The sequence below is a fragment of the Frigoribacterium sp. CFBP 13605 genome, from assembly GCF_014839405.1.
In the GTDB taxonomy this organism is placed as follows: domain Bacteria; phylum Actinomycetota; class Actinomycetes; order Actinomycetales; family Microbacteriaceae; genus Frigoribacterium.
In genome coordinates this window covers 1-57,671 of the sequence record NZ_JACYNS010000004.1, presented here as the reverse complement: position 1 = coordinate 57,671, position 57,671 = coordinate 1, and the positions used below count along the sequence as shown (strand labels likewise).

Genomic DNA, 57,671 nt, shown 5'->3' with positions numbered 1-57,671 from the left:
TTCGTGTCACGACGCAGGCCCGTCTCGTGGTCCGGACGGGTACGAGACGATGAAAATGCTGGTCAGATGGTGTTCGGCGGCGGCACCACGACGCTCTGCGGGTGCGCGGCGCGGTTCGACAGGCTCGCTGTCGAGAACGTGCGCAGCAGGTCGAGCTCTCCGTTGACGACGTTCGCCAGGCGCGCGACACCGGTGCGGATGGACTCGGATGTCGGGTAGCAGAACGACAGGCGGATGTTCTGACGCCCGTCGCCGTCGGCGAAGAACGCCGTACCGGGGGTGTAGGCCACGAGTTCCTTCACCGCCCGGGGCAGCATGGCCTTCGAGTCGAGTTCGGCCGGGAGTCCGACCCAGACGAAGAAGCCGCCGTCGGGGACGTTCCACGTGAGCGACGGCAGGTACTCCCCCAGCGCGGAGATCATCGCGTCACGCCGTTCGCGGTACAGGCCACGGAAGGTCTCGATCTGCCCACGCCAGTCGGCCTGGTCGAGGTACTCGGTGATGACGAACTGCCCGAAGGAGTTCGGCGAGAGCGTGGCGGACTCGTTGGCGAGGATGAGCTTCTCGCGGATGGCGTGCGGGGCGAGTGCCCAACCCACCCGGAAGCCGGGTGCCAGCGTCTTCGAGAACGACCCGAGGTAGATGACGCCTTCGTCGTCGATCGAGCGCATCGCCTGCGGGGCCGGCTGGTCGAAGTAGAGCAGCCCGTAGGGGTTGTCCTCGAGGACGAGGATGCCGGCCGAGCGGCAGATCTCGAGGATCTCGACGCGTCGGGCCCACGTGAGGGTGACACCGGCCGGGTTGTGGAAGTTCGGGATCGTGTAGAGGAACTTGATGCGACCCCCACGAGCGGTGACGGCCGCGATGGCCTCTCGCAGGGCCTCGGGCACGAGCCCGTGCTCGTCCATCGGGACGTGCACGACGTCGGCCTGGTACGCCTTGAAGACCCCCAGGGCGCCCACGTAGCTCGGCGACTCGGCGAGCACGACGTCGCCCGGGTTCACGAAGAGGCGGGTGACGAGGTCGAGGGCCTGCTGCGAGCCCGTGGTGACGACGACGTCGTCGGCGCTGCCGCGGATGCCCTCCATCGCCATGATCTGCATGATGTGCTCGCGGATGGCCGGGGTGCCCTGGCCGCTGCCGTACTGCATCGCCATCGCTCCCCCGTCGGCCATGACGCGGTCGATCGCCCCCGTGACGAGCTCTCGGGGCAGGGCGGAGACGTAGGGCATGCCGCCGGCCAGCGAGACGACCTCCGGGCGCGAGGCGACGGCGAACAGGGCTCGGACCTCGGAGGCGCTGAGGCCGGCCGTACGGTCGGCGTACGAGTCGTACCACGGGTCGAGGTTGGTGCCCTTGTCGCTCATCGGTGTCCCTGTTCTGTCAGAGGGTGAATCGGTCAAGACTATGCCCGTCCCGACCGGGGACGACGAGAGCCCGCCCAGCGTGTGCTGGGCGGGCTCTCGTCGTGGTGTCGGTGTCGACTACGCGATGAACTCCGCCAGGTCGGCCTCGAGGGCCGGCTTGGGCTTGGCGCCGATGACGGTCTTGACGACCTCGCCACCGCGGTAGACCTTCATGGCCGGGATCGAGGTGATCTGGTACTTCATGGCGGTCTGGGGGTTGTCGTCGACGTTGAGCTTGACGATCTCGATCTTGTCGCCGTGCTCGGCGGCGATCTGGTCGAGGATCGGCGAGACGGCGCGGCACGGGCCGCACCACTCGGCCCAGAAGTCGACGAGGATCGTCTTGTCGGAGTTGAGGACGTCGGCCTCGAAGGACGCGTCGGTCACTGCTTTGGCGCTGCTCATGGTGTTCCTTTCGTCAGGGTGATCTGGGTTGGCTTCAGGAGGCGCGGGTCAGGCGACCACGGACTCGGACGTCTCGACGCCCTCGGCCGACCCGACGGTCTGCTCGGCCAGGAAGGTCTGGTCGAGCGAGGCCAGGTAGTGCTCGACGTCGAGCGCGGCGACGGTGCCCGAGGCCGCGGCGGTGGCCGCCTGCCGGTAGGTGGCGTCGATGACGTCGCCCGCGGCGAAGACGCCGGTCAGGTTGGTCTTCGAGCTGCGCCCCTGGACGGCGATCGTGCCGTCCGAGGTCAGGTCGACCTGGCCGTGGACGAGGTGCACGCGCGGGTCGTTGCCGATGGCGATGAAGAGGCCGTCGAGGTCGAGGTCGGTCGTGCTGCCGTCGACCGTGTCGGTCAGGGTGACGCCGGTGGCCTTCTCGCCACCGAGGATGGCCGTGACCTGCTTGTCGAAGAGGAACTCGATCTTGTCGTTGGCGTGAGCCCGGTCTTGCATGATCTTCGACGCGCGCAGGCTGCTCGAGCGGTGGATCACGTAGACCTTCGAGGCGAAGCGGGTCAGGAACGTCGCTTCCTCCATCGCGGAGTCGCCGCCGCCGACGACGGCGATCGCCTTCTCCTTGAAGAAGAAGCCGTCGCAGGTGGCGCACCAGCTGACGCCGCGTCCGCTCAGGCGCTCTTCGTCGGCGAGGCCGAGCTTCCGGTACGCGCTGCCCGTGGCGAAGATCACCGTGAGGCTCTCCTCGACGGTGCCGTTGCCGAGCGTGACCTTCTTGACGTCACCGGTCAGGTCGACGGCGGTCACGTCGTCGAGCAGCACCTCGGCGCCGAACTTCTCGGCCTGCTCCTGCATCTTGAACATGAGCTCGGGGCCCTGGATGCCGTCGGGGAAGCCGGGGAAGTTCTCGACCTCGGTGGTCTTCATGAGTTCGCCACCGGCCTCGACCGAGCTCGCGACGATGAGGGGGCGCAGACCGGCCCGGGCGGCGTAGATGCCGGCCGTGTAGCCGGCGGGGCCGGAACCGATGATGATGACCTGGCGCATGGGCACCTTCCTGGGGGAGAACTTCACGAGCGGGAAGACGACCCGCGAGCGATGGCTCGTGCGGTCGGATCCCTCGATCGTCTGGTGGAACGCATCCTACCGACGGGGCATTCCCGCCGGCCTGGCAGCGGACGCGGGGCCGCGGGGCTGCGGCGGCCGCCGTGACGGGTCAGCGACGCAGGAGGCGCGAGACGGCGGGTGCGAGACGAGCGGTCACCGGCGTGGTCAGCACCCGCAGCTCGGGGATGCGGGCGAACCAGAGCAGGGCGCCGTAGACCAGCCCCATGACGGCCCCGGCCACGACGACCGTCAGCACGCCCGGCACGCGACCGGACTGCGCGAACCCGTCGGCGGCGAAACCACCCAGGACGGTCACGACGACGAGGCCCACGGCACCGGCGACGAGCGAGAAGACGAAGAACTGGACGTAGCGGCGCAGCACCCAGCGGCCGTCGATGCCGCCCAGCCGCTTCTTGACGACGACGAGCGCGACCACGGCCTGGCTCGAGCCCGCGATCGAGGTGGTGATGGCGATCGCCATCGCGATGCGCTCGGGCGGCACCACGGCGGCCGAGATCGCGACGCCCGCGACGAAGATGCCCGACTGGACGAGCTGCAGGAAGAACGGCGTGCGCTGGTCGTGCATCGAGTAGAACACCCGCTGCACGATGAACAGGACGCTGAACAGGACGAGGCCGGGCATGTAGCCGAGGATGACCTCGGCGGTGCGGGTCGACCCGGCGAAGTCGACCTCGAAGAACCGCGCGAACGGGTAGGCCACGACGCACATGGCGACGGCGGCGAACACCATGAACATGCCGATGGCGCGGAGGGACTGCGACATGTCGGTGCGGACGGCCCGCAGGTCGCCACGCGAGGCGTGGCCGCTCATGCGCGTGAAGTAGGCGGTGCCGATCGACACGGCGATGATGCCGTGCGGCAGCATGAAGAGCAGCCAGGCGTTCGCGAGGACCGCGTTCGACGCCCCCACCTCGCTGCCCAGGGTGGCGACGCGGCTCTGCACCAGCCCGGCCAGCTGGGTGACGAGGACCATGCCGAACAGCCAGCCAGCGGCCTTGCCGGTGGCTCCGAGGCCGACGCCGCGCCAGCGGAAGTCGGGGCGGAAGGTCAGACCCGCGCGGCGCCAGAAGAGCAACAGGAACGCCGCCTGGGCCAGGACGCCGAGGGTGGCCGTGGCCGCGATGACGAAGATCCGGTCGCCGGTCCAGACGTCGACCGCGGAGTTCTCGACGGCACCGCCGAACATCACGATGAAGACGACCAGGCCGGCGATGGCCACGACGTTGTTGAGCACGGGAGCCCAGGTGAAGGGCCCGAACACCTGCCGGGCGTTGAGCACCTCGCTCAGCAACGAGTACATGGCGTAGAAGAAGATCTGGGGCAGGCACCAGTACGCGAAGGCCGTCGCGAGGGCGAGTTGGTCCGAGGTGAACCCCGCCCCGCCGTCCGAGCTCTGCTGCGCGTACAGGCGGACGAGCACGGGGGCGAGCAGCGTGCCGGCCAGGCCGACGGCCGCGAAGACGATCGTGCCGAGGGTCACGATCTTGTTGATGAACCGCTGGCCCCCGTCGTCGGACGTCGCCGCCCGCACGATCTGGGGCACGAGGACGGCGCTGAGGAGGCCGCCCGCGATCAGCGCGTAGATGTTGTTCGGGAGCTGGTTCGCGAGGGCGAACGAGTCCGCCGCCCGGCTCGCCGACTGCCCGATCGCCGCGGCCAGCACGGCCGCCTTCACGAAGCCGAGGACGCGCGAGACCATCGTCCCGGACGCGAGGAGGATGCTGGCGCGACCGAGACCGCCCTGGTTGCTCACATGGACTCCTGGACGGGCGGCGAGACGGCCGCATCGGGTGACGGGCCGTCGCCGGAGGACCAGGCCTCGTCGCGCGCCCTGCGGCGCTTGCGGAAGGTGCGGTACAGGCCGCCGAGGAAGAGTGCGGCGAAGGCGACGCCGAAGATCCAGGTGATGGCGGTCTCCCACCCGGCCTGGACCGAGAGCGGGACGTCGACCGGGGTCGCGATCGCCACGCCCGAGAGGCTGACCAGCTGCAGCTGCACGGACACCGTGCCGTTGGCGACGGACTGCACGGGAACGCTGACCCGGGTCTGGGACTGCGGTTGGATCGTCACCTCGATGGGGCTGCGCTCGATCGAGAGGATGGAGTTCGACGGCGTCAGGTTCAGCATGACCGTCGCGACGGAGTCGGTCCGGTTCTCGAGGTAGAGGGGCAGGGCCGAGCGGTCTCCGAGGATGGCGATCGGCGAGCCCTGGACCACCGCCACGAGATCCGACGTCGCCGTCGCGTCGGCCACGGCCGAGGCGACCTCGGCGGGGAACCCGTCGACGTTGTCGCGCCAGGCGTGCGACGCCAGGGCCATCGTCCGCAGCCGGGCCGTCTCGGTGACGAACTGCGGTTCGGCGAGGGCCGTCGAGAAGTCGACGACCTTCTGGTCGGCGGAGACGAGTTCGCTCAACTGGTCGAGTCGGGCGTCGCTCTCGGGGCTGTCGACGACGGTCGCCGTCGAGGGGGTGCTCGCCAACGCGTCGGTCAGGGTCGCGCCGCTGACCCAGGGCAGGCCGTCGACGGCCTGGAGGGTGCGGGTGAGGAACTGGCCGGTCGACGGCCACTCCCGCTCGAGCGTCGTCAGGAGGGTGCGGGCGTCGCTCGGTCGCTCGTAGGCGACGGTGGCGACGGTGGCGGACAGCCGGGCCATCGTGGACTGCCACTCGGCGAGGGAGGTCGCCTCGGCCGCCTGGGTGACCAGCGTCGACAAGGGGTCGTCCGAGACGACGGCCGGGACGCCACCGACCGTGACCGCGGCGTTCTCGGTCGAGTCGCCGTCGACGTCCACGTTGCCGCTGGAGACGATGGTCGACGTGTACGGCCCGGCGGCGAACGTCGTGAGGTCGGCGGACACGACGGACGACTCCCGCGGCCAGACGACGTCGCGCTGCGTCCACGGGAAGTCGAGCAGTTGAGCGGTGGTCGGCAGCACCACGCCGTCGCCGGGCGTGGGCTCGGCGGTCGGCTCGGCGGTGGACCCGTCGCTCGGCAGGGCCGAGGGGTCGGACCCGGCGACGCCCGTGCCCGAGCCGTCGTCCGTGCCCTGGCTCGGGGCCTCGGTGGGCGTGTCGGTCGCTGCCGGCATGCCCTCGAACCGGGCGGGGTCGACCAGGGTGTCGAGCGAGGTCACGGCCGGGACGGACGTGGCGCCGGCCTGACGCAGTCCCGCGACGTCGGCGTCGGCGTAGGCCAGGGGGAACATGTCGTTCGGCAGGGCCTGCAGTTCGGCGAGCCAGTCGACGGCGGACTGCGGGGCCTCGGTGCCGAGCAGGCGGATCGACGCGACGATCATCGGGTCGACGCCGAGGGTCGCGCCCGTGCCCGACACGGCGTCGAGCTCGCGTCGCAGCACCCCGCCGTCAGAGGTGTAGGCGGCGAGGGCGGAGGCGTCGAGGACGCCGGTCTCGCTCTCGGGCGTCGTGATCGGCACGGCGACCGCGACGCGGGTCGGCTGGAAGCTGTCGGCGGGGTACCAGACCACGCTGCTGCGGGTCTGCGCCACCTGGCTACCCGAGGCGTCGAGCACGCGGGCCCCGAGCGCGCGTGCCCCGAAGGCGCGGCCGGTCAGGGAGAGGCGGTCGGCGGGCACCACGACGGTGTCGAGCGCCACGGACGACCCGGCGGAGACCGCCGGCACGTCGACCTGGACGAGCTGGCGACCCAGGTAGTCGTCACCCGAGACGTCGTCGGGATCGAGCCACGAGGCGAGCTTGGACCGCGTGGTAAACGGTTCGCGGTCGAGGTAGATCCGGGCCTTCGTCGCCGCGAGGTCGCTGTCGCCGTCGTTCGTCACGGTGACCCCGAGGGTGAGGTCGTCGTCGGGTCGCAGCACGCCGTCGGAGGCCGGCTCGACGGTCATCGTGACGCCGTCGCCCGCGGGGGCGGACGCCGCTCGTGCCGCCGTGGCCGGCAGTCCCGCCGACACGACGAACACCGCCAACAGGGCGGCGATCACGGCGAAGAAGAGTCTCATAGGCGTCAGGTGTCGACGGCGACAGGGGCCGTTCGAGCATGCCGAGTCTAGGCAACGCCGACCAAGAAGCAGCGGCGAAGCGCCTGCGAGGGGGACGACGGGGTCGCGAGGCGCCGTCGGGGACTCAGCCCGCGCCTCCTCGGCTGTGGCAAGCTGTTTCGTCATGGACAGCGTCGCACGGGCCCTGCAGCGACTGGACGATCTGGCCGCCACCCCCCGCATCGAGAAGCTCGCCGCCGCGTTCGCCGCGGCCGGTCACGAGCTCGCCCTCGTCGGCGGTCCGGTGCGCGACGCCTTCATCGGCCGCCCGGTCAACGACCTCGACTTCACGACCGACGCCGACCCCGACGAGATCCTGGCGATCGTCGTCCCCCTCGCCGAGGCGCACTGGGACGTCGGCCGCGCGTTCGGCACGATCGCCGCCCGCGTCGACGGCGAGACCGTCGAGATCACCACGTACCGCAGCGACGTCTACGACGGCGAGACCCGCAAGCCCGTCGTCGAGTTCGGCGACACGCTCGAGGGCGACCTGGTCCGTCGCGACTTCACGGTGAATTCGATGGCGTTGCGTCTGCCCCAGCGCGTGCTCGTCGACCCGTCCGGCGGTGTCGACGACCTGCTGGAGGCGCGGCTCGCCACCCCGGGCACCGCGGTCGACTCGTTCCGCGACGACCCCCTGCGCATGATGCGGGCCGCCCGGTTCACGGCGCAGCTCGGCTTCACGGTGTCGGACGAGGTGCGCGAGGCGATGACCGCCCGGGCCGAGACCCTCTCGATCGTCTCGGTCGAGCGGGTCGCCGACGAGCTGTCGAAGCTGCTCAAGACCGAAACCCCCCGAGACGGTGTCCGGCTGTTGGTCGACACCGGGCTCGCCGACCATGTCATGCCCGAGCTCGCGGCCATGCGCCTCGAGGTCGACGAGCACCACCACCACAAGGACGTGTACGAGCACAGCCTCACCGTGCTCGACCAGGCCATCGGCTACGAACGCGAGCGGCACCCGGGCGAGGCACCCGACCTCACGCTGCGCCTGGCGGCCCTGCTGCACGACTGCGGCAAGCCCGCCACGCGGCGCCTCGAGCCGGGCGGCGTCGTCACCTTCCACCACCACGACGTCGTCGGCGCCAAGCTCGCCAAGAAGCGGTTGAAGACGCTGCGCTTCGACAACGACACCATCGGCGCCGTGTCCCGGCTGATCGAGCTGCACCTCCGCTTCTTCGGCTACACCGAGGGCGCCTGGACCGACTCGGCCGTGCGCCGGTACGTCCGCGACGCCGGTGACCAGCTCGAGCGGTTGCACATGCTCACCCGCGCCGACGTGACCACGCGCAACCGCCGCAAGGCCGACCGGCTCGGCTTCGCCTACGACGACCTCGAGGCGCGGATCGCCGAGCTGCGGGAGCGTGAAGAGATCGACTCGCTGCGGCCCGACCTCGACGGCGACGACATCCAACGCGTGCTCGGCATCGGCCCGAGCCGCGAGGTCGGCGAGGCCTACCGCTTCCTCCTCGAGCTGCGGACCGAAGAGGGGCCGCTGGGGGCCGAGGTCGCCACCGAGCGCCTGCTGGCCTGGTGGAACGCACGCGAGAGCGCTGGGGCGTAACCAGCCATTCGGGTGTCGACCCGCGCCTCCTCGGCTCTCGGGGGCCGGCGACCGCCGCCCCGGCATTGATTCAGGAGGCGCGCTCGGCTACGCTGGGAAGGTTGCGTCTGCCTCACGGCGGCGCCACGTCATGAACACCCTCCTGTCACAGACCGTCTGTGACCGTTAAGTCCGAAGGAGGTGGGTTAGTCATGCACCAGTACGAACTGATGGTCATCCTGGACCCCGAGATCGATGAGCGCACCGTCGCCCCGAGCTTGGACAAGTTCCTCAACGTCATCCGCAACGATGGCGGAACGATCGACAACGTGGACATCTGGGGACGTCGTCGCCTGGCCTACGAGATCAACAAGAAGACCGAGGGCATCTACGCCGTCGTCAACCTGACCTCGAACTCGGCCGCCACGGTCGAGCTCGACCGCCAGCTGGGTCTCTCCGAGGCCGTGCTGCGCACCAAGGTCCTGCGTGCCGAAGAGGCGATCGCCATGGTCGCCGCCGCCAAGAAGGTCAGCGACGAGAAGGCCGCCCGCAAGGCCGCCAACGCCGCTGCCGCCCCGGCTGCTCCCGCCGCCGAGAAGGCTGCCGAGTAGTCCGATGGCTGGCGAGACCGTCATCACAGTGGTGGGGAACCTCACCAGTGACCCCGAGCTGCGGTACACGCAGAACGGGCTCGCGGTCGCGAACTTCACCATCGCGTCGACCCCCCGCACGTTCGACCGCGCGTCGAACGAGTGGAAGGACGGCGAGGCGCTCTTCCTCCGTGCCAGCGTGTGGCGCGAGTTCGGCGAGCACGTGGCCAGCAGCCTCACCAAGGGCAGCCGGGTCATCGCTCAGGGCCGACTCAAGCAGCGCTCGTACGAGACCAAAGAGGGCGAGAAGCGTACCAGCATGGAGCTCGAGATCGACGAGATCGGCCCCTCGCTGCGTTACGCGACCGCTCAGGTGACGCGCGCCGCGTCCTCCCGCGACGGCGCTGCCGGTGGCGGCTCCTTCGGGGGCGGCAACGGCGGTGGCAACCGTGGTGGCCAGCCGGCTCAGGTCGGCGGCGGTCAGGCGCAAGAGCCGTGGGGTCAGCCCGCCGGCGGCCAGCAGGGTGGCAACACCTCTGGCGGCGACGTGTGGAACACCCCCGGTGGCAACGGCACCTACAACGACGAGACGCCCTTCTAGGCCTCGCCGTTCCCCTTTTAGTACTTCTTCATTCATCGAAAGTAGAAACCAATGGCTGGAAAGAGCAGCGGCGACCGCCGCAAGCCCCTCCGCGGTAAGGGCGGCAAGAACGCCGCGCCCGCGAAGTCGATCCGCGTCGGTGTCATCGACTACAAAGACGTCGCGACCCTGCGCAAGTTCATCTCGGAGCGTGGAAAGATCCGCGCCCGCCGCATCACCGGCGTCTCCGTCCAGGAGCAGCGCCTCATCGCCCGTGCCGTGAAGAACGCCCGTGAGATGGCGCTCCTCCCCTACGCCGGCTCCGGCCGCTGATCGGAAGGACCACCATGTCGAAGGTAATCCTGACCCACGAGGTCTCCGGCCTCGGTTCCGCCGGTGACGTCGTCGACGTCAAGAACGGCTACGCCCGCAACTACCTGGTGCCCCAGGGCTTCGCCGTCGCGTGGAGCCGCGGTGGCGAGAAGCAGGTCGCTCAGATCCGCACGGCCCGCGAGACCCGCGAGCTCAAGACGATCGAAGAGGCCCACGACCTCAAGCAGCGCCTCGAGGCCCAGAAGATCCGTCTCACGGTGAAGACCGGTGCCGACGGCCGTCTGTTCGGCTCGGTCCGCCCGGCCGACGTCGCCGACGCGGTCACCGCCCAGGGCGTCGCGACGATCGACAAGCGCAAGGTCGAGATCCCCACGACCATCAAGGTGACGGGTGAGCACGAAGCCACCCTCCGCCTGCGCGAGGACGTCATCGCGACGATCACGCTGACGGTCGTCTCGGCCAAGTAGCACCCCGGCGCCTCGGCGCCTGCTGTACGCGAGAGCGGCGGTCCCCCTTGGGGGGCCGCCGCTCTTCTGCGTGCTCGGGGGTGCGGGCTTCGGCCGGGGGGGCGCCATGAACCCCGTTTCCGACGATGAACCCCGGTGCACCGTGGTTCATCGTCGGAAACGGGGTTCATGGGCTCGCCGGGAGGGGGTGGGCCGGGCCGGACGAGCGGGGGCGAGGAGGCGCGGGGCGACTGGGACGCGAGGGGACGAGGAGGCGCGGGGCGGCTGGGTCGGGCACCGCGCCTCCTCGGGGGGGGCTGTGTCGCGATGCACCCGGTTTCGAACGATGCACCCGGTTGCAACCGGGTGTTCGGTTCGAAACCAGGTGCAGCGGCAGGCATCACAGGTCGGCGTGGGCTCGCGTTGACAGGAGGGTGCGGCTCGTCTACTGTCGTGGAATCGGTTCCATGGAATCGATTCCACGCCGGGCGCACACCCTGCGACCCACACCACTACGACGAGGTAGAGCCCGATGAACACCGTGACGATCAGGGACGTGGCGCAGCGCGCCGGCGTCTCGGCGGCGACGGCCTCGCGCGTGCTGTCGGGCAACCCGGCCACCTCCGCCGAGTCCCGGGCCCAGGTCGAACGGGCCGTGCGCGAGCTCGACTTCCGGCCGAACGCCCAGGCCCGTGCGCTGCGCTCGACCCGCTCCGACACGGTCGGCCTGCTCGTGTCCGACGTCCGCAACCCGTTCTTCGCCGACCTCGCCCACACCATCGAGCAGTCGCTGCTCGAGCTCGGCTACGTCACCCTCCTCGGCAACGCCAACGAGAACCGCGAGCAGCAGGACCGCTACCTCGACACCCTCATCTCGCGCCGCGTCGACGGCGTCATCGTCGCCCCGCAGGGCACCGACTCCGCCAGCATCGACTCGCTGCTCGCCCGTGAGGTGCCGACGGTGTTCGTCGACCGCACGATCCCCGGCGTCGACGTGCCGAGCGTGACGACCGACAGCGTCCCCGGCATCCGGGCCGCCGTGCAGCACCTCGTCGACCTCGGTCACGAGCGCGTCGGGTACGTCGCGGGCCCGCAGAGCGTCTCCACCGGGCGCGAGCGACTCGAGGCCTGGACCGCAGCGGCCGCCGAACTCGGCCTCAGCACCGACCCCGACCTGGTCTACGTCGGCGACTTCCAGTCCGCCAGTGGCTCGGCCGCCGTGCACGCCCTGTTCGAGCTCGACGAGCCGCCGACCGCCCTGCTCGCGGCCGACAGCCTCATGGCCGTCGGCGCCATCGCCATGCTCAACCGGCTCGGCATGCGCATGGGCACCGACGTCTCGGTCGTCGCGTTCGACGACATCGAGTGGTTCTCGCTGCTCGACCCGGCCCTCACCGTCATCGCGCACAGCGTCGAGGAGATGGGCCGCATCGCCGTCCACCTGCTGCACGAGGTCATCGACGGGCGCACGCCCGACTCGGTCGTGCTGCCCAGCGAACTGATCGTCCGCGAGTCGACGACCCGCGCCTCCTCGTCCCCGACGGACCCCACAGACCCGACCGACCCCACCCCACCCCGACCCCTCGGCAGGAACTGACCCATGCCCCATTCGATCGACGACGATCGCCCCCTGCTCACGCTCGAGAACGTCAGCAAGTCGTTCGGCCCCGTGCGGGTCATCGACGACGTCACCGTGCACGTCCGGCCCGGCCGGGTGCAGGTGCTGCTCGGTGAGAACGGCGCCGGCAAGTCCACCCTGATCAAGATGATGTCGGGCGTGTACCAGCCCGACGCCGGCCGCGTGCTGGTCGACGGCGAGGCCGTCCACCTGCCGAACACGCACGCCGCCGAGAAGCTCGGCATCGCGACGATCCACCAAGAGCTCAACCTCGTCGCGTCGCTCAGCGTCGCCGAGAACGTGATGATGGGGCGGTTCCCGACGAGGTTCGGCCTGGTCGACCGCAAGGAGCTCAAGAAGCGCGCCCGTGCGGCCCTCGACCTGATCGGGCTCGACGTCGACGTCGACCAGAAGGTCGGCGAGCTCGGCATCGCCCGTCAGCAGCTGGTCGAGATCGCGAAGGCGCTGAGCATCGACGCGCGCATCCTGATCCTCGACGAGCCGACCGCGGCGCTGACCCGGCACGAGACCGAGATCCTCTTCCGCGTCGTCGAGCAGCTGCGCGCCCGCGGCGTCGGCATGCTCTTCATCAGCCACCACCTCGACGAGATCGCCGAGATCGGCGACACCGTGGCCGTGCTGCGCGACGGCGCGTTCGTCGCCGAGGTGCCCGCGTCGACCGGCGAGGACGAACTCGTCCGCCTGATGGTCGGCCGCGACATCGAGCACCAGTACCCGCGCACGCCGGGCAGCGAGGGCGACTCCCCCGTCGTGCTCGAGGTGCGGGGACTGACCGGGTCGGTCTTCCGCGACGTCTCGTTCGACGTGCGGGCAGGCGAGGTGCTCGGCATCGCCGGGCTCGTCGGCGCCGGTCGCACCGAGGTCGTCCGCGCGATCGCCGGGGTCGACAAGTACGACTCGGGCAGCGTGACCGTGCGCGGCAAGCGATTGAAGAAGGGCGACGTCGCCGGGGCCATCGCCGCGGGCGTCGGCCACGTTCCCGAGGACAGGAAGGCGCAGGGGCTCGTGCTGGGCGCCTCCGTCAACGACAACCTCGGCTACGCGACGCTCGCCAGCAGCGCGAAGGGCGGCCTGGTCGACTTCGCCGGTCAGCGTGCGAAGGCCGACGAGGTCGCCTCGACCCTGCGGATCCGCATGCGCGACATCGATCAAGAGATCGGCTCGCTGTCGGGCGGCAACCAGCAGAAGGCCGTGTTCGGTCGCTGGATCATCGCCGGCTCGACGGTGCTGCTGCTCGACGAGCCGACCCGCGGCGTCGACGTCGGCGCGAAGGTCGAGATCTACGAGCTGGTGAACCGCATCACCGACGCAGGAGGCGCGGTCGTGATGGTCAGCAGCGAACTGCCCGAGGTGATGGGCATGAGCGATCGCATCCTCGTGATGCGCGACGGAGTCGTCGCCGGCGAGGTCGCCGCGGCCGACGCCACCCAGGACACGCTGATGACGCTCGCGGCACGCGACGTCCCCCCGACGAACTGACCCGAGAAGCACGGACCCGAGGACGACACCCATGACCACCACCACCGTGAAGGCGCAGCGACGCTCCTTCGACATCAAGACCTTCCTGGCCGCCAACGGAGCCCTCGTCGGGCTCGTCGTGCTGTGCCTGGCCCTCTTCATCGCGACGCCGGACTTCCTGACCGGGCGCAACCTGCTGAACATCGGCATCCAGGTGTCGACCGTCGCCGTGCTGGCGTTCGGCATGACCTTCGTCATCGTCGCGGGCGGCATCGACCTCTCGGTCGGCTCGGTCGCCGCGCTGTCGGCGATGGTCTCGGGCTGGTTCTTCGCCACGGCGGGGCTACCCGGCGGCCTGGCGCTCGCCCTCGGGCTCGGCACCGGCCTCGTGGCCGGCCTGGTCAACGGGTTCGCCAGCGCGTACGGCAAGCTGCCGTCGTTCATCGCGACGCTCGCCATGCTCAGCGTGGCGCGAGGCCTGACCCTCGTCGTGTCGGACGGTCGCCCGATCGCGACTCCCCCGGCCGTGTCGTTCCTCGGGGGCAACATCGGCCCGGTGCCCGTGCCGATCATCGTGCTCGTGTTGGCCGCGATCGTCGCGTCGTTCATCCTCAACCGCACCGTCATCGGCCGCTCGATGTACGCCGTCGGCGGCAACGCCGAGGCCGCGCGCCTCTCGGGCCTGCCGGTCAAGCGCATCGTCGTCACCGTCTTCGGCCTGGCCGGGCTGTTCGCGGCCCTCGCCGGACTGCTGCTCGCCGGACGCCTCGACTCGGCCCAGCCGCAGGCGGCCTCGGGCTACGAGCTCGACGCCATCGCCGCGGTCGTCATCGGCGGCGCGAGCCTGGCCGGCGGCGTCGGCCGCATCTCGGGCACCATCATCGGCGCCCTCGTGCTCGTCGTCATCCGCAACGGCCTCAACCTGCTGAACGTCACGTCGTTCTGGCAGCAGGTCGTCATCGGCCTCGTCATCGCCCTCGCCGTGGGCGTCGACGTGCTGCGGCGCAAGACGCGCAGCAGCTGAATCCCTCCACCCAACCCAACCCGAAGGACACACGATGAAGTTGACCTCGTTCCGCAAGGCCGCCACCGTCACGGCGATCGCCGCCCTGGTCGCGACCGGCACCGCCGGCTGCAACCGCACCCCCGCCGGAGAGGCGGACCGTCCCACGGTGGTCCTGTCGCTCAGCACCCTGAACAACCCGTTCTTCGTCGAGCTGCGCGACGGCGCCACCGCCGAGGCGAAGAAGCAGAACGTCGACCTCGAGATCGTCGACGCCCAGAACGACTCGGCCACCCAGGCCAACCAGCTGGCGACCGCGGCCTCGACCGCCGACGCCGTCATCCTGAACGCCGTCGACAGCGACGCCGCAGGCCCCGCCGCCAAGGCGCTCAACGAGGCCGACGTGCCCATCGTCGCCGTCGACCGCGCGGTCAACGGTGCCGACGTCGCCTCGTTCGTCGCGAGCGACAACGTCGCCGGTGGCGAGCAGGCCGCCAAGGCTCTCGCCGAGGCGATCGGCGAGAAGGGCGAGGTCATCGTGCTCCAGGGCGTCGCGGGGACCTCGGCCAGCCGCGACCGCGGTGAGGGCTTCACCAAGGGCATCTCGGCCTACCCCGACATCACCGTCGTCGCGCAGCAGACCGCGAACTTCGACCGCGCCACCGCGCTCGACGTGACCACCAACCTGCTGCAGGCGCACCCGAACGCCGTGGGCGTCTTCGCCGAGAACGACGAGATGGGCCTCGGAGCGATCCAGGCGCTCGGCTCGCGCGCCGGCACCGACGTCCAGGTGGCAGCGTTCGACGGCACCGAGGACGGCCTCAAGGCCATCGAGGCCGGTACGCTCTCGAGCACGATCGCGCAGCAGCCCGCCGAGCTCGGCGCCCTCGCGGTCGACCAGGCCGTCAAGGCCGTCAACGGTGGCAGCGGCGACGAGGGCCCCTCGGACCAGGCCGTCGAGGTCATCACCGTCACGAAGGAGAACGTGGGTGACTTCACCGAATGAGTGGTCCTGATGTGAGCGGTCCAGGCGTCGTCGGCACTGCGGGAGGCGCGGGTGCGGTCGGCGCGGACGGTCCGGTTCCGGCCGGTTCGGCCGGCACGGTCGTCGTGGTCGGGTCGATCAACGTCGACCAGGTCGTGACCGTCGACCGTCTGCCCCTGCCCGGTGAGACGCTGATCGGCTCGTCGATGACCCTCTCCCCCGGTGGCAAGGGCGCGAACCAGGCCGTCGCCGCCGCACGGCGCGGCGCCCGCACCGTGATGATCGGTGCGGTCGGCGACGACGGACGGGCCGACGACGCCCTGCCCCACCTCCGCTCGAGCGGTGTCGACGTCAGCGGCGTCGACACCGTCCCCGGGCCCACCGGCCTGGCGATCGTCAGCGTCGGAGGCGACAGCGAGAACACGATCGTCGTCGTCCCCGGGGCGAACGGTGCCGTCTCGGCGTCGTTCGTCGGCGGGCACGCGGGCGCGCTGGCCGAGGCCGCGGTGGTCGTCCTCCAGGGAGAGATCCCCGTGGACGGCATCGCCGCCGCCGTGCAGCACGCCGGAGGACGCGTGGTGTTCAACCTCGCCCCTGTGATCGACGTGCCGGCGGACGTGGTGAAGGTCGCGGATCCGTTGGTCGTCAACGAGCACGAGGGTCGGCTCCTGCTGGCCGCGTGGGCTGGTTCTGGTTCTGGTTCTGGTTCTGGTTCTGCCTCGGCGTCGGACGAGGAGGCGCGGGTCGACGACGAGTCGGTCGTCGCCTCCCTGCGCGCCCAGGGAGTCACCTCGGTCGTCATGACCCGCGGTGCCGCCGGCGCGATCGTCTCCGACGCGTCGGGCACCGTGCTGGTGGCCTCGCCTCGCGTCGCGGCCGTCGACTCCTCCGGCGCCGGGGACGCCTTCGTCGGCGCCCTCGCCGCCGGACTGGCCGCTGGTGCGTCGTTGCTCGAGGCCGCTCGGGACGCCGTGCGCGTCGGGGCGTTCTCGGTGACGGGCGTCGGCACGCAGGCGTCGTACCCGACGCTGGATGACGAGCTGCCTGCGGCGGCTGCCGCCCCGACGGAGGGGTCGGCGCATGCCGACTCAGCGGACGGAGTGACCTCGTGAAGCGCGGTGGCCTGCTCAACGCCCAGCTGAACCACGCGGTGAGCGGACTCGGCCACGGCGACCTCGTGGTCGTCGCCGACTGCGGACTCCCCCTGCCTGCCGGAGTCCCCGTGGTCGACCTCGCCGTCGTCCACGGCCTGCCGGCCTTCGCCGACGTGCTGGACGCCCTCACCGCCGACGTGGTGTTCGAGGCCTGCACGGCCGCGGACGAGAGCCACGACTCCCCCGCGGGTGCGCAGATCACGTCCCGCTTCGACGACGTCGCCTACGTCTCGCACGACGAGCTCAAGCGGCTGTCGGGTGGGGCGCGCCTCCTCGTCCGGACGGGCGAGGCGACCCCGTACGCCAACGTCGTGCTGCGCTGCGGCGTCCCCTTCTGAGGCACCTGCTCCCCCTCGAACCCCGTTTCCGAAGACGAACCCCGATTCCGGGTGGTTCTTCTTCGGAAACGGGGTTCTTCGGCTTGCGGGCCTACCCGCGCGTGGTGCGACCTCCCGGCCGCCCTCTCACCGGCCGTGATCGAGCCCAGGAGGCGCGGTGCCGGTCCCCGATACCGTCCTGACCAGGCTCTTCGCAGGCCCCCCTTCGGGGGTTACGGGAAGCTGAACGCAGGCTGCGTCGCTATCGGTCGAATGGGCCTAAAGTCAAATCCCTTGTGCACAGGCAGAAGTCAAATCGGATGTCTCAACCCCCGGTTTAGACAATTTTCTCCACACGACTGTGGAATCGAGAAAGCCCTGGTCAAAAGCAAGTAATCGAACTGAAGTATCTCGTTGTCCACAGCGTGATCCACAGTTCTCCCCAGGGTTGTCCGGCGTTGCTCACCTGTTCTCCCCAGAGTTATCCACAGGTGCATTTGCTGTGGAGAACTCGGTGTCCATAAGGTGTACCCGCGCTCGTCAGGGGTGGGTCACGGCGGTTCGGCAGGGGGATGTCGGGGGTCTGTCGTAGAACTGCCCCAAGCGTCTTCGGTGCTGCCCCGCACCCACCCGATTTCTCGCTGGAGGACCCATGTCGATCGCCCATCTCGGTCTCGCTCCCGATTCGTCGAACGCCCGCGATCGCGACCGTGGTGGCCCCGTCAACATGGACCGCGTCCCGCCGCACGACCTGCTCGCCGAGCAGAGCGCGCTCGGCGGCATGCTGCTCAGCAAGGACGCCGTGGCCGACGTCATCGAGACGGTCCGCGGCATGGACTTCTACGTGCCCAAGCACGAGGTCATCTACGACGCGATCCTGGGGCTGTACTCGCACGGCGAGCCCACCGACGTCATCACGGTCAGCGACGAGCTGATGAAGTCCGCCGACCTGTCGCGTGCCGGGGGAGCGGAGTACCTCCACACCCTCACCGGCGTCGTGCCCACTGCGGCGAACGCGGGGTACTACGCGTCGATCGTCGCCGAGAAGGCGGTGCTGCGCCGTCTGGTCGAGGCCGGCACGCGCATCGTGCAGATGGGGTACGCGAGCGAGGGCGAGGTCGTCGACCTGGTCAACAACGCGCAGGCCGAGGTCTACAACGTGGCCGGTGGCGTCCAGACCGAGGACTACGTGCCGCTGAACGAGGCGGTGACGGTCGCGATCGACGAGATCGAGGCGGCCAAGGGTCGCGACGGTCAGATGACGGGCGTGCCGACGGGGTTCGCGCAGCTCGACGCGCTGACGAACGGATTCCACCCGGGTCAGCTGATCATCGTGGCGGCGCGACCGGCGCTGGGTAAGTCGACGTTGGCGCTCGACCTGGCGCGGGCGGCGTCGATCAAGCACGGGCAGGCGTCGGTGTTCTTCTCACTCGAGATGGGGCGCAGCGAGATCGCGATGCGTCTCATGTCGGCCGAGTCGAGCGTGCCGCTGCAGAACATGCGCAAAGGAACGGTCGACGCGCGGGACTGGACGAACATCGCACAGGTGCGCGGCCGGATCAACGACGCGCCGCTCTTCATCGACGACTCGCCCAACATGACGCTGGTCGAGATCCGGGCGAAGTGCCGTCGCCTGAAGCAGCAGCACAACCTCAAGCTCGTGGTGATCGACTACCTGCAGCTGATGACGTCGGGCAAGCGGGTCGAGAGCCGTCAGCAAGAGGTGTCGGAGTTCTCGCGTGCCCTGAAGTTGATGGCGAAAGAGCTGCAGGTGCCGGTGATCGCGCTGTCGCAGCTGAACCGTGGTCCCGAGCAGCGTGCCGACAAGAAGCCCGCGATCAGCGACCTGCGAGAGTCCGGTTCGCTCGAGCAGGACGCCGACATGGTCATCCTGCTGCACCGCGAGTCCGCCTACGAGAAAGACAACCCCCGTCAGGGCGAGGCCGACTTCATCGTCGCCAAGCACCGCAACGGCCCCACCGACACCATCACCGTGGCGTTCCACGGCATGTTCTCGCGGTTCGTGGACATGCCCAGCTAGGTTCTGTGTCGTCTGCGAACTAGTTTGCCGAACTGCTTCCTAGATCGTCGCTTCTGACGAAACGCGACGACCTGATCTGTAGTCAAGTGGGCAGAATGTTCAATCTGCTGTGTCCAATCAACGGCCGTTCATCGGGACACTCTGTGCGACCGACATCGCGGACGAGCTGCGGAGAAGAGGTTCGCACTAAACCTCGGGGGAGCGGACTACGACCCCACCGACCGTCGGCCGGCTCCTGTTCAATGTCCTCGCCATGGTCGCCCAGTTTGAGGCTGATCTCATCCGCATCCGCATCCGCACCCGCACCGGCACCCGCGAGGGCATGGCGATCGCCAAGGCCGCAGGCAAGCTCCGCGGCCGCAAACCGAAGCCCACCCCGTCACACGAGAAGCACGTCGTGCAGCTGCACCGCACCGGCGCCCACACCACAAGCGAAGTCGCGGAGTTCTTCGGCGTCGCCCGTTCGCCGGTCTACCGGGCGATCCAGCAAGCGGCCCACGAGTCATTGAGAGGGGACGCAGTGTGAGCCGCGGGCCAAGGCAGCCTTACCCCCTACGCATAGTCAAGAAGGCCGCGACTGGCGCCGCAGAGCCTCGACCGCGGAGACAATGTGCTCGTCCTCTGCCGGCAGTTCATTCCAATCTGTCCAGAAGTTTCTTGTTGCGCTCGTCGGTTTGACCTTTGGTTGGTCGAGTCGGATGCGAGTCGGGAGTACGAGTGCGTCTCCGAGGAGAAGGGCCTCGCCGACGTCGAGCAGTGGCAACGCGGCTGTTATGCCGTCCATGCTGTCAGGCATAAGGCGCCGAATAACTGCCTGGTCTTGATCATTAGTAAGTCGTAGGACGATGAAATTGTTGCACTGGGAAAGGACAGTACGGCTGACGTCTGCTGGCCTTTGGCTGACGACCAGCAGAGACACCCCATACTTTCTGCCTTCCTTTGCGATCCGCTCAAAGGAGTCCAACGCACGCTGCTCGGCGACGTCGGCCACGTTCGATGGCAGATAGAGATGCGCTTCGTCGCAAACGATAGTAACCGGCGTCCGATGTTCCTCGGTGCCCCAGAAGTGGATTTCGTACAAGAGCCGCGCGAGGACGCCGACAACGATAGGGAGGACGTCACTTGGAACTTCGCTGAAGTCAATTACCTTAATTCCCCGCTTTGTTCCAAGCAAGTCCTTTGCGAGCAAATGCAACCACTCGTAGTCGGAGGCTTCGGCGGGTGGTCCAAACATGAAACCGAATCGGCGGTCTTCTACGCGTGCCTTCAGCCGTGTTACGAAACGAGTCAGTTTTCCATTAAATGGTCCTTTTACGCTCTTCGGTTTGGCCCCATCGACCATTTCCTCGTCGTCCTCCTCAAGGCGACGGATCAATTCGTCCAGTGGGAATGGAATCGGACTGTCAACCGTGAATCGCTCGGCAACCTCGGTACGCCCGGACTCAATGAGGGATTCCTGCTTGAGCTCGCGTACATGATGCATCAGTCGAGAGGCTTGATTTGGGGCATTCGCCTCTGACCGATCCAGAAGAAGCGCTTGCATTTCATCTTGATTAAGGATCCACCAGGGTAGATAAAGCGCCCCTTCTTTGCCGTCATTATGGCTTGGCCCTGCGATCTTGAAGCCTCGGGCGATGGGTTCTGAGCCTTCGGTAAGGGGTGTGTACTCGCCGTGCATATCGAGGACGATCAGATTGGGATGCGTAAGGGCACTAGCTCGCTCGAGAATTAGAGCTACAGACCAGCTCTTTCCTGAGCCAGTGCTACCCAGCAGTGCTGCATGGCGTTGAAAAAGCCTGTCGCCATCGGCGACGGCTCTCGCTGTGGGGTCCGCGACGAAGGAGCCAAGTTCAAGACGTTTCTCGGTATCAAGGCCTTGACTTAGTAACCCCATTAGAGCCTGCAGGTTCTGACCGTCGATGACCCAGCAGAACGATTCCACCAGAGGATAGCTGTCTGCGCCTCGTTTGAATGTGTTTCGCTTTGTTCCATCCACCGTGCGGTAGGTGCCGAGGAGGACGACTCGCAGCAAGTCTCGTTGACGAGACTCCAGAGGTACGAAACCGTCATCACCGTCGAGTGCGCTTTCGTCGTCGTCGTGCAAGTCGCGAGTCACGCGATCGAGGATTCCCACCAGAAACTCTGAGGCTGTTACCCCTTGGAAAGCGACGAGGCTTCCTACGCCAATCCTCGTCAGCCGGTCATGGTCCAACGCCTCCGCCCAGACACTGCTGGTGTCAACTCGATAGGTGCGGCCAAGGGCGCCAGCAGTGTCAAAGTTGAGGGTCCATTCAGGGCTCATATGGCAAACACTTCCTTTGTGAGTACGTTGAAATCCCAAAGTGGCTTATCAAGTTTTAGTTGCTGGTTTCCACACCAAATGATGCAACCGCCGGTCTGACTGTCTTCCTCGATGCCAATCGTCGAAGAGTCTTGCCGCAAGTACTCGCGAGCATTAGACGTCAGTCCTTTGCTGATGACTGCAGATGGTGTCCGCCCAGGCTCCTTGGAAAAGTAAGTCTCAAGGTGACTGTCGTTGAACCCGTATCCGACGAATAAAATGCCGGAGGCAGCCTCAATGGCACGATTTGCTCGCTCTCGCTGGACGTCAAAAGGCCGGTCGTAGCCAAGGCGGAATTTGTCTCCGCCGGGAGCAATTATTCGGCGATTCCCCTCGACAATGATATCCGATCGGTACAGAATTTCCCCGCTCAGGTACCAGTTGAGGCTCCCGTGTGGTTTTGACAGGCTGACATGCGGTCTGCGCCTAGCCTGCGGTTTTCGTCTTTTGTCGCCAGCTGGTGTGTGTATCTGCCAAAGCTCGTCCTGGCTTCTCTGCGCGTCCAAGCGGCCCACAGTGTGGCCAAAGAACATAGTGTCGATGGTTACAAGGGCGCGAGCAGCATGCACTTCGATCAGCCGGTCGTAGTTAGTGGTGACAACATCAAATTGGTCGGTGATTCGAAGCATGTGCGCGAGAAATAGCCCGAACTGGGACGGCTGCTCTGCGTGCAAGATCTGAGACAGGGCTTCCCTCTCAGATTCTGCAATGTAATTCCCTACGAGCTGAGCGATTTGCTCACCAAGGCGCTTTGAGGTCAGTCCAGCTTCGAGAGCCGTCTCGAGGCCGTCTCCTTCACGAAGACGATCAGCGATGGCGTCCCATTCGTCAGCCTGGTCCTTCCGGGGGAAATCACCATGTTCTTCCGGCAGTTTCTCGAGGACGTGGTTCGCAAGTTGCGCCATTCCCGGAAGTCCATACGCAGAGGAGGCCCCTGAACCCACTATAAGAACGAGCCCTTTCTTAAGCAGGCCTTGCAATGCGGCATAGACCCCCTCCTCGGTCAGTGCGTCATCTTCTTCGTTTACCCCCATGTTGGAGATGCTAGAGGGTTTAAGTGAGATTGACTCCTTGCTTGGGTGCAAGTGACGTCCTCGAGCTGTTGGGTCATCTCGCGTCCGAGCCACCGTCTCGGTGTCTAATCCACACGCGGACCGACCTCATTCCTACCGACCTCGGGTCTTGAGTTCCGGCTTCTCGTCGCGGCCCCTTCGAGTGGTTGCGGGCAGGTCTGTGCAACTCGGTGAGCGACTTTGCGTTTGTTCGGCAGACCTCACCTGCCACTGATCCGCAGCTGGGGCATGCGTGGGATAGGTCTTGCGTCGCGAGTAGGTGTCGCTCCATCCCCAAATAAAACTCGTCATCGGGGATGCTTCCGGCGTCCTAAATTGCCTGCTCGACCTCGTCGCGGTCCTTGAGGAGTGCTTGGTAAAAGCGATCCGGATCGGCCGCGGCGCGCAAAATCGCCGGGGCGGTGTTCCACAAAGCGAGCTGGATCGCGTTGAACGGCCGCGGTCCGCCGAAATCACCGTTTAGAAGTTGGGCACCATCTCTACGGACCCGAGCGATGTGGAGCATCTCGAGGTAGTGCAGCTCGAGCTGGTTCGTGGCCGTAGCTAGCACGGTCTTCTGGAGTCCTGCGGGCCCCCTCTCCTCGAGGACCGGGCGAATAAGGTCGCCACTGCCCAAATACCCTTGAAGACAATTGCGGTCCAGCCGCGTGCCCTGACCGATGTAGGACCAACCCTCTTCGAGGGCATCTGTACGGAACACATAGCCCATAGCACCTGCCGGAATCTTGATCTTCTGATCCACGCTTTTTCCCGTCTCTGGTTCGCGTCAAGTGGTCGCCTGGCCTGCTGGCTCGTGGTTTCGCCAGCGTGTGACGACTTGTACCGACACAGGATTGGCTATCGAGACGTTGAGGCAGAGCGGTGAACGAGTTCAGCGGGGGCGCTGCTCGACCGCCAGCCATTCGTTTAGGATGCGCGCCGTCGTCACGCAGAGGGTCTCGAGCTCGTCGAGACGGTGCGGCGTCGACTTCACGCCGAGTGCCCAGCCGGCCCCGTCGGTGTAGCCCTTAACGAGCCAACGCTCGTCGTCGAGGTGTTGTTGCGCAACCACCATTTTGTTGTCCCGTGGCGCGTTCGGCGCCTTATTACGGGCATCCGTGGAACGGCGCGGCGCGGGGTGGGTGCTAACGGTTAGCTCCACGAGGCGGTCGTCCGTTAGCACCGTCCGCCGAAGGGTCGCGAGATGCCTTGCCCAGACTGGCGCTGTGGCTCCGCCGTCGTCGGGGAAATCCCCGTGCTCCGTGGCGGTCCGGATTTCGATCCCGACGCTGTATTCGAGACGCAGGTCGTCGGCATCGGCAGGCATGCCCCGTCCGGAGACCTGGATCTGACCACGAATGTTCCGTCCGGATGGCAGATCCGGCGAGTGGAACTCGATCGACGGGTTCCCATTGCCGTTCCGTCGCACGTAGACCTGCCATCCAGGATCATCGAGGTGACGCCCGAGGTCGACGTCCGTCAACATCCGTTCGACACGTCGCTTCGTCAGCGGCATGGCGTCGATGTCGGCTTGTGTGATGCGCGAGTCCCGGAATGAGCCTAGGACGTCCGCCCACGCCAGGACATGCAGGTCAGGGAACTCCGGGGCATCGGTTACCTCCGGGAGCACCACAACTAGATGGCCCCCGCCGTGTTCCTCGAGCGCCCGCAGCTCCTTGTCGACCTGCTCTGCGGTCAGCTCGTGGTCAAATTTGGACTCGAGCCCCACGATCGCCAAACGGTTTCCGACGGCAAACGTCAGGAGGAGGTCGATGTCCCCGAGGCCTTCGCATCTCACCGACACGAATTCGCCGAGGCCACCGTGGCGCAGGTCGAGCGTCTCCTCCAGGAGCGCGGTGAATGGCACCGAATCGTGCCGGATTTCTGCTGCAAGCGCCCGGTTCGCCATCGTTTCGGTCGTGTACACGACGCTCATCGTCGTTCCCCCTCGTCATCGCCGGAAGCGGCGTCCCCCGCCGCGGTGCCACAACCTTGTGGCGACGACAGTCAAGCAGATCAATAGGTTTACGCGGAGCTTGTGGTCATCCGTAGGCCGGATGCGCGATGCGGGCCCAACCCGGGCCTCCGGGCCGATGGGCGGTCGCGGCCCGGCGTGACGTGACGTGACGTGCCGTGCCGTGCGGTCATTCCGCCCCGAGTCCCGGCCGCCTCGCGGCCCCGGCGAAGAGCCGGGCCCGCGCGACATAGTCGTCTGCGACAGCCGTTGCACCGAATAAGCCGACGCGCGACCAGGCGCGCGGTCCAGCAGGGACTTGCCATGACGACAACTGCCCCGAGCCAAATTCGACTACGGCGGAAAGTGTGGTGGCCAACGTGGCCTGCCTCGAGTCCGACGGCCAAGATTTCTATGTTCTTGTTCGCCCTGTCCCAGTTCATGGGCCAGCCGCCTATAGAGGGGACTGCTCCTAAAGAGTCGACGTTCTCAGGGCCTCGAGGAGTTTGGTATCGGCTTCGTCGGTCGTGGTGTTCTGGGCAAGGGCGAGTTCTGAGACAAGAATCTGCCGGGCTCGAGAAAGCATGCTCTTTTCGCCTGCGGATGCCTTTGTCTTGTTCTCGTCGCCAGACATTGCGGACCACTTCGGCGACCTTGTAGACGTCTCCGATGATCATTTTGGATTGGTTGTCTTGAACCGGCGCGACCAGTTGCTGGCTTCTTCGACTTCGCCAGCTTGAAGGAGAGAGTAGACCTTCTCGACGCCGGCTTGGTCGATGACGTCGCGGACTCCGAGGTCTGCGGCCATATCGATCGCCGCCTTGATGATGAGGTCACTGCTGTGAACCCGGAGGGTCATGTACTTCGTCGCGGTGCCCTTGATGTTCCGGGTCGTTAGGCCCGTGATTGCGACGGCACCGTGGTGGGGATAGACCAGCGTCGTCCCTACCGCGTAGTTCGCAAGCGCCTCTTACTGCGCGGCGTTGTACGCGTCGCGCACCGATGCGGAGATCCGGCCACGGCTCGAAACGGTGTGCCCGTTCTTTCCGGCCCAGTCGCGGATCTCCTGCAGCTCGGCCGGGTCTGACTTCGCAGCAGGCGTGAGGGCCGCGCTCTTTCGCCCGCCGACCTTGCGACCAGCAGCTACGTGTGGCGCCAAGGCCTCGGTCAGCTCGTCGACGTGGGCGTCGCTGAGGTCGATCTCAAACGAGACCCCTTCCAGGGCGAACGTGACAGTCCTACCGGAATAAATGTGGGCTCGCAGTGTGCCCTAGCCGCATGGTCGGACCTGTACGGGCCCACTCTCGGGGCGGCCACGCCGGCGTTTCTCGTATAGCCCTTATGGCGGCCCTGACGTAGAGGCTCATGCCATTGCGCTGCCGGCTCGACGGTCAAAGCTACATGTTAATGGACCAACGGAAGACGGCGCTTAGCCTTAGGCACTCGATGCCGCAGTTCTGGGCCGAAAATCACGTGGCAATACGACCATGAGCAAATCAACGTTGAGGCATCGGGGAATCTGACTGATAGTGACCTAGAAGTCCATTCCTTCGAGAAACCTTTGCGCTTCTTCATCGTTACGACGTCCCTCGGCGCGGTAGGAGTCCGCGACTGATCGGAGGGCCCCGGCTGTCCTTGGATGAGTGATCTCGAGTTGCCTCGACCAGTTGTCGTACTGCTGCGCCAAGGCATATTCTTGCTTGCCGCCCTCGGCCATGCCGCGGGACGTTACGCCGCGTTTATTGTGCAGGCCGACAATGAAGCCTTGTTCGAACCGATCATCGAGCGCAGCCTCCAAGACGTCCCTAACGGCGCGCGCAGGGAACGTCCCGTCTTTTTCGCTCGGCGAATGCGCAAATACCTCGCCGATCTGCAACTCACCGACTTCGAGGTGACCCGTTTCTTGGAGCAGAACGCGGGTGCTGAGGAGCCATGCTTCTAGCTTCTCCTTGATTACAACGCCGTTGTCATCTGTTCCTGGCACCCTGTGCCATTCCCGTAAGAAGCGAAAGGCGTTTTTTGCTAGATCTGAGGAGACTACTTGGGCGCCCCCCCCTGAATTCTGGTCTGACGACGAGAACGCGTATTCAACGAGATGAACGAAGGAAGCAGGGTCCCGTGCCACCAGGCGCTGAAGAGAGTCGGCTCGGGATTCATCGTGGAGCGCTGGTAGGAACTTCCACTCAAGTCGCGCCAATACCAACTCATCGACGTCATTCGAACGTAAGTAGTCAAGCAGCGTCGTGAGGTCATGCTCGGAGACTCGGCCGAGCTCTGGATCGTTGTCATTGCCGAATTCGTCTAAGGCATCAACTACGACCTCCACAGTGATGGCGTCCCGTCTGGCGTAGAGACTGAGGGTGTCGACCGCCATTGCTGCCCGCCCGTGTCGCAGGAGTTGCCGGGCTACTTCATCGGCGTAGGGGAAATCAGAGCCGCGCCCATACGGCATGAACTCGGCCCAATATGCTTCGTCAGTCTCTTGGGGCAGGTCCGCCAGTATGGCCCAGGCCTCCTGAACGTCGTCAATGGTCAAAAGCAGCCTTGCCTGAGCAATTGGTCTTCCCCGAAATTGTCTAACCCACGGGCGAACCTTCGATGCTTCCCGGCGGCCGCGGACACGCGCGAAGCCGTCGGCAAACTGCACGAGCGACGTGTCCTTGCTGTCCAGCAGGGACAGTGCTTCCGTCTCAAACGGCCCGTCAGATCCCGAAAGCGCGGAACCCACCGTCCAGGGAAGTTTGACGCCTTGAGCGAGCGCAATGACGCTTGGGAAGCCCTCATCGGCCACGATTCGCGCTACCGCGCGTTGTCGTGCCAGGTCAATGTCGCGTTCGCGTGCTGCGAAATCATCATGAAGTGTTGGCCCGAACACTGGGTGCCAGTCGTCAAAAAGCCATCGGTGTTGCTCGCTCGCGTGAGCTGGTTGCAGACGGTTGGCAATGGTGTCGAGTGCCACAAGCCAGTGTTCATCTAGTGACCACTCTGCATCTGGAAATTGGCGATGTCGGCGAATGAGATCCTGAAGAGCGTTCCAGATGGCCAAGACATCTTTCTGCTGCAAATTCCCGGTGCCGAGCCCGTCAAGATCCGCTATCGCCACACCACGGCTTGCGTCGGGCAACCGATCAAAAGCGGGGATGACTTCGGTCCAGCAGGTCGGGTCAGCCGCCGCGATCTTGAGGACGCGTTCGGCAACCGCTTCGACCACCTCGAATAACTCCCCGTATGTGACAGCTCGATCGCCCTCGCCAGCCCAATCGCGGAAGCGAGGGCGATGCGTCGGCATGCCTACGGCGTGATGCTCTGGCAGAAGCGAGAGCAGGAGTCGCCACGTCACTCCTTGATGGCGATCCAGCAGCGCGTCTAGCGTCAGCATCCTCGCTTCCGACGAGGCTGACGTTTGCGGTAGCCAAGGTCGAAAGATCCCTTGAAGGCTATTGGCGGGTCGATTTGACAACCTGCCGCCTGGGTCCAGTTCTGCGAGCCGGGCGAGAATCTCTGCTGCAAATCCTACGTGACGGGTGGACCACGCAACGCCCTCCAAAGCCCAGAGAAGGCCGGCGTGAGGGCTCCTGACTTGCCAGGCGTCGCTTTCATCCTGAAATAGCTTTGCTAACAGGGCGTCAGGGCCGCTGATTACTTCGGCGGTAGAACGTAGGAAGACATCCGGTGCGGCCTCGGCGAGCAACGGCAGGACGTCCTCAAGTGACGCCCAAAGACGAGCGGAAGGGTCGTCGTTCGCTCGTTGAAGCAGACTCCAGACCACCCTTTCTGCCCACTCTCGCGCTGACCGACCGCCAGCGAGTCGCACCTCGTCACCGTAGCTACCCAGCAAGGCGATAGTTCGGGCCAATCCCTTCCGAAGATCTGACGAATGAACGCGTGCCTTGCCATGGAGCGCAGCGGTCCACCGTTGGTCAGGGGGCAGTTCGAGCCGTGGGTCCACCGCGGCCAGCACCGTCTGCACGGCGCGCTCCAGTGCGTTCAGATCTGCCTCGCGTATTGCGTGACGTGCTGTGCGCCAAGAGTCATCGGATGCAATCACAGCCCAGGTGGCGCCAACCCGCGTGAAGAGCGGATCGGGCCGGTCGGCCGCAGTCTGGAGGTGCTCTTCCACATCTTCTGACGAAGCCCCAGTGAGCGCTTCAAGGACTTCCAGATCTCCGCTGCGTAGTTGGCTCCACGCGCCGGCCAGCCACGCCCGGCGTACCCGGCGGTCTCGAAGGTCTTGAGCCCACTCATCGGGCCCCGGTTGCTCTGACTTGGCTGACACTCGCTGAAGGGCCACGAGGCTCTTATTGCCCGCCCTCACGTAACGGTTCAAGTCTGCGTCGGCGACTCCGGCCGTCCGTAAGGCGGCCTCCAGAGTCAGATGGTCGAGAGGAGGAAGTTCAATGGTTGCGTTGCCCTCGGTCACAATGAAGATCACGTGATGGTTCGAAATCTGTTGCGCCTCGCGCTGGAGGTATTCCTCATAGGGGAGAAGTATCAACAGTCGGGCTGCACTGTCGAGTCGGCGAAGCGTTAGGCCGTCGTGAACGAGGAGAGAGCGTGAAACCATCGGCTCTGCGGCGTCGGAGTCTTGAGCCAACATCGCGCAGGCTGCGAAAGCAAGACCGTCATCGACGCTAGGGGCCTTTATTAATGTCTTTCCCACGTCTCTCGCGAGACGACGCAGTAGTTCAGCCGCTTCGTCCGCGCGGCCCGCGAGCACGACCTCCGGCGTTAACCGCGGGTCGAATCCCCCGGAGAATCGGCTCCACCAGTCTTCGAGGGTCACTGCCCCGAGGGCGGGCATATCGAGAAGTTCGGATAGCCATACACGCACCGCCGCGGCCTCATCGAGCGCCTGCTCGATGTCATCTGCGTCGAGGACGCGCACGTCCTTCCACTTGCCGTCCTGTCGGCGTCTCTGTTCCCAAGCCTTTTTCTGACGCCATCGTCGGGGCGTAACAAAAACGAATGTGGTTGTGGACATGTCGACCCCTAGGGGTTCCGCGGTTCTTGTCCTGTAGTCTTCCGCGGCCTTGCCCGCCGGGTCGTTATTTACCCCCATTTCCCAGACGCTCAGGCCCTCTGGGACGAAGGAAGTCGCCCGGCTGGCCTCTACAATCCCGTCGTATCCAGGGAGCCCGATGCCTTCGCCGCCGCGCATTTCGACGCGCTGGACCTGATCGTTCTCATGACGTATCAGGCGACGCACGAGTCTCGGTAAATCGGACTGCGCTGACCGTTGATCGGCCCAACGCGCCACGTCTGTGCCGTCCGCAAGGTGCGGAAACCCGGTTTCATTGCTCACGTTTTCTCCGGCCCTGACACCAGGTGATGGTTGAGACAGCTGCTTGACTTACCGCGAGTCAGAACATTCTCCGTTTAAACCCTTGTTGGGAACCTGATGAATGGAGAATCGGACTTAGAAAAGACTCTCTTGCGTAGGCAGTGCTGTCTGACGGCGGCAGCGTTTGTCCTGCGCGTCCTCAACGCAGCCCGTCATGCGGTCTGACCCACATCGCATCCAATGCGCGAAGAAATTGGGCAGTCCGCCGGAGTTAATCGATCCATCATGTTTGCGCTAAAAACCCTCCGGTATGACCGGGCTAGAACCAGCTTCGAGGTGTTGTCCCCGGCCTTGCGGAGTTGAGAGGCCACACTGCTCACGGGACCCGAACAGCGGCTCAAAACCCCAAACAGGGCTGCGCAGACCAGCCATGGGAGCGGGCAAATCACGACCGTCGTTTTAGGCGTCGGTGAGGAGAAGGCCAGCGCGAGTGAAGTGCCGGACCTCGCCGGTGTCGTCGCTTAGAACTGCGAAGACCGCGATATTTAGGTCCTCTGGAAGGGACTGGTATGTGAAAGCCCCTCCTCCGTGACGGCCGAGTACTCGTCCGCTAAATTTGCCATCCCGTGACGTCACACTGTCGCCAATCTCGATCATTTCTCGAGTATCGAAGATGCGGGCAGTAAATGCAACTAGATCTAGCAGAAAATACATTGCCATTCTGCAGTCTTGCCATGGTAATCGGGTCAAGACGGCACTGGTCTACATGACCGACCTGCCTGGTAGCACCCGTTTCGCCACCGTCGACGCCGAGCGCTCGGTCGCCTTCGCCGAGGCCGACCTCGAGGCTCCGGGGGCGTGGCAGGTCGTGGTGCGCATCCGGTACACGGGCGTCTGCGCGACGGACACCCACGGGTGGGCGTCCGGCGGGCTCATCCCCGCCGCGGTGTTCGGCCACGAGTGGACCGGCACCGTCATCGCCGCCGGCAGCCGGGTCACGACCGTCGCCGTGGGAGACCGCGTCGTCGCCAGCGTCGGCCCGCCCTGCGGCACCTGCGCCATGTGCCGCGCCGGACACCCCGACCACTGCGACACCGCCTTCGCCGAGGCCAACGGCATCTCGCCCGACGCCCCCACCCACGGAGCCTTCGCCCAGCACGTCACCGTCCACGAACGCCGCGTCCAACGCGCCCTCGACGGCCTCACCGACGAACAGCTCGGCCTCGTCGAACCCACCGCCGTCACCTTCCATGCCGTGCGCCGTGCCGGCCAGCGCCTCGGCGACGTCGTCGTGGTCCAGGGCGCCGGCCCGATCGGCCTGCTCACCGCCCAGCACGCCCGTCACGCCGGAGCCGGAGCCGTCGTCATCGTCGAACCCATGGAGGCGCGGCGCGAGACCGCGCGCCGCCTCGGCTTCACCGACGTCCACGCACCCGGCGACGCCTTCCGCGCCCGCGTCCTCGAGCTGACCGATGGACTCGGCACGGACGTCCTCTATGAATGCACCGGCGCCTCCTCGCTGTTCCAGCCGAGCGCGGAACTGGTCCGCCGCGGCGGCACGCTCGCCCTGCTCGGCTACCCGATGACCACCTCGGAGGTGTCGTACGGCGACTGGCAGAGCCGCGAGCTGACCGTCGTCGGCAGCCTCGCCTACACGCACTCCGACTTCGTCGGCGCGATGCGCGCGCTCGCCGACGGCTCTGTCGACGCCGGCCCGCTCATCACGGGGACGGTCGGCCTCGACGACCTGCCGGCCCTGCTCGCCGAGCTCGACAGCGGCGAGACCGAGCACGCGAAGGTCCTCGTCGCCCCCAACGGCTAGACCGCCGTCGGGACCGACACGAGGAGGCGCGGTGCGCGACGATCGCGCACCGCGCCTCCTGCGGTCGGTCCGGGCTCCGCCCGCGGCGTCACCGCTTGATGATCGGGTCCACCTGCTTCTTCATGCCGTCGACCATGCACGTGCCGAGCGTGGAGCCCATGCTCGACCACTGGTCGCGGGCGTTATTGAGGTACGACCCCGACCCGAAGGCGTCGATCGAGTCGACCACCCATTGGACGCCCTGGCTGCCGGTGACGCTCTTCTCGGCCTTCAGCTTCGGGTAGGCGAAGTTGATGGCCTTGTTCGCCAGGGCCGCCCCGCCCTTGGTCCCGAACTTCGCGGCGATGTTGCTCTCGGTCAGCTTCGGCCCGTGCGCCCAGCTCGAGATGCAGTCGGCGTACATGGCCGGGATCCCGGTGGTCGCCGTGACGATCGCGGTCACCCGGTCGTACTCGTCGAGACCCTTGCCCGAGACGCCGACGGCCTTCAAGCCCGTCGACACGAGCGACATCGCCGTCCCGAGCACCTTGAGCAGCGTCGCCTCCATCAACATGATGCCGGTGAGCACCACGGCCCCCAGGGCGATCGTCCGCTGGGCGACGCTCGACAGGCCGTTCACGATCTTCTCGCCGACGCTCGGCGTGTGGACGTCGGCCGTGACCGACCGGTCGCCCGTCATGACGACCCAGGACGTCTCGTTCTCGGTCTGGTCGGTGCCCGACCAGCTGTTCAGGTGGCCACCCGCCGGCACGTCGGCCTGCATCTGCACCACCGTTCCGAGGACGTACTTCGACGGGTCGTTGTCGCAGTTCGGGCCGTTGGCGGCCGCCACCCGGGCGCCCAGCGAGAGAGTCGCGCACTTGGTCCGCAGGAAGATGCCGACCACGGGGGAGGAGCCGTCGGTGGGGATCGTCACCGTCTGCGGGCCCACCGGCAGGTCGTACCCGAGCGAGCCGTAGTCGGTCAACCCGATCGTGACGGTGCTGCCGGGGCGACCCCACAACGGCGGGCAGCCGCCGTCGTGCGCGATGATGTCGGCCCAACCTCCGTCGTCGAGGTCGGAGAGGTCACCGAAGCGGTTGCCCGTGCGGAGCACGTTGTCGTACCGCCCGTCGGGCTTCTGGACGTGGACGTAGACGGCCAGGGGGACGCAGTACTCGATCCGGACGTCGGACATCGGGGTCCCGATGACCGATCCGTCGCGGCTCAGCATCGTGTAGAGGCGGCCGTCGGCTGCCCGGACTCCCTGGGGCCACCGCACCGTGTCCTCGGACGTCGGTCGGCCGACCGAGGCGATCGCCCGGACGGAGGACGGCGTCGGCGTCGTCGATCGGAGGACGACCGTCTCACCCCAGACCCCGGAGTTGTTCGGGCAGACGACCCGGCTCGAGTACTTGGCCGAGTAGTCGAACGACGTCTGCGTCGTGCCACCCTGCGGGTAGCTGAACTGGATCGGGCGGCACGTGTCCGACCAGTAGTCGGCGGCGATCGACACGCGGTCGGCGGGGGCGAACTCCATGTAGAGGACCGGGCCACGCGACGAGCCGTCGGTCCCCGCGTCGGCGACGGCCTCGAGGCCGTCGACCAGTGACCACCGGATCTCGGCGACCGTGGTCGCCGGCGAGACGTCGTCCGTGTTGCGGTTCACCTGCAGCGACCCGTACTCGACCTTCTCGGCCCGCTCGGCGCGGACGATGGCGGTCCCGATGAACCAGTCCGTCTGGGTGACGACGGACTTGAAGCCCTTCGTCACCGCACGGTCCACCGACGGGCCACGGCTGCCGCAGCGCAGCTCGTCGATCGAGGTCGAGTCGCCGTCGGCCACGTTGGTGAAGGTCGTCGGCGTGTAGGCCGGCACCGTCTTGTCGGCGCTGATCGGCAACGCCGTGCTCGTCGTGACGGCGACGCAGCGCACGACGCCGTAGTTCACGCCGATGACGAGCTGCGCCTCCGCGGGGGTCGGCACGACGAAGGTGCGCGTCGCGGTGCCCGCGGCACCCGACCGTCCACCGGCCGGGGCGTCACCCAGGGTCGTGAGGGCGAGCGGGTCCTCGCCGGTGCGCTTCACCGGACCGAAGTCGCTCGTGCGCCAGTCGAGGAGGTAGGTGCCGTCGTCGGGCGTCGCCCTGACCGTCACCGTCGAGCCGGGCACGTAGCCCGCCGTGCCGTCGCCTGTGGTGCAGGTGCCGTCGTAGGGCTTGAGGTAGCGGCTCTCGCCGGGGCGCTCCGACGCGATGATCGCCTGCGTGCCACCGTCACCGGGACGGATGTCGACGACGCTGCACTCGGCCGCCTTGAACGTGGCACCGACCTTCTGGTCGCCGGTGACGGTGGTCGTGTAGAAGCCACGACCGAGCTCGTCCGCCGTCGCCCCGTCGACCGTGTCGACGACGTAGGGCGTGCCGCCGTTGCGGCGGGCCTGGCCGACCGTCGTCACGGGTGTGATGGCCAGGTCGACGACCGTGCCCACCGCGTAGCGCGGTTCGCCGTTCGCGAGCTGCTCGAGCTCGTCGGCGGTCGGCGTGCGGGGGTCGGTGCAGTTGGGCTTCGTCAGGGCCTTGACCGTGCCCTTGGCGTAGTACTGCTCGGTGTAGGCGAAGGCCGGGTCGGTCTTCGCCACGATGTCGCCCCGCGGCGTGACCCGGAGCGTGTGGCAGACCGGCGCGTACCGGGTCGTGAACGAGAGGGACTGGAACGCCGTCACCGTGAAGCGGTACTCGTCGCTGGTCGCGACCCCCTGGCCGTCGAGGTACCACCCGGCGAACCGATAGGGGGCGGCGACGGGCTCGTGACGCGCCGTCACCGACGCACCCGTGACGAACCCGGCACGGTCGCCCCGTCGGCAGGCGGTCGACGGGTCGCCCGTCACCGTGCTCTGGTAGGCCGTGATCACGATGCAGTCCTTCGGCGTGACCGACGAGACCACGGAGGCGCTGGGCGCGTCGTCCGCGGAGGTGAAGCGCACCGACACGTCGAGCTTCGTCGACAGCGACGAGCTGGTGGGCAGCGGGACGGTCAGGGTGCAGCGACCCACCGACACGTCGGCGGTGCAGCTCGCGGAGCCGAGGCGCACCTCGACCGACCCCTTCGGCGCCAGCGAGCCGCCGGTGCCCACCTTCCAGCCGAACGTGACGGGGGTGCCCGAGACGACGGCCGACAGGTCGGGGGAGCTCGACCAGTCGAGCGTCGTCTGACGGGCCGAACCCGTGACGGTCACGCCGTCGACGGCGCCCTCGTGGTCCGCGTCGCCCGAGTATCGGACGTCGAGCGTGTTGCGCCCCGTGACGATCGTCTCGGCGGGCAGGGCGCAGAGGCCACCCGCGGCCGGAACGGTGCAGCTGAGGCCGGACGGCGAGGCCGTGACGGTGATGGTACCCGACGGGTTCGGGGCGACGTCCGGGGTGACGTTCGACACCGACGGCGACACCGTCAGCGGTCGCCCGCTCGCGAAGACCGTGCCGGGCAGGTCGAGCCGGACGGTCGTGCGGGCCTTCAGCACCGAGACGGTCGTCGAGGCCGAGGTGGGCCCGTAGAGCACGCCGTCACCGGCCACCGAGACGCTGGCGGTGAGGTCCGCGGCGCTGAGCACCTCGGTCGTCACGCGTCCGGTCAGGTAGGGCGACGTGGCCGGGAAGGTGGCCCGCTCGAGCAGCAGCGTCGACTCCATGCCGCCGAGGACGACGGTGGCCGGGGCGAGCATGAGCGGGGTCAGCGAGCGGTCGGCCGGACGGAGGCGCACCTCGAAGGTCGCACGGGTGCCGACCTGCATGCGGCCGGTCGCGGCGATCTCGAGTGACGCGGGGGCGGGCGCCGTCGTCAGCGTGATCGGAGCGCTCGACGCGGTCCACGGGCGCGAGCCGTACGAGACCGACGCGACCAGGTCGACCCGTCCGCCGAACGGGCGGGTGACGTCGAGCGTGCCCGACAGGACCGTGCCCACGGGGGACAGCGTCACGGTGCCGAGCCGGGTCCGGCTGTCACCGGCCACCACGGCCACCGTGGCCTCGGTCCCGGCCGGGATGCCGAAGCCACCGCCGGGAAGGGCGCTCGCGGTGACGGTCACCGGGACGGCGACCCCGGCGACGTGGGGGCCGTCACCGACGGTCAGGGCGAGCTGCGGGGCGGGCGGTGCCGACCAGGTCGTGACGGCCGGCGCGGACGTGATCGGCTCGACGCCCACCACCGAGGCGAAGCGTGCGACGGCCGTGTACCGCCACGCGCCGGGCTGCCGCTCGACGACGTCGAGGGTGCCCGTCAGGCCGCCGGCGAGGTCGACCCGGTCGACGAGCTCGGCCGTGCCCCCGGGCAGGGCCCGGTAGACCGAGAGGCTGTCCACCGCGTAGGCGGGGGCGCCGCCGATGGTCGCGGTGAGCCGGATGGTCGAGTCCAGGGTGGCGGTCGTCGGTGCCGTGAGGGTCACCGTCGGGTCGAGGACGGGGGCGGTGGGCTGCGCGACCACGTAGGTCACCCCGAGCCAGGTCTGGTCGCCGGCGTACTCGATCCGGTACGAGTGGATGCCCTCGAGCACGGCCACCGGGACGTGGGCACTGCCGTCGGCGGCGACGGTGCCGCGCCCGACGACCCGGTCCTCGCTCGTCACCGTGATCGCACCGGTCGGCGCGGGCAGACCGCGGACGGGCACGTAGGAGGAGTCGAGGTGAGCCGTCCCGGCGGCGGGGTCACCCGACCAGGTCCAGGGCTGGTGTTGCGGCCAGCGCTTCGCGACGACCTGCGAGTCGGAGTCCTTCGACGAGCGGGCCGAGCCCGCGAGGCCGCTGTACTCGGCCCGCCAGTCGTACGTCCCGGCGACCGTGGCCCCGGTGTAGCTCAGGTACGCCTGCCCGTTCGTGACGTCGACGCTGCGGACGACGCGCCCGTCGAGGGAGAAGGTCACCGCGCCTCCGGTGACCTTCGAGCCGTCGGCGGTGCGCACGTCGGCGACGAGTCCGACGGGGTCGCCGACCACGGGCGAGGGCGTCTGCAGCGTCAGGTCGGTGACGGTGTCGGCGAGGGCGACGTCGACGCCCGAGAACTCGGACCCGGTGCCGTAGTGGCTGTCGGTGTCGGGCACCTCGAAGATGAAGTCGTGGTGGCCGGCCTTGAGCTTGCCCGTGAGGTCGACGACGACGGTCGCCTTCCCGTCGACGACCGAGAACGGGGTCGACGCGACGGGGCCGGAGCGCTGGTCGATCATCTCGAGCACGAAGCCGTCGCCGTCGGCGTCGCTGGTGAACGAGAAGGTCACGGTGTGCTCGTCACCGAACGTGATCGAGTCCGACGGCGAGTGGACCGCCCGGTAGTCGTAGTCGAGACGGGCGCGCTGGAAGTCGGCGGTGACGGTCTGCTCGCTGCCGGCGTAGGTCGCGTCGGCCGGGACGTACACGAAGCGCAGGTCGACCGAGGTGCTCCCGAGCGCCTTGGTCGGGAGGAAGAAGGGGAAGGCCGAGTCGGCCAGGTCGAAGTCCGTGACCTCCACGTCCTCGGTCGCGGGGTCGTGGTCGTCGCGGAAGACCTCGACGGTGCCGGTGGGTTCGTCGGTCGTGCCCTCGGCCGCGACGTCGATCGCGAACTCCTGGTCCTCGCCGAGCGTGGCCACGCCCAGCTGCAGCACGTCGACGGTGGTGGCGATCGGGGCCGGGGCGGCCCGGGCGACCGACGGGGCCGGTGCCGGCGCGGCGGCCGGTGCAGGAGGCGCGGCCGGGGTGGGGACCGTCGGTGCGGCAGCAGGCGCGGGTGCGGGTGCGGGTGCGGCGGCGTCGGTGGGGCTCGTCGCAGCGGCGCCGGGTGCCGACGTCGGCTGCGGGGTGACGGCAGGAGCCGTGGTCGGCAGGTCGGCCGGACCGGTCGACGAGGTGACGGGGGCCTCGGCCGCGGAGGCGCTGACGGCGGGCATGAACGGCACCATCAGGGCGACGATCGTGACGACGGCGATCGGGCTCGCCTTCGTCCACGGGTGACGCAGGACGCCGGTCAGGCGCCCGGGGACCCGAGGACCGCCGCGTCGGTCGACGCGCACGTCGTCGAGGGGGAGCAGGACGGCGAAGACGCTGCCGACGACGACGAGGAACAGGGCGACGAGGCCGACGAGGGCGAGCGTGCCGAGTGAGGTCTGCGCCGTCGTGGCGGTGGGGGCCGCGAGGACCACCTCCCCGAGGGCGGTCAGGGCGGTCGACACCGCGCCGACCGCGACGACGAGTCCCACCACGGCTGCGGTGCGGGTCCGGAGCGTGGTGACCGCCCGGCGCAGCAGCGACCGCAGCGAGCCCGGGTGCGACAGGGACGCCGGCAGGGCCGTGATCGTCAGGCCCACCGCGACGAGCACCGGCGCGAAGGGGATCGCGAGGAGCAGCGTGCGGCGGATCGTCCGACGCGGGGCGGACCGCAGCCGCAGCACCCCCGCCGTGACCAGGGCGCCCAGGCTGAGGGGCAGGGCGACGAGCGTCCAGACCAGGACGGCGAGCACGAGCAGCAGTTCGACCGCGAGGAGGCGCGGCAGCGACCGGAGCGCGTGCGTCAGGCCCCGACGGAGGGTGCGTCGACCCCCGGCGGTCGACTGCGAGATCGTCGACGAGACCGCCAGGACGGCCGTGACGACGGTGAGTGCGGCGACGCCGTACTGGACGGCCCGCACCACGAACGACGTCGTGACCAGGGCCGAACCCGAGGCCTGGGTGACGTCGCCGGTGATCAGACCGACGACGAGCAGGGCGAGCAGTTCGAGCAGGACGGCCGCGGTGACGACGACCAGGGCGAGGACGACTGCCCGGAGCACGATGCGGGGGCGGAGGACCGCGCGGGCACGGGTGCCGAGCGGGCGCAGGCGGGCAGGGAAGGATGAAGCCATGGCGGGGGTGTCCTCGACGGTCGAGCGCCTCGGGAGCGCGCCAGACGGAGACGACGGGTGAGCCCGGCACCACCTCCACACGGTGGTTCATCTGGATACCGAACAGTATCGAGATGGTCGAGGGCGCGACAATCGGCCCGGTACCCCCAGTAAGGAGGGGGTCAGTCGTTGTCGGGCACGCAGGCGTAGTCGTCGCCGAAGGCCTCGGTGACGCGGCGGATGGCTTCGGGGGTGCCCCACTGCTCGACGTCCTCGCAGGCGTGGTCGGCCCGGGACGCGTACATGCCGAACGCCCCGACGTCGACGTAGCCGTAGTCGTAACGATCCGAGGGGCGTCCGCCGGCGCCGGGCTCGTCGGGCAGGTCGATGACGAAGCCGTCTGGGAAGCGCAGCTCGACCCCGTGCGGTGCACAGGCCGGGAGGGTCTCCGTCGTGAGGTCGGCCACGATCACCGGCTCGTAGGTCGTGCAGTACGGGAGGCGCGCGTCGGACCCCGACAGCACGAGCGGCACGTCCGGGTCGGCCCGCACCGCGAGCACCAGCAGCACCGACACCACGAGCAGCGCGGTCACGATGCCGGCCAGGACCTTCATGAGGTGAACCTATCGCCTGATCGACGTCGTGCGATCACGGGCGAAGCGGTGTTCCTGGGCATCACGTCAATCGACTGGCATCGACCGGCGCGAGCGTCCTAGCGTTTTCCCGACCGATCAGTACCGAGATGAAGGAGCAGTGCTTCTCATGACGAACTGGCTCCGCGCCCTCGCCCCGCTCGCCCTGACCACGATCGCCCTGGTCGTCTTCTTCACGGCCGACCGCACCGTCGGGATGCTCCTGATCGTGGCCGCCCTCGCCTCGGCGTTCCTCGTCGGCACGGGCGCCGGCCAGCCGACCCGCGCCTCCCGCGCCAGGCGCTACGCCGCGACGTCGAAGACGACGACCCGGACGGACGCGTCGCCGAGGTAACTCGCGACCGGCTGGTGCGAGGGGTGCGGCAGGTAGCCGTCGCGCGCCGCGGCGTCACGGAAGCGCACCACGAGCATCCAGTCGAAGCCGGCCTCGAGTTGCTCGGGGCTGACGCTGCCGCCACTCGACACCGACAGCACGCCGTCGATGCCGCTGAGGTGCTCGGTCGACAGCCGCGTCGCCTGCTCGGCCACGTCGGCCGGGGCCCCCTCGGCCCACTCCACCAACACCACGTGCACGATCTCGTCCGTGTCCGCCATCCGCGCATCCCCTCGTCGTCGCCGCTCACCGCGGCAGGTCACCCGATCCTGACACGGGCGTCGCCCCGGCGGCCGGCCCGGGCGACCACCGCACCACGCGAGAACGCAGGAGGCGCGGGTCACGCGACCCGCGCCTCCTGCGTTCCCGTCGTCGCGGCCTAGCGGCGGACGGCGTCGATCTTCAGCATGCGCGCGATGACCGAGTCGAGTTGGCTGTCGTCGAAGATCTTCTTCCAGTCGTCGCGGACGATCGACTCGCGGCCGTAGTCCATGGCGATGTGGCAGGCGTCGCTGAACGGGTTCGAGCCGCGCAGGCCGTTCGTCAGCGCGATCCAGGTGTGGCCGTAGAGCATCGCGCGAGCGGCCTCGTAGGGGACCCCGACACCCCCGGGTCGCGCCTCCCCCCCGAGCGGCAGCTCGCCGAACGCCTCGGCGTCGGGCGATCGGCCGTCCGCGAGGCCCTGGCCGCCCTCGAGATCCTCGGCATCGTCACGGTGCGTCCGGGCTCGGGCACCTACCTGCGCGACCAGACCTCGGAGTTGCTGCCGACCACCCTCAGCTGGGGTCTCATGCTGAACGCGGCACGCACGCGCGAGCTCATCGAGGTCCGGGGCGGGCTCGAGATCCAGGCCGCCGCCTACGCCGCCGAGCGGGCCACCGACGCCGACGTCGACGCCCTGCGGGGGTACATCGAGGTGATGGCCGACTCGCTCGAGGACCTCGACGCGTTCCTCCAGGCCGACATCCGGTTCCACCTGCAGATCGCCGTCAGCGCCGACAACGTCGTGCTCAAGGACCTCCTGCAGAGCACCCGGTCGCTGCTGCGCCTCTGGGTCGAACGGGGGCTCACCGAGAAGGACCAGGCCGAGGCCGCGTACCGCGAACACCGGGCCGTCTTCCGCGCGATCGAGGCACGCGATCCCGACGCCGCGCTCGCCGCGATGCGCGACCACATGGCCACCGCCGCCGACCGGGTCCGGAGCGCCACGGTCGTCTAGGTCGTCGCCCCCGACGGGCGGGGCGACGTCGTCGCCTCCGCTCGAGCGACGGTCGGCACCGGCGTCACCGCACGAGGACGCAGGAGGCGCGGGTCACGCGACCCGCGCCTCCTGCGTCCCCTGCCGCTCGGGTCGCCCGTCAGGCGCGACGGCGCAGGACGCGGTGGGCCAGGCCCGCCAGGGCGCCGCCGACCAGGGGCGCCACGAAGAAGACCCAGACCTGGCCCAGGGCGTCGGGGCCGCCGTAGAGGGCGGCCGCCAGCGAGCGGGCAGGGTTCACCGACGTGTTGCTCACGGGGATGCTGATCAGGTGGATCAGCGTCAGGGTCAGGCCGATCGCCAAGGGTGCCAGGGCCTTGTACTCACCCTTGGCGGTTACCGACAAGATCACGCCGACGAACACGGCCGTCAGCACGATCTCGGTGACGAGGACGGCTCCGAGGCCGAAACCGCCGGGCGACGACGCGCCGAAGCCGTTCGAGGCGAAGCCCGAGTCCCGGGCCGCGGCGAAGTAGCCGGCGGGGCCGTCGGCGGCGACGAGCGCCACGACGCTGGCTCCGGCGGCCGCTCCGACGAGCTGCGCGACGACGTAGCCGGGCACGCTCGACCACGGGGTCCGACGGGCCAGGGCGAAGCCGACCGTCACGGCCGGGTTGAAGTGGCCGCCCGAGATGTGGCCGACGGCGTAGATGCCGGCCATCACGCTCAGGCCGAACGCCAGGGCCACGCCGAGGAAGCCGACCCCGAGCGCGTTGCCGTCGTCCGGGAACGACGACGCGAACACGGCCGTGCCCACGCCTCCGACGACGAGGAGGAAGGCCCCGAACGCCTCGGAGGCGTACCGCGCGAGGGGCGCGTAGGTCTCGGCGTGCTGCGTGCGCTGTTCTTTCGTGGACCGGCTGGCGGGTGTGGTGCGAGGCATGGGGGACTCCCTGGTGTCGGGTGGGGTCGGGTTGGGGTGGGGTGGGGTGGGGCCGGGTCGGGCCGGGTTGGGTCGGGGCCCGGTTCGGAGGGGTCGGCGGCTAGTCGGTCGACGAGGTGAGGTTCTTCACCGTGTCGACCGGGACCGGCGGGATGCCTCGCTTGACGCCCTTCAGGCCGACGGCGACGAGCACCGCGGTGACGACGGCGAAGGCCGCGAACGTGATGAGCGCGGCGGCCCAGAGGGGCAGGGCGAGGGCCAGCAGGGCGACGGCGGTTCCGGCCAGGAGTATCACGGTCACGATCGCCAGGACGGCCCCGACGGCGAGAAACACGACGCCCGATCGCGCGTCCCGAGCCCGACCGGCGACCTCGTCGCGGGCTGACCTCAGTTCGGCGCGCACGGCCTTGATGATGGGCTCGATCGCCCGGCTGCCGAGCTGGTCGCGGAACCTGCCGGCGAAGCCCGAGTCGGCCTGCTTGTCGTCGTCTGCGCTCATGGTGGTCGTCCTTCTCTCGGCGCGGCCACTCGTCGGTGGCCGGGGATCGCGGTGCCGCGGTGCGGACGCGCTGTGTCTCGGTGACACACCATTCGGACGCGAGCGGCAGCCCACCCGTCATCGACCTCCAGCGAGCTTGCAGACTCGGGTCGGCAGGCACTCGCGAAGCGGCCAGGCGGGGGACAGAGCGGGCCCGTCCGGCGGACGGCGTCGGGCGGCGGGCGGCGTGCGTCCGGCGTGCGGCAAGATGGCCTGGTGGCTCGACGCGAACCTCCCGTCATCCGCATCGTCGCGTCGACCAGCGCCGCGGTGCGCCAGGCCGACGGGCCCGACCGGTTCGCGCGCACCGACGCCGCCGTCGACCGGCTGCGTCACGGCGGACGCTCCCGCGAGGACGCCCTCTACCTGCTGTCGTCCTACTGGACCGGCGAGCACGGCCGACAGCTGCCGAGCCCGCGCACGCTCATGATCACCCTGGTGGTGACGCTGGTCGTCTGCATCGGTGCGGTCGTCGCGTTCGGCTCGACAGGCATCGCCTGGATCGCCGCCGTCTTCTTCGGCGGGGGACTGCTCGTGCGGGGGATCGTCGAGCTGTGGCGTCTCCACCGCAACTGGTACGGCTCGCGCGAGCGGCGCACCGCCGTCCGCTCCCTCGTGGGCGTCGCCCTCGACGTCGTCGGCGTCTACCGCGACGGCTACCGCCTCCCCCGGGAGGCGCGCGCGGCCGACCGGCGCCAGGCCCGGTTCACGACGTCGAGGCCGTCACCACGACGACGGTGACCGGACGGCCTCGTGGCCGTCGCCCGGCTCGGCCAGGCGCCGACCGGCGTCGTCAGTCGACCAGGATGCGGAGGGCTTCGACGAGTGCGCGGTTGCCGGCGCGGAGAGCCGCGACCTCGGCCTCGAGGGCGGTGAGGCGGCTGTCGGCGGGTGCGGCGGGTGCGGGTGTGGGTGCGGGCACGGATGCCGGCTCGGGCTGCAGGCCGGGTTGGCTCTCGGGCGTCGGCTCGGGCTCGGGCTCGGCGGCAGGATCGGACGCCGCCCAGGGGTCCTGCTCGGGTTCGGCCTCCGGCTCAGGCTGCGGGTCGGGCTGCAGGTCGGCCTCCGGGTCGGACGCGGCCTCGGTCTGCGGAACGGCCTCGGCCTGCGGCACGGACCCTGTCTGTGCGTCGGACTCGGGCTCGCTCGCGGGCTCCGGACGTGCCGCGGGCTGCGGAGCGTCGATCGCTTCGTCGTCCTCGGGGGACTCGACCCGCGCCTCCTTGGTGGTCTTGACGACCTGCGAGAACTTCGGGCGGGGCTTGCGCTTCGGCTTGGCGGACTCGGGCGAGGCCTCGTCGACCCAGTCGCTGAGGGTCTGCCGCGGGACGTTGAACTCCTCCGCGACGACGGTGAGGACGTTGCGGTCGGTGGGGTTCGTCATCCGCCGCTGCAGCACGCGGGCCGTCGCGGCCTCTCGTGTCTCGTCGTCGTACCACTCGTCGAAAGGCATGCTCCGAGTCTAGGGACGCGCGAGTCCCTCTCCCGTCCGACTCGAGGGGGCGGTCCACGCATGACCGATTGACAGGACATACGGACATGGTTAGCCTCGTCCTGTCGCCGTTGCAGGGCGACGACCCGCACCGACGCGGGAAGCTGTAACCACAACCAATGGAGGAATCGTGGTCACCGACACATCGGGCAGTTCGCCCCGAGTAGCTCTTCCCGCCCTGGTCTCGGGCCCGCACACCAAGCGTCTCGGCACCGTCGCGGTCATCGCCACCTTCGGTGGCCTGCTCTTCGGGTACGACACGGGCGTGATCAACGGCGCGCTCGACTCGATGGAGGAGAGCCTCGGGCTCACGCCGGCCAGTGAGGGCATCATGGTCTCGGCCATCCTCATCGGGGCTGCGGTCGGGGCGTTCTTCATCGGGCGCATCTCGGACGCCTTCGGGCGGAAGCCGACCATCAACACCCTGGCCATCCTGTTCTTCTTCGCCGCGCTCGCCTGCGTGCTCGCCCCCACGTGGGAGTTCCTCACCGGGGCGCGGTTCTTCCTCGGCATCGCGGTCGGCGGGGCCTCGGTCACCGTTCCGGTGTTCCTCGCCGAACTCGCCCCCACCGAGCAACGCGGCGGACTCGTCAGTCGCAACGAGCTCATGATCGTCTCGGGGCAGCTCGCCGCCTTCACCATCAACGCCGTCATCGGCAGCGTCTGGGGCGAGCACGACAACGTGTGGCGCTACATGCTCTCCGTCGCGGTGCTGCCCGCCATCGCCCTCTTCATCGGCATGTTCCGTGTCCCCGAGAGCCCTCGCTGGCTCATCGCCAAGGGCCGCGACGACGACGCGCTCGCCGTGCTCAAGCAGATCCGTGCCGACGACCGCGCGGTGGCCGAGATGGCCGAGGTGCGCCTCCTGGCCGACGAGGAGAAAGAGGCCAAGAGCGCCCGCCTCGCCGACCTCATCGCCGAGCCCTGGCTCCGCAAGATCCTGTTCATCGGCATCGGCCTGGCCGTCGCTCAGCAGCTGACCGGCATCAACTCGATCATGTACTACGGCACCCAGGTGCTGCAGCAGTCCGGTTTCTCGCAGAGCGGGGCCCTGATCGCCAACGTCGGGGCAGGCGTCATCGCCGTCGTCGCGATGCTCGTCGCCCTCCGCATCATCAACAAGGTCGGACGGCGCACCATGCTCATGGCCGGCTTCGCCGGCGTCACGATCTTCCACCTGCTGATCGGCCTGTCGTCGCTGCTGATCCCCGAGGGGCTCGGCCGCGCGATCGTCGTCCTGATCTTCGTCATCGGCTTCGTCGGGACCATGCAGGGCACCATCGGCCCTCTCGTCTGGCTGATGCTCAGCGAGATCTTCCCCCTCAAGCTGCGCGGCGTCGGGATGGGGCTCACGGTGCTCATCCTCTGGTTGACCAACTTCGCCGTCAGCCTGCTCTTCCCGATCCTCGTCGCCGGCATCGGCATCTCGACGACGTTCTTCATCTTCGCCGTGCTCAACGCCGGGTCGTTCCTCTTCGCCGTGAAGAAGGTGCCCGAGACGAACGGGCGGTCGCTCGAGCAGCTCGAAGAGGACTTCAGCACCGGTGCCATCTACGTCGTGAAGAACGGCAAGAAGTGACCGCGACCGCACGCCACGCTCCCGAGAGGACGACCACGTCATGACCGACCACACCGACAACGACACCGCTCCGTACGACGTCCTCACCATGGGCCGCGTGGGCGTCGACATCTACCCGCAGCAGTCCGGCGTCCCGCTCGAAGAGGTCGAGACCTTCAGCAAATCCGTCGGCGGCAGCGCGACCAACGTCGCCATCGCCGCCGCCCGTCACGGCCGGCGGTCCGCGGTGGTCACCCGCACCGGCGACGATCCCTTCGGTCGCTACATCGTCCGAGAGCTCGAGCGGCTCGGCGTCTCGACCCGGCTCGTCTCGACCGTCGACGGGCTCAACACCCCCGTCACGTTCTGCGAGATCTTCCCGCCCGACGACTTCCCGCTGTACTTCTACCGGCAGCCGAAGGCACCCGACCTCATGATCACCGCGGGCTCGCTCGACCTCGCCGCCGTCGAGAAGGCCACGGTCTTCTGGGCCACGGTCACCGGCCTCAGCGAAGAACCGAGCAGACAGGCGCATCACGTGGCCTGGCAGGCCAGGGGTCGTCGGCCCCTGACCATCCTCGACCTGGACTACCGACCCATGTTCTGGAAGAGCCCGGAGGTCGCCACCCGAGAGGTCGGGCGCGCACTCGAGCACGTCACCGTCGCCGTCGGCAACCGCGAAGAGTGCGAGATCGCCGTCGGCGAGACCGAGCCCGAGCGGGCGGCCGACGCCCTCCTCGACCGGGGCGTCGAACTCGCCGTCGTCAAGCAGGGCCCCAAGGGCGTCCTCGCCAAGACGCGTGACGAGCGGATCGAGGTGCCGGCGCACCTCGTCCAGGTCATCAACGGCCTGGGGTCGGGCGACGGGTTCGGTGGTGCCCTCTGCCACGGCCTGATCGAGGGGTGGTCGCTCGATCGCACCCTGCGTTTCGCCAACGCGGCCGGCGGCATCGTCGCCACCCGGTTCGAGTGCTCCACCGCCATGCCCACCACCGCCGAGGTCGAGGCCGTCCTCCAGGAGGCGCACCATGTCTGATCGCACCGCCCCGGTCCTCGACTTCGAGCGCCTCCGAACCCTCCGGGCCGCCGAGCCGCACCGGGTGGCCGAGATCCTCGCCGCCCGGACGCGACCCGCACCGCTGGGTGCGGACGGACGCCTCTTCATCGTCGCGGCGGACCACCCCGCCCGGGGTGCCCTCGGCGTCCGAGGCGACTCGAGCGCCATGGCCGACCGGTACGACCTCCTCCGTCGACTCGTCGTCGCCCTCGGCCGACCCGGCGTCGACGGGGTGCTCGGGACGCCCGACATCCTCGAGGACCTCGCCTTGCTCGGCGCGCTCGACGGCAAGGTCGTCGTCGGCAGCATGAACCGCGGTGGTCTCCAGGGCGCCACGTTCGAGCTGGACGACCGGTTCACCGCGTACTCGGCCGCGTCGATCGCCGACTCCCGGTTCGACTTCGCCAAGCTGCTCGTGCGCGTCGCCCTCGACGACCCCGGCACGGCGTCCACGCTGGCCGCGACGGCACGCGCGGTGACCGAGTCCGCCAGGCTGCGCCTCCCGATCATGCTCGAGCCCTTCATGAGTTCGTGGGTCGACGGACGGGTGACGAACGACCTGACGGCCGACGCCGTCATCAAGTCGGTCGCCATCGCGTCGGGCCTCGGCGAATCCTCCGCCTACAGCTGGCTCAAGCTGCCCGTCGTCGACGACATGGAACGCGTCATGGCGGCGACGACCCTGCCCACCCTGCTGCTGGGCGGTGACCCCGCCGTCGACCCGGCCGACACCTACGCCCGCTGGGCCGCGGCCCTCGCGCTCCCGGGCGTCCGTGGGCTCGTCGTCGGGCGCACCCTGCTCTACCCGAGCGACGACGACGTCGCCGCAGCCGTGGACCACGCGGCCGGGCTCGTCCACCCACCCTCGACCACGAACGGATCGGCAGAACGATGACCAGCACCACCAGCACGCACACCGGCACCACCGCCACCGATCGGCCCCTGGTCGCGCACTGGATCGACAACGTCGAGGTGCCCGGCACGAGCGGCCGCACCGCGCCCGTCTACGACCCGGCCCTCGGCGTCGCGACGAAGGACGTCTCGCTCGCCGACGCCTCCGAGATCGAGGCCGCCGTCGCCTCGGCCCACCGCGCGTTCCCCGCCTGGCGCGACCTCTCGATCACGAAGCGTCAGCAGATCATGTTCCGTTTCCGTGAGCTGCTCAACGAGCGCAAGGGCGAGCTCGCTGAGATCCTCACGAGCGAGCACGGCAAGGTGTTGAGCGACGCCCTCGGCGAGATCACCCGCGGCCTCGAGGTCGTCGAGCTGGCGACCGGGTTCCCCCACCTGATCAAGGGCGAGTTCTCGCAGCAGGTGTCCACCGGGGTCGACGTCTACTCGACCAAGGCGCCGCTCGGCGTGGTCGGCATCATCAGCCCCTTCAACTTCCCGGCCATGGTGCCGATGTGGTTCTTCCCGATCGCCATCGCCGTCGGCAACACCGTCGTCCTGAAGCCGTCCGAGAAAGACCCGTCGAGCGCCATGTTCCTCGCCCGCCTCTTCGCCGAGGCCGGCCTGCCCGAGGGAGTCTTCAACGTCCTCCACGGCGACAAGGAGGCCGTCGACGGTCTGCTCGAGCACCCCGACGTCAAGAGCATCTCGTTCGTCGGGTCGACGCCCATCGCCCAGTACATCTACGAGACCGCCGCCAAGCACGGCAAGCGCGTCCAGGCCCTCGGCGGAGCCAAGAACCACATGCTCGTCCTGCCCGACGCCGACCTCGACCTCGTCGCCGACAGTGCGATCAACGCCGGGTTCGGCTCGGCCGGTGAGCGCTGCATGGCCATCAGCGTGGTGGTCGCGGTCGAACCCGTGGCCGACGAGCTGATCGAGAAGATCACCTCGCGCATGGCCGGCCTCACCGTCGGAGACGGTCGCCGCAGCTGCGACATGGGTCCCCTCGTCACCGAACAGCACCGTGACAAGGTCGCGAGCTACATCGACATCGCCCTCGACGACGGAGCCGACGTCGTCGTCGACGGTCGGGGCGTCGAGGTCGACGGCGAGGCCGAGGGCTTCTGGCTCGGACCCACCCTGATCGACAAGGTGCCGCTCACGAGCCGCGTCTACACCGAAGAGATCTTCGGGCCGGTGCTGTCGATCGTGCGCGTCGCGTCCTACGACGAGGGCGTCGCCCTCATCAACGCCGGTGCCTACGGCAACGGAACGGCGATCTTCACCAACGACGGAGGCGCGGCGCGGCGTTTCCAGGCCGAGATCGAGGTCGGGATGATCGGCATCAACGTGCCCATCCCGGTGCCCGTCGCCTACTACTCGTTTGGCGGCTTCAAGGACAGCATCTTCGGTTCGGACAAGGCCTACGGCCTGCAGGGCTTCGAGTTCTTCACCCGCGAGAAGGCGATCACGTCCCGGTGGCTCGACCCCAGCCACGGCGGCGTCGACCTGGGCTTCCCCCAGAACTGACGGCACGCCCGATCTGTCCCCAGGCAGTACCCCGCGGCCCCCGGGCCGCTCCGCTCGATGATGAGGTGGACGACATGAACGACGAACCCCGCTGGTTCTTCCCCCGCGGCGACCTGACCCGCGACGGCTGGCAGACCGTCGTCGACGGCGACCTCGCCGGCTGGCAGCACACCGGCCTGCGCATCGGCGAGCTCCGAGACGGCGTCTCGTCGACCCTCGCCGCCGGCGGGGTCGAGCGCATGGTGGTGCCGCTGGCCGGTGACGTCGTGATCGAGTGGAGTGATGACCGAGGTGGGTCGGGCACCGTCGAGCTCGCCGGGCGGGCGTCCGTCTTCGACGGGCCGGCCGACGTCGCCTATCTGGGCGTCCGGACGGAGGCGGTGGTCACCGGGCACGGTCGGGTCGCGGTCGCCGAGGCACCGGCCGACCAGGTGCTCGACGTGCAGGTGCTCCGTCGCGACGACATCCCCGTCGAGATCCGCGGTGCCGGCCGGTCGACCCGTCAGGTGCACAACTTCGGCACCCCGGACGGGCTGCACGCCCAGAAGCTCATCGTCTGCGAGGTCGTGACCCCCGCCGAGAACTGGTCGTCCTACCCTCCGCACAAGCACGACGAGGCCGTGCCCGGCACCGAGTCCCGCCTCGAAGAGATCTACTACTTCGAATCCGCCGTCGGTCGCGGCCTCGACGCCCCCGAGCAGGCCGACCCGTTCGGCATGTTCGCCACGTACGGCTCACCTGCGGGGCCGATCGACGTGAACGAGCTGGTCCGCACCGGAGACGTCGCCCTCGTCCCGTACGGGTACCACGGCCCCGCCGTCGCCGCCCCGGGCTACGACCTCTACTACCTCAACGTCATGGCGGGGCCCGACCCCGAGCGCGCCTGGCTGATCACCGACGACCCCGCCCACGGGTGGGTCCGTGCCGGCTGGGAGTCGCAGGCCCCCGACCCCCGGCTGCCCTACCTCCCCACCGCACCCTCGAAAGGACCGCGTCGATGACGACGAAGAGACTCACCGTCGGCCAGGCACTCGTCGAGTTCCTCGCCAACCAGTGGACCGTCGACGGCGACGTGCGAGAGCGCACGATCCCGGGCATGTTCGGCATCTTCGGCCACGGCAACGTGGCCGGGGTCGGCCAGGCGCTCAAGCAGTACCACGTGGACCGCCCGGGGCTCATGCCGTACCTGCAGGCCCGCAACGAACAGGCGATGGTCCACCAGGCCGTGGGCTACGCCCGCATGCACCGGAGGCGCGCGACCTACGCCAGCACCGCCTCCGTCGGTCCCGGTGCCGCCAACATGCTCACCGCGGCCGCGCTCGCGACGACGAACCGGCTGCCGGCCCTGCTGTTGCCGGGCGACACCTTCGCCACCCGGGTCAGCGACCCGGTGCTGCAGCAGATCGAGCTGCCCCACGACACGTCCCTGCAGGTGACCGACGCGTTCCGGCCGCTGTCGCGGTTCTTCGACCGCGTCGACCGGCCCGAGCAGCTCTTCTCGATCGCGCTCGCCGCGATGCGCGTGCTGACCGACCCGGCCGAGACCGGCGCCGTCACGATCGCCCTGCCCGAGGACGTCCAGGCCGAGTGGCTGGACGTGCCCGACGAGTTCCTGCAACCCCGCGAGTGGCACGTCAGGCGCCCCGTCCCCGAGCGGGGACCGCTCGAACGCGCCGTCGCCGCGATCAAGGCCGCGAAGCGCCCCGTCGTCGTCGCCGGCGGCGGAGTCCTCTACTCGGGCGCCGAGCAAAAGCTCGACGCCTTCGCCCGGGCGACCGGCATCCCCGTCGGCACGACGCAGGCCGGCGGAGGGTCCCTCGCCTGGGACCACCCGCAGTACCTCGGGGGCATCGGTGCCACCGGCACGACCGCCGCGAACCGCATGGCCGCCGAGGCGGACCTCGTCATCGGCATCGGCACGCGGTACAGCGACTTCACCACCGCCTCCCGGACGGCCTTCCAGGACTCCGGCGTGCGGTTCGTCAACGTCAACGTCACGTCGTTCGACGCTTACAAGCACGGCTCCCAGCTGCCCGTCGTCGCCGACGCCCGCGAGACGCTCGACGCCCTCGCCGAGGCGCTCGCCGGGCACCGGGTACCCGACGAGCACTCCGCTCGCGTGGCCACCGAGAAGGCGAGGTGGGACGTCCTCGTCGACGAGGCCTTCCAGCCGTCCGGGCTGGCCCTGCCCGGCCAGCCCGAGATCATCGGCGCCGTCCAGGCGGCCAGCGACCCCACCGACGTCGTGGTCCAGGCGGCCGGGTCGTTGCCGGGCGACCTGCACAAGCTGTGGCGGGTCCGCGACCCGCTCGGGTACCACGTCGAGTACGCGTTCTCGTGCATGGGCTACGAGATCGCCGGTGGCCTCGGCGTCAAGAGGGGTGCACCCGACCGCGACGTCATCGTCATGGTCGGTGACGGCTCGTACCTCATGCTGCACACCGAACTGGTCACCGCGGTCGCCGAGGGCATCAAGATCATCGTGGTGCTCATCCAGAACCACGGCTACGCCTCGATCGGCCACCTCTCCGAGACCGTCGGGGCCGAACGCTTCGGCACGCTCTACCGCAAGCTCGATCCCGACTCCCTCGACTTCCAGGGCACCGAGGTGCTGCCCGTCGACCTCGCGATGAACGCCCGCAGCTACGGGCTCGACGTCGTCGAGGTGGAACCGACGCCGAACGCGGTCGCCGACCTCTCCGCAGCCCTCGCCGCGGCCAAGGCGTCGTCGACCAGCACGCTCATCCACGTGAACAGCGATCCGCTCGTCTACGCCCCGGACGGCGAGGGCTGGTGGGACGTCCCGGTCGCGCAGGTCTCGACCCTCGACAGCACCGCGGCCGCCCTGGCCGACTACCGCCAGCAGCGGGCCGCGCAACGCCCGCTGCTCGGCTGACACCGCCACACCTCACCCGCACCCTCTCGAAAGGCACCGCCGCCATGACCGACACCGTCACCGACCCCGACGCCACGCCCACCGGTCCGGGCGGGCACGGGCTCCGCATCGGGACCGCACCCGACTCGTGGGGCGTCTGGTTCCCCGAGCACCCCAGTCAGATCCCCTGGCCGCGGTTCCTCGACGAGGTCCAGCAGGCGGGCTACCACTGGATCGAACTGGGCCCCTACGGGTACCTGCCGACCGACCCCCACCAGCTCGAGGACGAGCTCGGTCGGCGCGACCTCAAGCTCTCCGCCGGGACGGTCTTCACCGGGTTCCACAAGGGCGACGACCAGTGGCGACGCGCGTGGGACCAAGCGCTCGCCGTCGCCGGCCTCGCCTCGGAGCTCGGTGCCGAGCACCTCGTCGTCATCCCCGACCTCTGGCGCAGCGACGCCACGAGCGAGGTCCTCGAGGCCCGCACCCTCACCGACGATCAGTGGGCGGCGCTCGGCGCCGGCCACGACAAGCTCGGCAAGGCGCTCCTCGAAGAATTCGGCGTCAGGCAGCAGTTCCACACCCACGCGGACAGCCACGTCGGTACGTACCGAGAGACCGAGCGGTTCCTGGCCGAGACCGACGTGCGCTACACGAACCTGTGCCTCGACACCGGGCACTTCGCCTACTACGGCGGTGACTCCGTGCGCCTCGTCGAGGAGTACCCCGACCGCATCGGTTACCTGCACCTCAAGCAGGTCGACTCCGACCTGCGGTTCACCGTGCTCAAGAACGACGTGCCCTTCGGGGACGCGGTCGCGCAGGGGGTCATGGTCGAGCCGCCCCGAGGCGTGCCCGAGCTGGCCCCGGTGCTCGACGCGGTCAGCCGCATCGATCCCGAGATCTTCGCCATCGTCGAGCAGGACATGTTCCCGGTCGAATCGATCGACCTTCCCCTCGGGATCGCGACCCGCACGCGTGAGCACATCATGAGCTGCTCGCCTCGCTCCCGTCTCGTCTGACGTCCCGCCGCTGACACCCCCGCCCCGAAGGAGAACACCCGTGACCACCACAACCCCCGACCTCCGCGTCGCCGTCGTCGGTGCCGGCATGATGGGCGCCGACCACGTCGCCCGCATCACGTCCACCATCAGCGGGGCCACCGTCGTCGCCGTCGTCGACCCCGACACCGCTCGTGCCGACGCCGCGGCGGCGACCGCCCCCGGCGCGATCACCGCGGCCGACTTCGACGAGGCGCTCGCCGCCACCGAGATCGACGCCGTCATCATCGCCACCCCCGGCTTCCTCCACGAGGCCGTCCTCCTGCCCGCACTCGACCGCGGCCTGGCGATCCTCTGCGAGAAGCCCCTCACCACTGACGAGGCCGCCTCGCTCCGCGTGCTCGAGGCGGAGCAGAAGCTCGACCGGCCGCACATCCAGGTCGGCTTCATGCGTCGCTTCGACCAGGGGTACCGAGACCTCCGGGCCCTCGTCGCGTCCGGCGAGCACGGCGCCCTGCTCGCGCTGCACTGCGCCCACCGCAACGCCACGACCCCGCCGAGCTACTCAGAAGAGATGCTCATCCTCGACTCCGTCATCCACGAGATCGACGCCGTCCCCTTCATCGCCGGTGAGCCGATCGTCGCGGTCGAGGTCAAGAAGCCCCGCCGCAACTCGCTCGCGCCCGAGGGGCTCCGAGAGCCGCAGTTCGTGATCCTCGAGACCGAGTCGGGCACGATGGCGATCGTCGAGATCAACGTCAACATCCAGTTCGGCTACCAGGTCACCACGGACGCCGTCTTCGAGAGCGGCGTCGCCTCCATCGGGCGCGAGACCGGGCTCCAGCTCACCACGGCCGCCCGCTCGGCCGTGGCCGTGCCGCCGACGTTCAAGGAGCGTTTCGGCGCCGCCTACGACACGCAGGTGCAGCGCTGGGTCGACGCCGCGCACCGCGGCACCATCGACGGTCCGAGCGCCTGGGACGGCTACCTGGCGAGCGTCGTCGCCACCGCCGGCGTCGAGGCCCAGAAGACCGGTCGGCGCGTCGAGGTCGACTACGCGATGCCCAAGCCGTCGTTCTACGACCTGCCCGGCGTCGTCTCGCCGGGGGAGTGACCGATGGTGAAGATCGCCCTCGACCCCACTCCGCTGCACCACAGCCACTCGTTGCTCGAACTGCCCGCCAAGGTCGCCGAGCTGGGGTACGACCATCTGCAGCTGACCCCGCACCGCGACTTCATCCCGTTCTTCCGGCACCCGAAGGCCGACGACGACCTCGTCGACGCCTTCGCCGCGGCCTGCAAGGAGGCGCGGGTCGAGATCGCGTCCGTCCTGCCCGTCCTGCGGTGGTCCGGTCCCGACGAGGAGTCCCGTCGGGCCGCCGTCAAGCACTGGAAGCGCGTGATCGAGATCACCGCCCGCCTCGGCGTCGAGGTGATCAACACCGAGTTCAGTGGTCGTCCCGAGCTGTCCGAAGAATCCGAGCGTCAGTTCTACTGGTCGATGGAAGAGTTGCTGCCCGTCCTCGAACGCGAGGGCATCCGCGTGTTCATCGACCCGCACCCGGACGACTTCGTCGAGGACGGACTCGAAGCCCTGCGGGTCATCCGCGGCCTCAACACGAAGCAGGTCGGTCTCGCCTACGTCGCGTGCCACACCTTCCACTACGGCGGCGACATGGCCGGGATCATGGCCGCCGCCGGGCACTCACTCGGCCTCGTCCACATCGCCGACACTTTCGACCACCGCCGCTCGCACGGGCTGAGGTACATCAGCAATCCGCCCGGCAACGCGGCCCGCGTCCACCAGCACCTGAAGATCGGGGACGGTGACGTCGACTGGGACGGCTTCTTCGGCGGCCTGCAGGGGCTGGGCTTCTTCGATCGCGACGACACGATCGCCGTCTCGAGCGTCTTCGCCGAGGACGAAGCCGTCGACGGCGTCAGTCGCTACCAACGAGAGCAGATCCTGGCGCGCATCGACGCCGCGTCACGCGCCTGAGCAGTCGACCCGCTCGGCACCTGAAGAACCCGGCCCCCTGCGGCACCCGCGGCACCCGCGGCACCTGACCATCCCCGACCACACCCGACGAAAGAAGAGCCCATGCCCCTCGTCCGCATCGACCTCCTGCCCGGTCGCAGCCCCGATCAGATCACCGCGATCGCCGACGCCGTCCACGACGCGATCGTCGACGTCTACGGCATCCCGCCTCGCGACCGCTTCCAGGTGATCAACGAACTGCCGGCCGGTCGCATCATCGCCCAGGACGCCGGGCTCGGCTTCGAACGCTCCGGCGGAGTCGTGATGATCCAGATCTTCACCCAGCGGGGACGCACCGACGACGCGAAACAGGCCCTGTACGCCCGCATCGCCTCAGGCCTCGAGGCCGTGGGCGTGGCCGGCGAGGACGTCTTCATCGGCTACGTCGAGAACGGTCCGCAGGACTGGTCGTTCGGCTTCGGGGTGGCCCAGTACGTGACCGGTGAACTGACGGTGCCCTCGGCCGCGGGACAGGCCGGCTGAGCGGCAGGGTCCCGGACCGCGCAACCGCTGACGCCCGCCGTCGGGTGCGCGGCGCGCGGTGCCCGGCGGCTACTTGTCGACGAGGGTGATCGAGAACGAGTAGAGGTCGGGCCGGTAGCAGTGGTGCCCGACCTCGACGGCCCGACCCGACGCGTCGTAGGCCGTGCGGGTCATGGTCAGCACGGCCCCGCGCGGCTCGATCTCGAGCAGCTGGGCCTCGTCGGCGTGGGCGGCCCGGGCCCCGATCCGCTGCTTCGCCACCCGGATCGTGACGCCGAGGGCCCGGAGCAGTTGGTACAGGCCCTGGGCGGCGAGGTCGGCGTCCGAGAACGGAGCGAGGTCGAGGGGCAGGTAGTTCTCGAGCACCGCGACGGGGACACCGTCCGCCAGGCGGAGGCGCCGCACGTGGCTGACGCGGTCGCCGACCTCGATGCCGAGAGCCAGGGCGGTCTTCTCGTCGGCCGCGACGACCTGATGGGCGAGCAGACGTGTCGTCGGGGCCTTGCCGCTGTCGGTCAGGTCTTCGAACAGGCTGGTCAGCTCGACGTTGCGGGTCACGGGTCCGTGGACGACCTGGGTGCCGATCCCGCGCCTCCGGACGACGAGCCCCTTGTCGACCAGCTCCTGGATGGCTCGCCGGACGGTGGGCCTCGACAGGCCGAGACGTTCGCCGAGTCCGACCTCGTTCTCGAGTCGAGCGCCCGCCGGCAGCTGGCCCCCGAGGATCGCCGCCTCGAGCCGCGTGGACATCTGGAACCACAACGGGATGGGGCTGCTGCGGTCGAGGTCGGCGAAGAGGTCGGCCGGAAGCTGCGCGTCGGTCATCTGGTCCCCTCAGCCGAACGTATGTCGTGACAACCTTACGGGCGGCACGGGCCGGTGGCCATCTCGGCGCCGGGTCGATGCCTCGGCCGGTCCGTGGACGGGTCAGTCCCCGGTGAGCGCGGCCGCGTAGGCGCGGACCGAGCGGTGGTAGCGGGGGAGGGTCGGCTCGACGGCCTCGATCGCGACCCGCAGGGCCTCGTCGGAGCGGCCGGCGCTGTGCAGGGCGAGCGCGAGGAAGACCCTCGGCGCGGCTCCGGTGGCGGGGTGCTCGGGAGCGTCGCGCAGCATGGCGATGGCCTCGTCGACCCGGCCGAGGTTGCGCAGCGTCGAGGCGTGCTGCACGACCATCTGCGCAGCCCGGGTCGGGTCGACGGCGTCGAGACCGGCCTCGGTCGCCGCCGCGTAGTGCACGTGGGCCTCGGCCTCGCGGCCCCCGGAGTCGTGCGCACCCCCGAGTTCGAACTCGCCCAGCGCAGGGTGCGGAGCGTCGGCGGCGAGGGCCGCCATGCGCTCGATGCGCTGCTCGTCGTCGACGGTCTCGTCGGCCCAGAGGGCGGCGACGCGGTCTTCCCAGGCCTCGGTGCTCATGCGCCCACGGTAGCGGGCTCATCGATCGAGGCGACCCGCGCCTCCTGGTCCCCGCTCAGCGACCGGACGAGGCGCGGAGCGTGTCGGAGGGGCGCTCGCCGAACCGTTCCGCGTAGGCCGCGGCGAAGCGGCCGTGGTGCGTGAACCCCCAGCGGGCCGAGACGTCGGTGACGCTCGAGTCCCCGGGTCCCGCGGCGACCAGGTCGGTGCGCACACGTTCGAGCCGCAGCCGTCGGAGGTAGGCCGTCGGGGTCGTGTCGAGGGCCCGGCGGAAGCCTTCCTGCAGGCTGCGGACGCTCGTGGCGGTCGCCGCCGCCAGGTCGGCCACGCTCCAGTCGTGGGCCGGATCGGCGCGCAGCAGCTCGATCGCGCGGGCGACCGCCCGGCCGCCCGACTGCGGCACGGGAGCCCGCAACGCCTCGGAGTGGTTGTGGCCCTGCGAGAGGAGCAGGGCGTGGACGAGCGATCGTTCGAGGTTGCGGACGGCGAGCGGGTGCTGGAGGACGCCGTCCTCCCGCCGGGACGCCTCGTCGACGACCCGTACCGCCTGCAGCACGACCTGTCCGCCCGTCGCCAGGTCGAGTTCCGCCTCGAATTCGAGCGGGGCGACGGACGTCGACTCGAGCAGGTCCTCGAGCTCGCGCTGCAGTTCGGCGCGGGGGATCATCAGGGCGATCTGCGCGAAGCCGTCGCCGCAGTCGAGGTCCACCGGTCGGCGGGGCATGAAGACGCCCCCGGACCGGGGCGTCGCGTCGACCCGCCGCCCGCCGGCTGCGCGCAGGACGGCCCGACCCGCGGTGGGGATGTCGACGTGGTAGTTGTCCGGCTCGGCCGTCCGGACGCGGACGGCCCGGTCGAACCTCATGTAGCCGAGGGTCAACCGGCCCGTGCTCACGGCGTTCAGTTCGAGCCCGAGCTGGCCGGACGCGCTCGCCGTCGGAAACTCGACGGGGAGGAAGGCCTCGCCGAGGACGCGTCGTGCCTCGTCGACGCCGTGACACGTGGCGACGCGGTGTCCGGCGAACACTTCTGGACCCTCCGCGAGCATCTTTCGACCCTACCGACCCTCGGGGGCGGGCAGAACAGCCCCTCGCGCGAATCGGCCGAGACCCCGCGTCCGGTGGATGGTGGCCCGGCTCGGTCGCTGCCCACCGTGGAGGTCCGCCGTTGCTCACCACTCGGCGATGAACGGTGGCCCTACCCGTCGGGGGGAAGGGCCACCGTTTTCTCGGCGCGGGAAGGCTCGGGCGGGCAGGCGCGGGCGGGCAGGCAGGCGCGGGCGGGCGGGCAAGCTCGCGCGGGCAGGCGCGGGC

General features: G+C 68.9%; 47 protein-coding genes and 3 pseudogenes. 27 read left to right on the top strand and 23 right to left on the bottom strand.

The annotated features are described in order from the left end of the window. Positions 1-62 precede the first annotated feature (62 nt). From IFT36_RS02605 to IFT36_RS02585, 5 genes are all read right to left on the bottom strand, one after another. On the bottom strand, positions 63-1,367 hold the full coding sequence (locus IFT36_RS02605; protein ID WP_200412354.1) for an aminotransferase-like domain-containing protein: 1,305 nt from the start codon (positions 1,365-1,367) through the stop codon (positions 63-65). Between the two features lie 117 nt (positions 1,368-1,484). Further along, complete coding sequence (trxA, locus tag IFT36_RS02600) at positions 1,485-1,811, bottom strand: thioredoxin (RefSeq protein ID WP_043595317.1); 327 nt, start codon at positions 1,809-1,811, stop codon at positions 1,485-1,487. Positions 1,812-1,859: 48 nt separating this feature from the next. Further along, positions 1,860-2,852, bottom strand: a complete 993-nt coding sequence (trxB, locus tag IFT36_RS02595; protein ID WP_123571099.1) for a thioredoxin-disulfide reductase — start codon at positions 2,850-2,852, stop codon at positions 1,860-1,862. A gap of 169 nt (positions 2,853-3,021) precedes the next feature. Further along, positions 3,022-4,686 (bottom strand): murein biosynthesis integral membrane protein MurJ, encoded by a 1,665-nt coding sequence (gene murJ, locus IFT36_RS02590; RefSeq protein WP_056044245.1) that lies wholly within the window; start codon positions 4,684-4,686, stop codon positions 3,022-3,024. Further along, positions 4,683-6,911, bottom strand: a complete 2,229-nt coding sequence (locus IFT36_RS02585) for a DUF6049 family protein (RefSeq protein WP_200412353.1) — start codon at positions 6,909-6,911, stop codon at positions 4,683-4,685. The genes murJ and IFT36_RS02585 overlap by 4 nt, the downstream gene beginning before the upstream one ends. Before the next feature lie 163 nt (positions 6,912-7,074). On the opposite strand from IFT36_RS02585, the gene IFT36_RS02580 reads away from it, so the two are divergent. The 13 genes from IFT36_RS02580 (at position 7,075) to IFT36_RS02520 (ending at position 19,565) form a co-directional block, all read left to right on the top strand. Continuing rightward, positions 7,075-8,514 (top strand): CCA tRNA nucleotidyltransferase, encoded by a 1,440-nt coding sequence (locus IFT36_RS02580; RefSeq protein ID WP_200412352.1) that lies wholly within the window; start codon positions 7,075-7,077, stop codon positions 8,512-8,514. A 191-nt stretch (positions 8,515-8,705) separates the two neighbouring features. After that, on the top strand, positions 8,706-9,104 hold the full coding sequence (rpsF, locus tag IFT36_RS02575; RefSeq protein ID WP_054145729.1) for a 30S ribosomal protein S6: 399 nt from the start codon (positions 8,706-8,708) through the stop codon (positions 9,102-9,104). Between the two features lie 4 nt (positions 9,105-9,108). Continuing rightward, on the top strand, positions 9,109-9,684 hold the full coding sequence (locus IFT36_RS02570) for a single-stranded DNA-binding protein (RefSeq protein WP_043595325.1): 576 nt from the start codon (positions 9,109-9,111) through the stop codon (positions 9,682-9,684). Between the two features lie 51 nt (positions 9,685-9,735). Then, complete coding sequence (rpsR, locus tag IFT36_RS02565; RefSeq protein ID WP_043595327.1) at positions 9,736-9,996, top strand: 30S ribosomal protein S18; 261 nt, start codon at positions 9,736-9,738, stop codon at positions 9,994-9,996. A gap of 14 nt (positions 9,997-10,010) precedes the next feature. After that, positions 10,011-10,463, top strand: coding sequence for a 50S ribosomal protein L9 (gene rplI, locus IFT36_RS02560; protein ID WP_043595329.1), 453 nt, complete (start codon positions 10,011-10,013; stop codon positions 10,461-10,463). 511 nt (positions 10,464-10,974) lie between these two features. Beyond that, positions 10,975-12,039, top strand: coding sequence for a LacI family DNA-binding transcriptional regulator (locus tag IFT36_RS02555; RefSeq protein WP_192125165.1), 1,065 nt, complete (start codon positions 10,975-10,977; stop codon positions 12,037-12,039). 3 nt (positions 12,040-12,042) lie between these two features. Then, on the top strand, positions 12,043-13,560 hold the full coding sequence (locus IFT36_RS02550) for a sugar ABC transporter ATP-binding protein (RefSeq protein ID WP_123571094.1): 1,518 nt from the start codon (positions 12,043-12,045) through the stop codon (positions 13,558-13,560). Between the two features lie 31 nt (positions 13,561-13,591). Further along, positions 13,592-14,563, top strand: a complete 972-nt coding sequence (locus IFT36_RS02545; RefSeq protein ID WP_043595333.1) for an ABC transporter permease — start codon at positions 13,592-13,594, stop codon at positions 14,561-14,563. Between the two features lie 34 nt (positions 14,564-14,597). Continuing rightward, positions 14,598-15,548, top strand: a complete 951-nt coding sequence (locus IFT36_RS02540; RefSeq protein ID WP_043595335.1) for a substrate-binding domain-containing protein — start codon at positions 14,598-14,600, stop codon at positions 15,546-15,548. Positions 15,549-15,559: 11 nt separating this feature from the next. Then, complete coding sequence (locus tag IFT36_RS02535; protein ID WP_374058367.1) at positions 15,560-16,639, top strand: ribokinase; 1,080 nt, start codon at positions 15,560-15,562, stop codon at positions 16,637-16,639. Next, positions 16,636-17,019: a D-ribose pyranase gene (gene rbsD, locus IFT36_RS02530; RefSeq protein ID WP_056044255.1), complete on the top strand. Its 384-nt coding sequence runs from the start codon at positions 16,636-16,638 to the stop codon at positions 17,017-17,019. Before IFT36_RS02535 ends, rbsD begins: the two co-directional genes overlap by 4 nt. Positions 17,020-17,650: 631 nt before the next feature. After that, positions 17,651-19,039: a replicative DNA helicase gene (gene dnaB, locus IFT36_RS02525; protein ID WP_200412350.1), complete on the top strand. Its 1,389-nt coding sequence runs from the start codon at positions 17,651-17,653 to the stop codon at positions 19,037-19,039. Between the two features lie 253 nt (positions 19,040-19,292). Next, on the top strand, positions 19,293-19,565 hold the full coding sequence (locus IFT36_RS02520) for a helix-turn-helix domain-containing protein (protein ID WP_200412349.1): 273 nt from the start codon (positions 19,293-19,295) through the stop codon (positions 19,563-19,565). Between the two features lie 36 nt (positions 19,566-19,601). Here IFT36_RS02520 and IFT36_RS02515 read toward each other — a convergent pair whose 3' ends face one another. The 8 genes and pseudogenes from IFT36_RS02515 to IFT36_RS02485 form a co-directional block, all read right to left on the bottom strand. After that, complete coding sequence (locus IFT36_RS02515) at positions 19,602-21,341, bottom strand: ATP-binding protein (RefSeq protein WP_200412348.1); 1,740 nt, start codon at positions 21,339-21,341, stop codon at positions 19,602-19,604. After that, the gene (locus IFT36_RS02510; protein WP_200412347.1) at positions 21,338-22,414 is read right to left on the bottom strand and encodes an SIR2 family protein; all 1,077 of its coding nucleotides are present in this window, start codon (positions 22,412-22,414) and stop codon (positions 21,338-21,340) included. The genes IFT36_RS02515 and IFT36_RS02510 overlap by 4 nt, the downstream gene beginning before the upstream one ends. A gap of 349 nt (positions 22,415-22,763) precedes the next feature. After that, positions 22,764-23,195, bottom strand: a complete 432-nt coding sequence (locus tag IFT36_RS02505) for a GIY-YIG nuclease family protein (RefSeq protein WP_200412346.1) — start codon at positions 23,193-23,195, stop codon at positions 22,764-22,766. A gap of 129 nt (positions 23,196-23,324) precedes the next feature. Further along, positions 23,325-24,359: a hypothetical protein gene (locus tag IFT36_RS02500; RefSeq protein WP_200412345.1), complete on the bottom strand. Its 1,035-nt coding sequence runs from the start codon at positions 24,357-24,359 to the stop codon at positions 23,325-23,327. A gap of 499 nt (positions 24,360-24,858) precedes the next feature. Continuing rightward, positions 24,859-25,063: pseudogene (locus IFT36_RS17065) on the bottom strand (hypothetical protein). After that, positions 25,060-25,326 (bottom strand): annotated as a pseudogene (locus tag IFT36_RS17060) (CarD family transcriptional regulator); the annotation flags it as partial. The pseudogenes IFT36_RS17065 and IFT36_RS17060, both read right to left, overlap by 4 nt. A 30-nt stretch (positions 25,327-25,356) precedes the next feature. After that, entirely contained in the window at positions 25,357-25,638 is a 282-nt protein-coding gene (locus IFT36_RS02490) for a histone-like nucleoid-structuring protein Lsr2 (RefSeq protein ID WP_307785007.1), read from the bottom strand. A gap of 282 nt (positions 25,639-25,920) precedes the next feature. After that, positions 25,921-29,367 carry a hypothetical protein gene (locus IFT36_RS02485; RefSeq protein ID WP_200412344.1) on the bottom strand — a complete coding sequence of 1,149 codons (3,447 nt, stop codon included), beginning with the start codon at positions 29,365-29,367 and terminating at the stop codon, positions 25,921-25,923. 1,066 nt (positions 29,368-30,433) lie between these two features. Here IFT36_RS02485 and IFT36_RS02480 point away from each other — a divergent pair. Then, positions 30,434-31,489, top strand: a complete 1,056-nt coding sequence (locus tag IFT36_RS02480; RefSeq protein WP_200412343.1) for a zinc-dependent alcohol dehydrogenase — start codon at positions 30,434-30,436, stop codon at positions 31,487-31,489. 88 nt (positions 31,490-31,577) lie between these two features. Here the strand turns inward: IFT36_RS02480 and IFT36_RS02475 are convergent, their stop codons facing one another. After that, the gene (locus tag IFT36_RS02475; protein WP_200412342.1) at positions 31,578-38,333 is read right to left on the bottom strand and encodes an Ig-like domain repeat protein; all 6,756 of its coding nucleotides are present in this window, start codon (positions 38,331-38,333) and stop codon (positions 31,578-31,580) included. Between the two features lie 161 nt (positions 38,334-38,494). Then, a complete protein-coding gene (locus IFT36_RS02470) occupies positions 38,495-38,926 on the bottom strand; it encodes a hypothetical protein (protein ID WP_056044267.1) in 432 nt (143 codons plus the stop codon). A 148-nt stretch (positions 38,927-39,074) separates the two neighbouring features. Between IFT36_RS02470 and IFT36_RS02465 the strand changes: the two genes are divergently transcribed. Further along, entirely contained in the window at positions 39,075-39,299 is a 225-nt protein-coding gene (locus IFT36_RS02465; RefSeq protein WP_200412341.1) for a hypothetical protein, read from the top strand. On the opposite strand, the gene IFT36_RS02460 is transcribed toward IFT36_RS02465, so the two are convergent. Together IFT36_RS02460 and IFT36_RS02455 are read right to left on the bottom strand one after the other, a co-directional pair. After that, positions 39,248-39,559 (bottom strand): Dabb family protein, encoded by a 312-nt coding sequence (locus IFT36_RS02460; RefSeq protein ID WP_200412340.1) that lies wholly within the window; start codon positions 39,557-39,559, stop codon positions 39,248-39,250. The two genes, IFT36_RS02465 and IFT36_RS02460, sit on opposite strands and share 52 nt — an antisense overlap. 158 nt (positions 39,560-39,717) lie before the next feature. Beyond that, positions 39,718-39,939 (bottom strand): annotated as a pseudogene (locus tag IFT36_RS02455) (phosphogluconate dehydrogenase C-terminal domain-containing protein); the annotation flags it as partial. Here IFT36_RS02455 and IFT36_RS02450 point away from each other — a divergent pair. Continuing rightward, positions 39,898-40,557, top strand: coding sequence for a FadR/GntR family transcriptional regulator (locus tag IFT36_RS02450; RefSeq protein ID WP_307785005.1), 660 nt, complete (start codon positions 39,898-39,900; stop codon positions 40,555-40,557). The pseudogene IFT36_RS02455 and the gene IFT36_RS02450 overlap by 42 nt on opposite strands. 139 nt (positions 40,558-40,696) lie before the next feature. Here IFT36_RS02450 and aqpZ read toward each other — a convergent pair whose 3' ends face one another. Beyond that, the gene (aqpZ, locus tag IFT36_RS02445) at positions 40,697-41,479 is read right to left on the bottom strand and encodes an aquaporin Z (protein ID WP_200412338.1); all 783 of its coding nucleotides are present in this window, start codon (positions 41,477-41,479) and stop codon (positions 40,697-40,699) included. A gap of 100 nt (positions 41,480-41,579) precedes the next feature. Then, positions 41,580-41,978 carry a phage holin family protein gene (locus IFT36_RS02440; RefSeq protein WP_159825744.1) on the bottom strand — a complete coding sequence of 133 codons (399 nt, stop codon included), beginning with the start codon at positions 41,976-41,978 and terminating at the stop codon, positions 41,580-41,582. Between the two features lie 255 nt (positions 41,979-42,233). Here IFT36_RS02440 and IFT36_RS02435 point away from each other — a divergent pair, with 255 nt between their 5' ends. Continuing rightward, positions 42,234-42,758, top strand: coding sequence for a hypothetical protein (locus IFT36_RS02435; protein ID WP_159825742.1), 525 nt, complete (start codon positions 42,234-42,236; stop codon positions 42,756-42,758). A gap of 52 nt (positions 42,759-42,810) precedes the next feature. Here the strand turns inward: IFT36_RS02435 and IFT36_RS02430 are convergent, their stop codons facing one another. Continuing rightward, on the bottom strand, positions 42,811-43,470 hold the full coding sequence (locus tag IFT36_RS02430) for a hypothetical protein (protein WP_200412337.1): 660 nt from the start codon (positions 43,468-43,470) through the stop codon (positions 42,811-42,813). 169 nt (positions 43,471-43,639) lie between these two features. On the opposite strand from IFT36_RS02430, the gene IFT36_RS02425 reads away from it, so the two are divergent. The 10 genes from IFT36_RS02425 to IFT36_RS02380 all read left to right on the top strand — a co-directional run bounded on the left by IFT36_RS02425 (position 43,640) and on the right by IFT36_RS02380 (position 54,945). Further along, the gene (locus IFT36_RS02425) at positions 43,640-45,088 is read left to right on the top strand and encodes a sugar porter family MFS transporter (RefSeq protein ID WP_082460110.1); all 1,449 of its coding nucleotides are present in this window, start codon (positions 43,640-43,642) and stop codon (positions 45,086-45,088) included. A gap of 40 nt (positions 45,089-45,128) precedes the next feature. Further along, entirely contained in the window at positions 45,129-46,103 is a 975-nt protein-coding gene (gene iolC, locus IFT36_RS02420; protein WP_123571060.1) for a 5-dehydro-2-deoxygluconokinase, read from the top strand. After that, complete coding sequence (locus IFT36_RS02415; RefSeq protein ID WP_123571059.1) at positions 46,096-47,019, top strand: Cgl0159 family (beta/alpha)8-fold protein; 924 nt, start codon at positions 46,096-46,098, stop codon at positions 47,017-47,019. The genes iolC and IFT36_RS02415 overlap by 8 nt, the downstream gene beginning before the upstream one ends. After that, the gene (locus tag IFT36_RS02410) at positions 47,016-48,548 is read left to right on the top strand and encodes a CoA-acylating methylmalonate-semialdehyde dehydrogenase (protein WP_123571058.1); all 1,533 of its coding nucleotides are present in this window, start codon (positions 47,016-47,018) and stop codon (positions 48,546-48,548) included. The genes IFT36_RS02415 and IFT36_RS02410 overlap by 4 nt, the downstream gene beginning before the upstream one ends. A 74-nt stretch (positions 48,549-48,622) precedes the next feature. Then, complete coding sequence (iolB, locus tag IFT36_RS02405) at positions 48,623-49,549, top strand: 5-deoxy-glucuronate isomerase (protein ID WP_123571187.1); 927 nt, start codon at positions 48,623-48,625, stop codon at positions 49,547-49,549. Then, entirely contained in the window at positions 49,546-51,444 is a 1,899-nt protein-coding gene (gene iolD / locus IFT36_RS02400) for a 3D-(3,5/4)-trihydroxycyclohexane-1,2-dione acylhydrolase (decyclizing) (RefSeq protein ID WP_200412336.1), read from the top strand. Before iolB ends, iolD begins: the two co-directional genes overlap by 4 nt. Positions 51,445-51,488: 44 nt before the next feature. Continuing rightward, a complete protein-coding gene (locus IFT36_RS02395) occupies positions 51,489-52,445 on the top strand; it encodes a sugar phosphate isomerase/epimerase family protein (RefSeq protein WP_200412335.1) in 957 nt (318 codons plus the stop codon). Positions 52,446-52,485: 40 nt separating this feature from the next. Continuing rightward, a complete protein-coding gene (locus IFT36_RS02390; protein ID WP_255416435.1) occupies positions 52,486-53,538 on the top strand; it encodes a Gfo/Idh/MocA family protein in 1,053 nt (350 codons plus the stop codon). 6 nt (positions 53,539-53,544) lie between these two features. After that, the gene (locus IFT36_RS02385; protein WP_200412370.1) at positions 53,545-54,423 is read left to right on the top strand and encodes a sugar phosphate isomerase/epimerase family protein; all 879 of its coding nucleotides are present in this window, start codon (positions 53,545-53,547) and stop codon (positions 54,421-54,423) included. Positions 54,424-54,525: 102 nt separating this feature from the next. Further along, complete coding sequence (locus tag IFT36_RS02380) at positions 54,526-54,945, top strand: tautomerase family protein (RefSeq protein ID WP_056044305.1); 420 nt, start codon at positions 54,526-54,528, stop codon at positions 54,943-54,945. Between the two features lie 69 nt (positions 54,946-55,014). On the opposite strand, the gene IFT36_RS02375 is transcribed toward IFT36_RS02380, so the two are convergent. The 3 genes from IFT36_RS02375 to IFT36_RS02365 all read right to left on the bottom strand — a co-directional run bounded on the left by IFT36_RS02375 (position 55,015) and on the right by IFT36_RS02365 (position 57,385). Then, positions 55,015-55,770, bottom strand: coding sequence for a GntR family transcriptional regulator (locus IFT36_RS02375; protein ID WP_123571055.1), 756 nt, complete (start codon positions 55,768-55,770; stop codon positions 55,015-55,017). A 102-nt stretch (positions 55,771-55,872) separates the two neighbouring features. Then, positions 55,873-56,358 (bottom strand): tetratricopeptide repeat protein, encoded by a 486-nt coding sequence (locus tag IFT36_RS02370; RefSeq protein WP_200412334.1) that lies wholly within the window; start codon positions 56,356-56,358, stop codon positions 55,873-55,875. Between the two features lie 55 nt (positions 56,359-56,413). Next, the gene (locus IFT36_RS02365; protein WP_307785004.1) at positions 56,414-57,385 is read right to left on the bottom strand and encodes an AraC family transcriptional regulator; all 972 of its coding nucleotides are present in this window, start codon (positions 57,383-57,385) and stop codon (positions 56,414-56,416) included. Positions 57,386-57,671 lie beyond the last annotated feature (286 nt).

Coding starts and splice junctions, on each gene's coding strand:
- IFT36_RS02605 (WP_200412354.1), bottom strand. CDS start 1,367: ATGAGCGACAAGGGCACCAACCTCGACCCGTGGTACGACTCGTACGCC.
- trxA (WP_043595317.1), bottom strand. CDS start 1,811: ATGAGCAGCGCCAAAGCAGTGACCGACGCGTCCTTCGAGGCCGACGTC.
- trxB (WP_123571099.1), bottom strand. CDS start 2,852: ATGCGCCAGGTCATCATCATCGGTTCCGGCCCCGCCGGCTACACGGCC.
- IFT36_RS02585 (WP_200412353.1), bottom strand. CDS start 6,911: ATGAGACTCTTCTTCGCCGTGATCGCCGCCCTGTTGGCGGTGTTCGTC.
- IFT36_RS02580 (WP_200412352.1), top strand. CDS start 7,075: ATGGACAGCGTCGCACGGGCCCTGCAGCGACTGGACGATCTGGCCGCC.
- rpsF (WP_054145729.1), top strand. CDS start 8,706: ATGCACCAGTACGAACTGATGGTCATCCTGGACCCCGAGATCGATGAG.
- IFT36_RS02570 (WP_043595325.1), top strand. CDS start 9,109: ATGGCTGGCGAGACCGTCATCACAGTGGTGGGGAACCTCACCAGTGAC.
- rpsR (WP_043595327.1), top strand. CDS start 9,736: ATGGCTGGAAAGAGCAGCGGCGACCGCCGCAAGCCCCTCCGCGGTAAG.
- rplI (WP_043595329.1), top strand. CDS start 10,011: ATGTCGAAGGTAATCCTGACCCACGAGGTCTCCGGCCTCGGTTCCGCC.
- IFT36_RS02555 (WP_192125165.1), top strand. CDS start 10,975: ATGAACACCGTGACGATCAGGGACGTGGCGCAGCGCGCCGGCGTCTCG.
- IFT36_RS02550 (WP_123571094.1), top strand. CDS start 12,043: ATGCCCCATTCGATCGACGACGATCGCCCCCTGCTCACGCTCGAGAAC.
- IFT36_RS02545 (WP_043595333.1), top strand. CDS start 13,592: ATGACCACCACCACCGTGAAGGCGCAGCGACGCTCCTTCGACATCAAG.
- IFT36_RS02540 (WP_043595335.1), top strand. CDS start 14,598: ATGAAGTTGACCTCGTTCCGCAAGGCCGCCACCGTCACGGCGATCGCC.
- dnaB (WP_200412350.1), top strand. CDS start 17,651: ATGTCGATCGCCCATCTCGGTCTCGCTCCCGATTCGTCGAACGCCCGC.
- IFT36_RS02520 (WP_200412349.1), top strand. CDS start 19,293: ATGGTCGCCCAGTTTGAGGCTGATCTCATCCGCATCCGCATCCGCACC.
- IFT36_RS02515 (WP_200412348.1), bottom strand. CDS start 21,341: ATGAGCCCTGAATGGACCCTCAACTTTGACACTGCTGGCGCCCTTGGC.
- IFT36_RS02510 (WP_200412347.1), bottom strand. CDS start 22,414: ATGGGGGTAAACGAAGAAGATGACGCACTGACCGAGGAGGGGGTCTAT.
- IFT36_RS02485 (WP_200412344.1), bottom strand. CDS start 29,367: ATGTCCACAACCACATTCGTTTTTGTTACGCCCCGACGATGGCGTCAG.
- IFT36_RS02480 (WP_200412343.1), top strand. CDS start 30,434: ATGACCGACCTGCCTGGTAGCACCCGTTTCGCCACCGTCGACGCCGAG.
- IFT36_RS02475 (WP_200412342.1), bottom strand. CDS start 38,333: ATGGCTTCATCCTTCCCTGCCCGCCTGCGCCCGCTCGGCACCCGTGCC.
- IFT36_RS02470 (WP_056044267.1), bottom strand. CDS start 38,926: ATGAAGGTCCTGGCCGGCATCGTGACCGCGCTGCTCGTGGTGTCGGTG.
- IFT36_RS02465 (WP_200412341.1), top strand. CDS start 39,075: ATGACGAACTGGCTCCGCGCCCTCGCCCCGCTCGCCCTGACCACGATC.
- IFT36_RS02460 (WP_200412340.1), bottom strand. CDS start 39,559: ATGGCGGACACGGACGAGATCGTGCACGTGGTGTTGGTGGAGTGGGCC.
- aqpZ (WP_200412338.1), bottom strand. CDS start 41,479: ATGCCTCGCACCACACCCGCCAGCCGGTCCACGAAAGAACAGCGCACG.
- IFT36_RS02440 (WP_159825744.1), bottom strand. CDS start 41,978: ATGAGCGCAGACGACGACAAGCAGGCCGACTCGGGCTTCGCCGGCAGG.
- IFT36_RS02430 (WP_200412337.1), bottom strand. CDS start 43,470: ATGCCTTTCGACGAGTGGTACGACGACGAGACACGAGAGGCCGCGACG.
- iolC (WP_123571060.1), top strand. CDS start 45,129: ATGACCGACCACACCGACAACGACACCGCTCCGTACGACGTCCTCACC.
- IFT36_RS02415 (WP_123571059.1), top strand. CDS start 46,096: ATGTCTGATCGCACCGCCCCGGTCCTCGACTTCGAGCGCCTCCGAACC.
- IFT36_RS02410 (WP_123571058.1), top strand. CDS start 47,016: ATGACCAGCACCACCAGCACGCACACCGGCACCACCGCCACCGATCGG.
- iolB (WP_123571187.1), top strand. CDS start 48,623: ATGAACGACGAACCCCGCTGGTTCTTCCCCCGCGGCGACCTGACCCGC.
- iolD (WP_200412336.1), top strand. CDS start 49,546: ATGACGACGAAGAGACTCACCGTCGGCCAGGCACTCGTCGAGTTCCTC.
- IFT36_RS02395 (WP_200412335.1), top strand. CDS start 51,489: ATGACCGACACCGTCACCGACCCCGACGCCACGCCCACCGGTCCGGGC.
- IFT36_RS02380 (WP_056044305.1), top strand. CDS start 54,526: ATGCCCCTCGTCCGCATCGACCTCCTGCCCGGTCGCAGCCCCGATCAG.
- IFT36_RS02375 (WP_123571055.1), bottom strand. CDS start 55,770: ATGACCGACGCGCAGCTTCCGGCCGACCTCTTCGCCGACCTCGACCGC.
- IFT36_RS02370 (WP_200412334.1), bottom strand. CDS start 56,358: ATGAGCACCGAGGCCTGGGAAGACCGCGTCGCCGCCCTCTGGGCCGAC.